The organism is Micromonospora sp. bgisy143 (assembly GCF_057708145.1).
Genome location: NZ_JBYIRN010000003.1, coordinates 1 through 57,671, shown reverse-complemented (window position 1 = coordinate 57,671; position 57,671 = coordinate 1). Strand labels below are relative to the sequence as shown.

49 protein-coding genes (1 of these 49 running past the window's edge) are annotated in these 57,671 nt (G+C 72.4%); 13 read left to right on the top strand and 36 right to left on the bottom strand.

The window, feature by feature from the left end; translation table 11 throughout:
- The 6 genes from AC3EN4_RS05960 to AC3EN4_RS05935 all read right to left on the bottom strand — a co-directional run.
- Positions 1–581, bottom strand: the start of a protein-coding gene (locus AC3EN4_RS05960) for a lanthionine synthetase C family protein (RefSeq protein WP_435204904.1). 583 nt of this gene lie to the left of the window's left edge; the window shows 581 of its 1,164 coding nt (coding positions 1–581); its start codon is at positions 579–581; its stop codon lies beyond the left edge, outside the window.
- A complete protein-coding gene (locus tag AC3EN4_RS05955; RefSeq protein WP_435204903.1) occupies positions 578–3,682 on the bottom strand; it encodes a lantibiotic dehydratase in 3,105 nt (1,034 codons plus the stop codon). Before AC3EN4_RS05955 ends, AC3EN4_RS05960 begins: the two co-directional genes overlap by 4 nt.
- Positions 3,683–3,913: 231 nt before the next feature.
- Positions 3,914–4,798 (bottom strand): carbohydrate ABC transporter permease, encoded by an 885-nt coding sequence (locus AC3EN4_RS05950; RefSeq protein WP_435204902.1) that lies wholly within the window; start codon positions 4,796–4,798, stop codon positions 3,914–3,916.
- A 1-nt stretch (position 4,799) separates the two neighbouring features.
- A complete protein-coding gene (locus AC3EN4_RS05945) occupies positions 4,800–5,915 on the bottom strand; it encodes a carbohydrate ABC transporter permease (protein ID WP_435204901.1) in 1,116 nt (371 codons plus the stop codon).
- Between the two features lie 70 nt (positions 5,916–5,985).
- Positions 5,986–7,233 carry a sugar ABC transporter substrate-binding protein gene (locus AC3EN4_RS05940; RefSeq protein WP_435204899.1) on the bottom strand — a complete coding sequence of 416 codons (1,248 nt, stop codon included), beginning with the start codon at positions 7,231–7,233 and terminating at the stop codon, positions 5,986–5,988.
- A 23-nt stretch (positions 7,234–7,256) separates the two neighbouring features.
- Positions 7,257–8,243: a LacI family DNA-binding transcriptional regulator gene (locus tag AC3EN4_RS05935; RefSeq protein ID WP_488179805.1), complete on the bottom strand. Its 987-nt coding sequence runs from the start codon at positions 8,241–8,243 to the stop codon at positions 7,257–7,259.
- 145 nt (positions 8,244–8,388) lie between these two features.
- Here AC3EN4_RS05935 and AC3EN4_RS05930 point away from each other — a divergent pair, with 145 nt between their 5' ends.
- Positions 8,389–10,500, top strand: a complete 2,112-nt coding sequence (locus AC3EN4_RS05930; protein ID WP_435204897.1) for an amylo-alpha-1,6-glucosidase — start codon at positions 8,389–8,391, stop codon at positions 10,498–10,500.
- A gap of 202 nt (positions 10,501–10,702) precedes the next feature.
- Here AC3EN4_RS05930 and dapB read toward each other — a convergent pair whose 3' ends face one another.
- From dapB to rimP, 16 genes are all read right to left on the bottom strand, one after another.
- Positions 10,703–11,455 carry a 4-hydroxy-tetrahydrodipicolinate reductase gene (gene dapB / locus AC3EN4_RS05925; protein WP_435204896.1) on the bottom strand — a complete coding sequence of 251 codons (753 nt, stop codon included), beginning with the start codon at positions 11,453–11,455 and terminating at the stop codon, positions 10,703–10,705.
- Positions 11,456–11,538: 83 nt separating this feature from the next.
- On the bottom strand, positions 11,539–12,936 hold the full coding sequence (locus tag AC3EN4_RS05920; protein WP_435204895.1) for a M16 family metallopeptidase: 1,398 nt from the start codon (positions 12,934–12,936) through the stop codon (positions 11,539–11,541).
- A gap of 47 nt (positions 12,937–12,983) precedes the next feature.
- Positions 12,984–15,371: a polyribonucleotide nucleotidyltransferase gene (locus AC3EN4_RS05915; RefSeq protein ID WP_422738849.1), complete on the bottom strand. Its 2,388-nt coding sequence runs from the start codon at positions 15,369–15,371 to the stop codon at positions 12,984–12,986.
- Between the two features lie 228 nt (positions 15,372–15,599).
- A complete protein-coding gene (rpsO, locus tag AC3EN4_RS05910; RefSeq protein ID WP_007456699.1) occupies positions 15,600–15,869 on the bottom strand; it encodes a 30S ribosomal protein S15 in 270 nt (89 codons plus the stop codon).
- A gap of 191 nt (positions 15,870–16,060) precedes the next feature.
- Positions 16,061–16,990, bottom strand: coding sequence for a bifunctional riboflavin kinase/FAD synthetase (locus tag AC3EN4_RS05905; RefSeq protein ID WP_422738847.1), 930 nt, complete (start codon positions 16,988–16,990; stop codon positions 16,061–16,063).
- 76 nt (positions 16,991–17,066) lie between these two features.
- Complete coding sequence (truB, locus tag AC3EN4_RS05900) at positions 17,067–17,951, bottom strand: tRNA pseudouridine(55) synthase TruB (RefSeq protein WP_435204894.1); 885 nt, start codon at positions 17,949–17,951, stop codon at positions 17,067–17,069.
- Positions 17,952–17,982: 31 nt separating this feature from the next.
- Complete coding sequence (locus tag AC3EN4_RS05895) at positions 17,983–19,305, bottom strand: MATE family efflux transporter (RefSeq protein ID WP_435204893.1); 1,323 nt, start codon at positions 19,303–19,305, stop codon at positions 17,983–17,985.
- Positions 19,306–19,843: 538 nt separating this feature from the next.
- A complete protein-coding gene (locus AC3EN4_RS05890) occupies positions 19,844–20,053 on the bottom strand; it encodes a DUF6186 family protein (protein WP_422740609.1) in 210 nt (69 codons plus the stop codon).
- Positions 20,053–20,460 carry a hypothetical protein gene (locus tag AC3EN4_RS05885; RefSeq protein ID WP_355051646.1) on the bottom strand — a complete coding sequence of 136 codons (408 nt, stop codon included), beginning with the start codon at positions 20,458–20,460 and terminating at the stop codon, positions 20,053–20,055. The genes AC3EN4_RS05890 and AC3EN4_RS05885 overlap by 1 nt, the downstream gene beginning before the upstream one ends.
- A gap of 113 nt (positions 20,461–20,573) precedes the next feature.
- Positions 20,574–21,632, bottom strand: coding sequence for a DHH family phosphoesterase (locus AC3EN4_RS05880; protein WP_435204892.1), 1,059 nt, complete (start codon positions 21,630–21,632; stop codon positions 20,574–20,576).
- A complete protein-coding gene (rbfA, locus tag AC3EN4_RS05875; RefSeq protein WP_435204891.1) occupies positions 21,629–22,120 on the bottom strand; it encodes a 30S ribosome-binding factor RbfA in 492 nt (163 codons plus the stop codon). Before rbfA ends, AC3EN4_RS05880 begins: the two co-directional genes overlap by 4 nt.
- Before the next feature lie 128 nt (positions 22,121–22,248).
- The gene (locus AC3EN4_RS05870; protein ID WP_039905658.1) at positions 22,249–22,545 is read right to left on the bottom strand and encodes a DUF503 domain-containing protein; all 297 of its coding nucleotides are present in this window, start codon (positions 22,543–22,545) and stop codon (positions 22,249–22,251) included.
- A 90-nt stretch (positions 22,546–22,635) separates the two neighbouring features.
- Positions 22,636–25,644 carry a translation initiation factor IF-2 gene (gene infB, locus AC3EN4_RS05865; RefSeq protein ID WP_435204890.1) on the bottom strand — a complete coding sequence of 1,003 codons (3,009 nt, stop codon included), beginning with the start codon at positions 25,642–25,644 and terminating at the stop codon, positions 22,636–22,638.
- Positions 25,645–25,737: 93 nt separating this feature from the next.
- Entirely contained in the window at positions 25,738–26,070 is a 333-nt protein-coding gene (locus tag AC3EN4_RS05860; protein ID WP_234584282.1) for a YlxR family protein, read from the bottom strand.
- A gap of 16 nt (positions 26,071–26,086) precedes the next feature.
- Positions 26,087–27,130 carry a transcription termination factor NusA gene (gene nusA, locus AC3EN4_RS05855; protein WP_435204889.1) on the bottom strand — a complete coding sequence of 348 codons (1,044 nt, stop codon included), beginning with the start codon at positions 27,128–27,130 and terminating at the stop codon, positions 26,087–26,089.
- Entirely contained in the window at positions 27,127–27,825 is a 699-nt protein-coding gene (gene rimP / locus AC3EN4_RS05850; RefSeq protein ID WP_435204888.1) for a ribosome maturation factor RimP, read from the bottom strand. The genes nusA and rimP overlap by 4 nt, the downstream gene beginning before the upstream one ends.
- A 153-nt stretch (positions 27,826–27,978) precedes the next feature.
- Here rimP and AC3EN4_RS05845 point away from each other — a divergent pair, with 153 nt between their 5' ends.
- From AC3EN4_RS05845 to AC3EN4_RS05815, 7 genes are all read left to right on the top strand, one after another.
- On the top strand, positions 27,979–28,506 hold the full coding sequence (locus AC3EN4_RS05845; RefSeq protein ID WP_435204887.1) for a hypothetical protein: 528 nt from the start codon (positions 27,979–27,981) through the stop codon (positions 28,504–28,506).
- Positions 28,503–28,940 carry a ferritin-like domain-containing protein gene (locus AC3EN4_RS05840; RefSeq protein WP_435204886.1) on the top strand — a complete coding sequence of 146 codons (438 nt, stop codon included), beginning with the start codon at positions 28,503–28,505 and terminating at the stop codon, positions 28,938–28,940. The genes AC3EN4_RS05845 and AC3EN4_RS05840 overlap by 4 nt, the downstream gene beginning before the upstream one ends.
- Positions 28,941–28,992: 52 nt before the next feature.
- A complete protein-coding gene (locus AC3EN4_RS05835) occupies positions 28,993–29,595 on the top strand; it encodes a PadR family transcriptional regulator (protein WP_435204885.1) in 603 nt (200 codons plus the stop codon).
- On the top strand, positions 29,592–30,326 hold the full coding sequence (locus tag AC3EN4_RS05830; RefSeq protein WP_435204884.1) for an ABC transporter ATP-binding protein: 735 nt from the start codon (positions 29,592–29,594) through the stop codon (positions 30,324–30,326). Before AC3EN4_RS05835 ends, AC3EN4_RS05830 begins: the two co-directional genes overlap by 4 nt.
- Positions 30,323–33,100 carry an FtsX-like permease family protein gene (locus tag AC3EN4_RS05825; protein WP_435204883.1) on the top strand — a complete coding sequence of 926 codons (2,778 nt, stop codon included), beginning with the start codon at positions 30,323–30,325 and terminating at the stop codon, positions 33,098–33,100. The genes AC3EN4_RS05830 and AC3EN4_RS05825 overlap by 4 nt, the downstream gene beginning before the upstream one ends.
- 73 nt (positions 33,101–33,173) lie before the next feature.
- Positions 33,174–33,674, top strand: coding sequence for a nitroreductase/quinone reductase family protein (locus AC3EN4_RS05820; RefSeq protein ID WP_435204881.1), 501 nt, complete (start codon positions 33,174–33,176; stop codon positions 33,672–33,674).
- Positions 33,675–33,710: 36 nt separating this feature from the next.
- A complete protein-coding gene (locus AC3EN4_RS05815) occupies positions 33,711–34,448 on the top strand; it encodes a nucleotidyltransferase domain-containing protein (protein WP_435204880.1) in 738 nt (245 codons plus the stop codon).
- 7 nt (positions 34,449–34,455) lie between these two features.
- Here the strand turns inward: AC3EN4_RS05815 and AC3EN4_RS05810 are convergent, their stop codons facing one another.
- Positions 34,456–35,169 carry a VIT1/CCC1 transporter family protein gene (locus AC3EN4_RS05810; RefSeq protein WP_435204879.1) on the bottom strand — a complete coding sequence of 238 codons (714 nt, stop codon included), beginning with the start codon at positions 35,167–35,169 and terminating at the stop codon, positions 34,456–34,458.
- A 58-nt stretch (positions 35,170–35,227) separates the two neighbouring features.
- The gene (map, locus tag AC3EN4_RS05805) at positions 35,228–36,085 is read right to left on the bottom strand and encodes a type I methionyl aminopeptidase (protein ID WP_422738830.1); all 858 of its coding nucleotides are present in this window, start codon (positions 36,083–36,085) and stop codon (positions 35,228–35,230) included.
- Between the two features lie 95 nt (positions 36,086–36,180).
- On the opposite strand from map, the gene AC3EN4_RS05800 reads away from it, so the two are divergent.
- The gene (locus tag AC3EN4_RS05800; RefSeq protein ID WP_435204878.1) at positions 36,181–36,495 is read left to right on the top strand and encodes an STAS domain-containing protein; all 315 of its coding nucleotides are present in this window, start codon (positions 36,181–36,183) and stop codon (positions 36,493–36,495) included.
- Between the two features lie 12 nt (positions 36,496–36,507).
- On the opposite strand, the gene AC3EN4_RS05795 is transcribed toward AC3EN4_RS05800, so the two are convergent.
- The 12 genes from AC3EN4_RS05795 to pcaF all read right to left on the bottom strand — a co-directional run bounded on the left by AC3EN4_RS05795 (position 36,508) and on the right by pcaF (position 53,262).
- Positions 36,508–40,167: a SpoIIE family protein phosphatase gene (locus tag AC3EN4_RS05795; RefSeq protein WP_435204877.1), complete on the bottom strand. Its 3,660-nt coding sequence runs from the start codon at positions 40,165–40,167 to the stop codon at positions 36,508–36,510.
- Between the two features lie 193 nt (positions 40,168–40,360).
- A complete protein-coding gene (locus AC3EN4_RS05790; protein WP_435204876.1) occupies positions 40,361–40,912 on the bottom strand; it encodes a pyridoxamine 5'-phosphate oxidase family protein in 552 nt (183 codons plus the stop codon).
- A 47-nt stretch (positions 40,913–40,959) separates the two neighbouring features.
- The gene (locus tag AC3EN4_RS05785; RefSeq protein ID WP_435204875.1) at positions 40,960–41,709 is read right to left on the bottom strand and encodes a gamma-glutamyl-gamma-aminobutyrate hydrolase family protein; all 750 of its coding nucleotides are present in this window, start codon (positions 41,707–41,709) and stop codon (positions 40,960–40,962) included.
- Positions 41,706–42,473: a 3-oxoacyl-ACP reductase gene (locus tag AC3EN4_RS05780; protein WP_422738825.1), complete on the bottom strand. Its 768-nt coding sequence runs from the start codon at positions 42,471–42,473 to the stop codon at positions 41,706–41,708. The genes AC3EN4_RS05785 and AC3EN4_RS05780 overlap by 4 nt, the downstream gene beginning before the upstream one ends.
- 5 nt (positions 42,474–42,478) lie before the next feature.
- Positions 42,479–43,834 carry an aldehyde dehydrogenase family protein gene (locus AC3EN4_RS05775; RefSeq protein WP_435204874.1) on the bottom strand — a complete coding sequence of 452 codons (1,356 nt, stop codon included), beginning with the start codon at positions 43,832–43,834 and terminating at the stop codon, positions 42,479–42,481.
- Positions 43,835–43,951: 117 nt separating this feature from the next.
- A complete protein-coding gene (locus AC3EN4_RS05770; RefSeq protein ID WP_435204873.1) occupies positions 43,952–45,316 on the bottom strand; it encodes a glutamine synthetase family protein in 1,365 nt (454 codons plus the stop codon).
- Between the two features lie 123 nt (positions 45,317–45,439).
- Positions 45,440–46,990 carry an amino acid permease gene (locus AC3EN4_RS05765; RefSeq protein WP_435204872.1) on the bottom strand — a complete coding sequence of 517 codons (1,551 nt, stop codon included), beginning with the start codon at positions 46,988–46,990 and terminating at the stop codon, positions 45,440–45,442.
- A gap of 335 nt (positions 46,991–47,325) precedes the next feature.
- Entirely contained in the window at positions 47,326–48,072 is a 747-nt protein-coding gene (locus tag AC3EN4_RS05760; protein WP_435204871.1) for an MBL fold metallo-hydrolase, read from the bottom strand.
- 265 nt (positions 48,073–48,337) lie between these two features.
- Positions 48,338–48,838 (bottom strand): DUF456 domain-containing protein, encoded by a 501-nt coding sequence (locus AC3EN4_RS05755; protein ID WP_435204870.1) that lies wholly within the window; start codon positions 48,836–48,838, stop codon positions 48,338–48,340.
- Between the two features lie 85 nt (positions 48,839–48,923).
- Positions 48,924–51,086 carry a putative bifunctional diguanylate cyclase/phosphodiesterase gene (locus tag AC3EN4_RS05750; RefSeq protein ID WP_435204869.1) on the bottom strand — a complete coding sequence of 721 codons (2,163 nt, stop codon included), beginning with the start codon at positions 51,084–51,086 and terminating at the stop codon, positions 48,924–48,926.
- Between the two features lie 4 nt (positions 51,087–51,090).
- Positions 51,091–51,903: an SAM-dependent methyltransferase gene (locus AC3EN4_RS05745; protein WP_435204868.1), complete on the bottom strand. Its 813-nt coding sequence runs from the start codon at positions 51,901–51,903 to the stop codon at positions 51,091–51,093.
- A 153-nt stretch (positions 51,904–52,056) separates the two neighbouring features.
- The gene (pcaF, locus tag AC3EN4_RS05740) at positions 52,057–53,262 is read right to left on the bottom strand and encodes a 3-oxoadipyl-CoA thiolase (RefSeq protein ID WP_435204867.1); all 1,206 of its coding nucleotides are present in this window, start codon (positions 53,260–53,262) and stop codon (positions 52,057–52,059) included.
- 107 nt (positions 53,263–53,369) lie between these two features.
- Here pcaF and AC3EN4_RS05735 point away from each other — a divergent pair, with 107 nt between their 5' ends.
- From AC3EN4_RS05735 to AC3EN4_RS05720, 4 genes are all read left to right on the top strand, one after another.
- Entirely contained in the window at positions 53,370–54,335 is a 966-nt protein-coding gene (locus tag AC3EN4_RS05735) for a glutathione S-transferase family protein (protein ID WP_435204866.1), read from the top strand.
- Positions 54,328–54,993, top strand: a complete 666-nt coding sequence (locus AC3EN4_RS05730; protein WP_435204865.1) for a DUF998 domain-containing protein — start codon at positions 54,328–54,330, stop codon at positions 54,991–54,993. The genes AC3EN4_RS05735 and AC3EN4_RS05730 overlap by 8 nt, the downstream gene beginning before the upstream one ends.
- A 198-nt stretch (positions 54,994–55,191) precedes the next feature.
- A complete protein-coding gene (locus AC3EN4_RS05725) occupies positions 55,192–56,487 on the top strand; it encodes a dicarboxylate/amino acid:cation symporter (RefSeq protein ID WP_435205269.1) in 1,296 nt (431 codons plus the stop codon).
- A gap of 66 nt (positions 56,488–56,553) precedes the next feature.
- Positions 56,554–57,621 carry an NADH:flavin oxidoreductase/NADH oxidase gene (locus AC3EN4_RS05720; RefSeq protein WP_435204864.1) on the top strand — a complete coding sequence of 356 codons (1,068 nt, stop codon included), beginning with the start codon at positions 56,554–56,556 and terminating at the stop codon, positions 57,619–57,621.
- Positions 57,622–57,671 lie beyond the last annotated feature (50 nt).

Sequence of the window (57,671 nt, the reverse complement as noted above, 5' to 3'; positions counted from 1 at the left end):
CCGTGGGCCATTCCGAGGTTGGCGTGGCCGCCAGGAGTAGGCAGCGTGGGGTCGGGGTCGTGGTCGACCCACCAGCCGGGCAGGTGCTGCTCGTCGGTGTGGGGTTCGGTGAGCCGCGTGATGTAGGTCAGCAGGTCGCTGAGTTCGTCGCTGTCGGGCAGGTCTCGGAGCAGGAGCGCGCCGAGCCCGGTGAGGCCGTAGAACAGGTCGTACTCGGCGAACGCGGCGGCCCGGCCGTGTCGCATGCGGATGTCCGCGTCGATGAGGCGTTCCCGGACAAGCCGCCGGACATGCAGGGTGAGGTATCGCCGGGCGGCGGCGTACCGCTCGTGGCCATCGGTAGCGGCGGCGTTGAGCGTGAACAGGATGGCGGGTGCGCCGTAGTACAGGCCCGCGTGACGTCCAGCATCGACGGAACTGCTCGTAGCCTGCCTGACGAGGCGGTGCGCCGTCGCCCAAGTCCCGGCCCCGTTAAGAGCCTGCTCGATCGCCAACAGGGCCGGCCCGACGCCACCGGTAGCAAGCGACTGCCCATCGGCTTCGTCCGCCGCGGCATTGAGCTGCCCGCTGGCGGCGGTCATCGGGTGCCTGCCGTCGTCAGGCAGCGCATCGCTGCGGCTCGCGCGGCGTGGTTGGTGGCGCGCTCGAAGTCGGGGTCCACGCCAACCGCGCGGACGTGGTGCTCATGCAAGAGAGTCCGCAGCACGGTGGTGGGGTCGCGCTGCGGCAGCAGGCACGCATGGTAGGCGGCCAGGGCGCGGTCGTGGGCCTGCCAGGCGGCGGCGGTGGTGTCCCCGCCGGGAAGGGCCCGTAGGCCGTGGTAGTCGCTGCTGGGGTCGGCTAGCCGGCGGGCCAGGTCGGTGATGGCGCGCTCGGCCGGTGCCGTGGCCTGCTGGAGGCAGGCCAACAGGTTGCGGTAGCCAGTGCATGGGTCGGGGGCGAAGGCGGCAGCGAGTCGTGCCATGGATGCTGCGGCAAGCGCCTGAGCGGGTATGCCGGCCTTCTCAGCGGTGCGGAGTTGCGCGATGGCGGCGGTGGTGTCGGCAGCGAAGACCTGCTCGGCGGCTTGCAGGGCGGGGCCGTGACCGTAGCGGGCGGGATGCTGGTGGTACGGGGCGAGGATGAGCTGGGCGGGCAGCGCGCGGGCGGCGAGGTCGGCGGCGAACTCGGCCAGGGCCGCGTACACGGCAGCGTGTACGGGGGGTTCGGCGAGTCGCAGGTACAGGGACAGGTGCTGGTCGGCTTCGACGCGGATGGTGTCGCGGTGTCGCCTGATCCACCAACGCTGGAGGCCGAGGCCGGCGAGCTGGTCAGCCAGTCGCGGTAAGTGGGTCATGAGGAGTTCATCGAATCGGGCCGGCGTGCCGATGAGCTGGGCGTGTAGGACGGCGGAGGTACCGGGCCGCAGCGTCTCACCTGGGGGTGCGGTGACGGGGAGGCGACGGATCGGCGGCGCGGTTGGCGTCATTGCGGTGAGGAATTCGACGCGTCGACCGTCGGTCCAACCGTGGCCCTCGACAGAGACATCTTCGCGGAGTTCGAGTCGTTCGGCGCCGCTCAGCCGGGCTCGTAAGAGGGCCCGGTCGAGCGGGTGGTCCAGGTTGAGAGGGAGCCGGAGCTCGCTGTGGCAGGCCACCACGCGAGCGGGGACGCGCCACCGCCGCCGCCACTCGGCCAGGGCCACATCCCACGGGTCCTCGGTGTCCCCTGCGTCCCCTGCCGTATGGGGCGGCAGATCGGGAGAGGTCAGTAGCCAGCGCGCCGGGGCGAGAATGATGCGACCGTGGCGGATGCGGGGGATGTAGGGCAGGTTGCGGGCGGTGGCGCCGTGATCGAACGGGCCGAAGGCGATGCTGCGGGCGTCGGCGACCTCGGCGAGGAACCTGGCTAGCGGTGGGCTCTGCACGATGGTGTCCAGGGCGTGCGGGATGTGCGGAACGATCCGCCGGCCGGTGGGCCGGTGGACGAGGTACATCTGTTCGCCGTCGGCCGTTACGGCTACCTCGTCCACGCCGATGTCCGGCCAGTCGGGCTGCTCGGACAGCGGGAGCACGAAGGGCAGGATGCGGCCGACGCGGGTGACGTTCTGGTTACGCGGCAGGCGGGGCGGGAACGACACCTGCACCGTTAACGCCTCGTCAGGTTCGGTGGTGAACGAGGCGGCGATCTGCTTTTGCTCTGATGGGTGGAGGAGGTAGGCGAATCTGCCGGCCATGCTCGACGGGGTGCGGGGGGCACCGGTGATCTGCACCGTGAACTCCCCTCGGTCAATGGCGTCGGCGGTGGCGGCGTGAACGGCGAAGGCGACCTCCACCCGGGACGGCGGGACGGCGGTGCGGTGATCGCCGACGGTGAGCGCCTTGACGTCAGCATCGGTGAGGTGGATCTCGTCGGCGCCGTCCAGGATCGCTCGCTGGATGAGGGCCTGCAGGTGCGTGTCACGTTCGGTGATGACCCGCCAGGCGGGACGGGCGCGGGGCGCGCCGAGGAACCCGGTCGGGTAGCCGAGGCCGGAGTCAGCAAGCAGTTCCCGGACGGGCACCAGTGCGCCGGGGCCGTAGCGGTCGCGGAAGCGGGCGTGGTAGTCCAGCCACGCCACCGTCCCGAATGGCTGCGTGCTCAAGCGCATCAGCACGTCCACGGCGCGCGCCGCCTCGTCCAGTACCGGCGGCGGGATACTGATCTGGGCATCAAGGAGCATGTCGACCGCGATTTGATGCTCTGCGTCGGGCGCCAGCACACTCATCGGCTCAACCACCTCAGCCCGGACGAGCATCGCCTTCGAGCCGTCTACCTGCACGTTGTGGCGCGTCAGCAGTTGGCGGATAGCGCGGAGCTGCTCGAAGCTGCTCGCCACTTCGGGCAGTTCGGCCGCACCCGCGCTGCTGAGGACGTCGATGACATGGGTGAGGCCATCCACGGCGGTCATCGGCGGGCGAAGGTTGGTGATGAGGAAGCCACCGTCGATCAGGCCGTGCAGCATCGCCTCGACGGTGGAGGCCGGCACCTGAGGCACCTCGTGCGCGACCCGTGCGAGGAGGTGATCGACACGAATCGGCCACGTCGCGAGCCGTAAAACCAGCCCTACGGCTGCCGTGTCTTTGGTGGATGTCTCCCGCAGCATTCCCGGCGTCCGCTCCCCCACCGGTGTCTGGGCCGCGACGATGACGCGGCCGTCACGCATGCCGGCGGCGCTGTCGGCCACGACGAGCAGCCGTCGCCGCAGAGCGTGATGCGCCTCCACGCGATCAGTGACCTGAGTGAGCCATTCGCCGTCTACGCGGGCTATCGCGCGATGCCGCTCTCCGAAGGTGGCGGCGGCCGGACCGACAGAAGCGGTCGTAATGCCGGCGAAGACCCCGAAGGGAGTGGTCCGCCGTTCCCACCGCAGCAGGTAGCCGCACGTCGCGAGGACGGCGCGGCGGACAGCGCCGGCCGTTACGTGTGTCGCGTCGTACGAGATGAGCTGATCGACCCGACGAGCCAGGTCCGCGCTCGCCAGTGAGATGGCGTCCCGGACTTCTGGTCGACCCCACTGGTTGGCCAGCCATGCGAGGCCAGCCTCGGCGCTGGCCGCGGGGCCTATCAGGTTCGCTCCGGGCTCGGGGGCGAGGTCGCCGGGGTCGGTGTTGGCTCGGACCAGCACCGGGCCGATCGGCTGAAAAGTGCGCTGGGGCGGCACTGACGCCTCCTGCCGCGGAGAAGGGGTAAGGGCCCGGGGGGGGGGGGGGGGGGGGGGGGGGGGGGGGGGGGAGGGGTTTTGGGGAGGGAGGGGGGGGGGGGGGGGGGGGGGAAGGGGGGGGGGGGTGGTAGATGGTGGGCGGCGGTGTGCGCCGAGGGGGGGGGAACAACAGAGAAGGCACACCCCCCGCCCCCCCCCCCCCCCCCCCCCCCCCCCCCCCCCCCGGCACGGTCAGCCCTTGTCCGAACCGTCGTTGGCGTCGCGGACGAAGTAGCGCTGGAACACCACGAAGATGATCGCCACCGGGATGGTGGCGAGCAGCGCCGCGCCCAGTTTCAGCGGGTACTGGGTGCCGCTGCCCAGTGAGCCGCTGACCAGGTCGGCGAGGCCGCGCGGCAGGGTGAACAGGTCCGGGTCCTGCACCGACACGAGGCTGTGCGGGAACTCGTTCCAGGAGCCCTGGAACGACAGGATGGTCAGGGTGATGAGCGCTGGCTTAGCCATCGGCAGCACCACCGACCAGAAGGTGCGGAAGATGCTCGCCCCGTCGATGCGGGCGGCCTCCTCGACACTCACCGGGATCGACTCGAAGAACTGCTTCATGATGAACACCCCGGCCGCGTCGGCCAGCAGCGGCACCACGAGGCCGGCGTAGCTGTTGTAGATGCCGAGCTGGTTGAGCACCAGGAACTTCGGGATCAGCAGGACCACCCCGGGGACCGCCATCACCGCGATGACGGCGGCGAACAGCCCGCCGCGCCCGGCGAACCGCAGCCGGGCCAGGGCGTACCCGGCGAGCGAGTCGAAGAACACCCGCCCGAGGGTGACCAGCACGGTCACCAGCAACGAGTTGCCCAGCCAGAGCGGAAAGTTGGTGCCCGCGAAGATCCAATCGAAGCCGGCCAGGGTGAGCGGGTCCGGGATCGGTGAGAGCGGGTTGGCCGCCGCGTCCGGCTCGGTCTTGAGCGAGTTGCCGATCTGGATGACGAACGGGTAGAGGAACACCAACCCGAAGAAGACCAGCGTCGCGTACCCCAGGAAGCGGGTGGCCAGGGTCCGGGCCCCGCGTTGGTCGCCGCGCGCGGGCCCGGCCGGGCGGTCGGTGAGCACGGCCATCTCAGGACCTCTCCGGTACGCGCCGACGCCGCCAGCCGCGGCGCGGCCGGTCGGTGTCCCGCTCGGCCAGCGCGCGGCGCTGGATCAGCGTGAGCACGATGATGATCAGGAACAGCACGAACGAGATCGCCGCGCCGGAGCCGTAGTCGAAGTCCCGGAAGGCGGTCCGGTACGACAGGTACGCCGGGGTGAGGGTGGTCTTGGCCGGGTCGCCCTGGCTCATCACGTACACCTGGTCGAAGACCTGCCAGGAGCCGATCAGGCCGAGGGTGAGCACCAGGAAGGTGGTCGGCCTGATCATCGGCAGCGTGACGTACCGGAAGCGCTGCCAGCGGGACGCGCCGTCCAGGGTGCTCGCCTCGTCGAGGGTCACCGGGACGTTCTGGAGCCCGGCCAGGAACATCAGCATGAACGTGCCGGAGGTCGTCCAGACGACCAGCGTGATGATCGAGGTCATCGCCACGCTGGGGCCGGCCAGCCAGTCCCACCAGGTCAACCCGAACGGACCGCCGTCGGTCAGCGCCGCCGGGGGCGTGTCGACGCCGACCGCGCCGAGGAGCAGGTGCAGGACGCCCCGGGAGTCGGCGAACCACTCCGGTCCGTCGATGCCGAGGAAGCCGAGCAGCGCGTTCACCGCACCGGAATTGGCGAACAGGAAGAGGAACACCACGCTGATCGCGACCGAGCTGGTGACCGAGGGGAAGTAGAAGGCGCTGCGGAAGAAGCTCTTGCCCTTGAGCATCCGGTTGTTGACGATCAGGGCCAGTCCCAGCGCGAGCACGGTCTGCGCCGGCACCACGATGACCACGTAGTAGATGTTGTTGCGGATGCTGGTCATGAAGTCGCGGCGGGCCAGCCCGTCCTCGGTGAACAGCTGGGTGTAGTTGTGCGCGCCGACGAACGGGACGTCGCCGGTGAACGGGCTGCCCTGGCCGTTCCAGTCGGTCAGGCTGACCCAGAGCGCCATCAGGATCGGCAGCAGCAGGAACAGTCCCAGGATGACGATCACCGGCGCGACGAACAGCCAGCCGGCGAGGTTCTCGTTGCCGCGAACGCCACCTCGGCGGGGTCTTCCCCCGGACCTGGTTGCCCGGGCGGTCAGTGTCTCGGTCGCCATCTCCCCTCCCTTCCTCTCTCGAACCGACGTGCGGCGGGGGCCCGCTGGTCCGCGGGCCCCCGCCGATCCGTCAGCTGCCGCCGAGCGCCGCCTTGGCGTTCTTGTCGAAGTTCTGCAGGATCGTCTTCGGGTCGCCGTTGGCCAGGCCCTGCAGACCGGTGTCGAGGTCCTTGAGGACGCTGTCCATCTTCGGCGCGTTCACCGGGCCCTGGGCGTACGCGGCGCCCTCGATGAAGACCTTGTCGGCCGGGGAGGCGGCCGTGTACTGGTCGCGCACCGACTGCCGGGACGGCATGACACCGACCGCCTTGGCGAACGTCAACTGCTGCTCACCGCTGGTCATCGCCTCGACGAACTTGATCGCCTGGTCCTTGTACCTGCTCTTCGCCGCGATGCCCCAGCACTGCGTGAAGGAGAGCGTGCCCTGACCCTTCGGGCCGGCCGGCAGCGCCACCACCTTGTACTTCACGTTCGGGAAGTCGTTCTGCATGGCGCCCTTGATCCAGTTGCCCTCGATCGTCATCACGGCCTTGCCCTTGCCGAACGCCTCGCCGGACCAGCCCGAGTCGAGCTGCTTCGGGTACTTGGCCAGGCCGGAGGTGAGCAGGGTCTTGACGTACTGAAGGGCGGCCAGGTTCTCCGGGGTGTCGGCGGTCGGCTGCTTGCCGTCCTTGCTCAGCAGCCAGCCACCGTTCTGCACCAGGAAGGCGCCGATCCGGTCCCGGGTGTCGCCGAGCGCCAGCGCGACCTGCCCCTTCGCCTTGATCTTCTGGGCGGTCGCGGTGAGCTGGTCCCAGGTGGTCGGCACGTCGGCGTCGGTCAGCCCGGCCTTGGCCCACAGGTCGGTGTTGATCTGCAGGGCCAGGGTGGAGAAGTCCTTGGGCGCGCAGTAGAGCTTGCCGTCGTACGTGAACGTGGTGCGCAGGCTCTCGTAGAAGTCGTCCTTGTCCGAGAGCTTGTCGCCGTACGGCTCCAGCGCGCCGACGCTCGCGTAGTCGGCGAAGCGGGCCGCGTCGACGTAGAAGACGTCCGGCGGGGTGCCACCGGCGAGGGCCTGGCCGAGCTGCTGGGTGAGGTCCTGCGCGGGGGTGACCGTCGCGGTGTTGCCGGAGCTGCTGGCCCACTTGGCGGCGGCGTCCTGGACGGCCTTGGTCTCGGCCTCGCCGGAGGAGCCGATGAGGATCTGCAGGCTGGCCGGGCCGCTGGACTGGGTGGCGTCGCCGGAGTCGTCGAAGCCGCTGCCGCAGGCCGCGGATCCGAACAGCGCGACGGCGGCGAGGCCGGCGACCGCTGCCCGGGTGAGGGTTCTGGGTGCCATGGTTTCTCCTGGTGGGGGGTGGGTTACGCGGTGTGCCGCAGGGCCAGCGAGGGCGCGAGCAGCACGGGGATGGGTGTCTGGTTGCCGTCGAGGACGCCGGTGAGCAGGTCCACGCAGCGGGCGGCGGCCTCGGCGAGGGGTTGGCTGACGCTGGACAGGCCGATGGCGGCGGCCACGGGCGTGTCGTCGAAGCCGAGCACCGACACCGGTGGGTCGAGGTCGCGGACGGCCTGTAGCGCGCCGAGCGCGAGCGAGTCGCTGGCGCAGACCACCGCGGTCGGCGGCTCGGCGGCGAGCAGATCGCGCATGAGGCGTTCGCCCTCGGCGACGCCGTCCTCGGTCTCCCGGTGCAGCCCCGCCGGGTCGACACCGGCCGCGCGCAGGGTGTCGTGCCAGCCGGCACGTCGGTCGTCGCCGACACCGGAGCCGGCCGGCCAGCCGATGAAGGCGATCCGCCGGTGCCCGGCGTCCAGCAGGTGCCGGGTGGCGGCGGCGGTGCCGGCCGCGCCGTCCACGTCGACCCAGGGGTGCGCGTCGAGCGCGTCCCACGGCCGACCGAACGTCACGAAGGGCACCTCGCGTTCGGCGAGCCAGGCGGTACGCGGGTCGCCGTACTTGGTGCCGACGAGCACGAACGCGTCCAGCTCGTACGTGCCGAGCAGGTCGTCGTAGGTGGCGATCTCCCGCTCGTCGTCAGTGGCGGTGTAGAGCAGCACCCGGTAGCCGGCGGCGTCGGCGGTCTCGGTGAGCCCGTGCAGGAAGCGGTCGAGCACCGAGCCGTTGATGCCGTCCCGGGTGGGTTCGATACGGGCGGCGATGAGTCGGGACCGGCCGGTGCGCATCTGCCGGGCGGCCTGGTTGGCCCGGTAGCCGAGCGCGTTGATCGCGTCCTCGACCCGCTGGCGGGTCTCCTGCCGCACGATGTGCGGGGCGTTGAGCACGTTGGAGACCGTCTGGCGGCTCACGCGGGCGTGCCGGGCCACCGTTGCGATGGTTACCTTTTCGGGCACTTAATCCCTCTCGCCGTCTTGAACGATCCAATTCGGATAGTGCAGGATTAGAACGTTCAAGTTTCTGGAATGTTTCGCACTTTGCACCGCCCGGGGCGCGTTGTCAAGACATCCGCCCCGCACCCCGATGATCTGGAGCCGCACCGTGACCGAACGCCAGCTGCAACCCCTTCTGCACGAGTTGGTGGGGGTGGTGCTCGCCCCGACCAGCGCGCTGGGGGACGCGACCGGGCAGATCCGCCCGACCGGCGTCCAGGGGGTCTTCCACGCCGACGCCCGGGTGCTCTCCCGTGCCGAGCTACGGGTGGACGACCGGGAGTTGGAGGGGCTGACCCACGGCCAGGACGGCCCGCACGGCGCCCGCTTCGTGGGGCTGGCCCGCTGGCTCGGCGACCCCACCCCCGACCCCACCGTCCGCGTCGAGCGTTCCCGCCGGGCCACCCACAACGGCCTCACCGAGGAGCTGCGGGTCGTCTCCACCGCCACGGTCCGCGTACGGGCCACGGTCACCGTCGACCTCGCCTGCGATCTGGCACCCATCGAAACCGTCAAGTCCGGCGGCGCTGCCGACGCGCTGGAGGCCAAGACCGGCCAGCCGGGCGTGCTCACCTGGGCCGCCGACGGAATCACCGTCACCGTCACCGTCACCGCCCCGGACGCCGACGTGCTCGCCACCGACGAGCGGGCCACCGTGCCCCGGCTGACCTGGCCGATCGACCTGCCCCCGGGCGGCGAGACGGTGCTGCGCTGGCAGCTGGCCGTCACGGACCCCCGCGCCGTGGTGGTCGGCCCGACCGGCGAGCCGGAGTGGGCCCGGCCGGCGGTGACCGCCGACGACCGACGGCTGGTCCGGCTCCTCGACCGCAGCCTGGACGACCTGCGCGGGCTCCGCCTGGCCGAGACCGGTGCGCCCGGGGACGTCTTCCTGGGCGCCGGCGTCCCCTGGTTCCTCACCCTGTTCGGTCGGGACAGCCTCTGGGCCGCCCGGATGATGCTGCCCCTCGGCACCGACCTGGCCGCCGGCACCCTGCGCGTCCTGGCCCGCCGCCAGGGCACCCGGCACGACCCCGCCACCGGCGAGGACCCCGGCAAGATCCTGCACGAGCTGCGCCGGCACGAGTTCGCGGTGCCCGGCAACGGCCTGCACCTCCCGCCGGCCTACTACGGCACCGTCGACGCCACCATGCTCTGGGTCAACCTCCTGCACGACGCGTGGCGCTGGGGCCTCGACGCCGAGCAGGTCGAGCCGTTGCTGCCGCACCTGGAGGCCGCGCTGCGCTGGCTCGGCGAGCACGCCGACCCGGACGGTGACGGCCTCGTCGAGTACGTCGACACCACCGGCCACGGCCTGTCCAACCAGGGCTGGAAGGACTCCGGCGACGCCGTACGCTTCCACGACGGCACCCTGGCCACCGCGCCGATCGTGCTGGCCGAGGTGCAGGCGTACGCGCACGAGGCGGCGGTGAACGGCGCCGCCCTGCTGGACGCCTTCGACCGCCCGGGCGCGGACCGGTGGCGCGAACACGCCGCCGCCCTGGCCCGCCGGTTCCGGGAGAGCTTCTGGGTCGACGGCCGGTACGGTCCGCAGCCCGCCCTGGCCCTCGACCGCGACAAGCGGCCCGTCGACTCGCTGACCAGCAACATCGGTCACCTGCTCGGCACCGGCCTGCTCGACGCCGACGAGGAGGCGCAGGTCGCCCGCCTGCTCAGCACGGACGCCATGGCCGGTGGCTTCGGGCTACGGACGATGTCCACCGACGACGCCGGTTTCAGCCCGCTGTCGTACCACTGCGGTTCGGTCTGGACCCACGACACCGCGATCGTGCTCGCCGGGCTGGCCCGCGCCGGGCACCGGACGGCGGCGCTCGGCCTGGCCGAGGGGCTGCTCTCGGCGGCCGAGGCGTTCGACTACCGGATGCCCGAGCTGTACGGCGGCGACGACCGGGCGCTGCTGGACCGCCCGGTGCCGTACCCGGCGGCCTGCCGTCCCCAGGCGTGGGCCGCGGCGGGAGCGGTCCTGCTGCTCCAGGCCGCGACGGGCCTCTACCCGGACGTGCCCGGCGGCACGGCCCGAATGACCCCGCTGGCCGGCCCCGAACTCGGCGCGGTGAGCGCCACCAACCTCCGGGTAGCCGACACCCCGGTGAGCGTCACGGTCGACCACACCGGAAAAACCGAGGTGACCGGCCTCCCCACCCCGCTGACCCCCACGATCCCCACCCAACGCACCCCAAAAACCCCAACCCCCTCCCGCTGACCCTCCCCCTGCCGGCCCGTCGATCATGGAGTAGTGGTGGGCGAAAGCTCCACAGCTCCATGATCGACGCCGGCGGAGACGCGAGGTCCGCGCAGTCCCCGCGATCTTGCAGTTTGTGTTGCCGAGATGGGCGGGATTGCCGTCTTTGTCGCGACAGAAACTGCAAGATCGCGAGGGCGGCGGGGCGGCGGGGGCGTCGGGCTCAGTCGAGGAGGGGGTCTAGGCCGATGGTCAGGCCGGGGCGGGTTCGTACCGCTCTTACGGCCAGCAGGACGCCGGGCATGAACGACACCCGGTCGTACGAGTCGTGCCGGATCGTCAACGTCTCGCCGGTGCCGCCGAACAGCACCTCCTGGTGGGCGACCAGCCCGGTGGCGCGTACGGCGTGCACCCGTACCCCGTCGATGTCGGCGCCGCGCGCGCCCGGCACCTCGTCCTTCGTCGCGTCCGGAACCGGGCCGAGGCCCGCCTCGGCGCGGGCCCGGGCGATCTGCCGGGCGGTGTGGGTGGCGGTGCCACTCGGGGCGTCCAACTTGCGCGGGTGGTGCTGCTCGATGATCTCGACCGACTCGAAGTGCCGGGCGGCCCGCGCGGCGAACTGCATCATCAGCACCGCGCCGATGCCGAAGTTCGGGGCGATGACCACGCCGACCTCGGGCCGGTCGGCCAGCCAGCCGCGTACCTGATCGAGCCGCTGCTCGGTGAAGCCGGTGGTGCCGACGACCGCGTGGATGCCCTGACCGATGGCCCACCGGAGGTTGTCCATGACCACGTCCGGCGTGGTGAAGTCGACGACCACCTGTGCGGCGGACGCGGTGTCGAGGCCGTCGCCCTGGTCGATCGCGGCGGCCAGTTCGAGATCGTCAGCGGAGTCGACGGCCTTGCAGACCTCGACACCCATCCGACCACGGGCACCGAACACGCCGACCCGGGTCTTCCCCTGCTCGTCAGTCACGGGGCACAACCTATCCCAATCGGGACGCGCCCCCGCCGCCGGATCCGGCCCGCTCCACCGGCCGGGACGGATTCCGACAGGTGTCAGCCGGAGAAGTCGCTCTCCCCGAACGGGCCGACGACGGCCAGCGACATCGGGCGGCTCAGCAGCTCCGCGGCGAGGACGTTGACATCCTCGACGGTGACCCCGTCGACCCGGCGGAGCAGCTCGTCCACCGGCATCAGGTCGCCGTAGAGCAGCTCCCCCTTGGCCAGTCGACTCATCCGCGAGCCGGTGTCCTCAAGGCCCAGCACGAACGAACCCTTGCTCATGCCCTTGCCCCGGGCGACCTCGGCCTCGGTCAACCCGTCGGCGGCCACCCGGGCCAGCTCGGCGCGGGTTAACGCCAGCACCTCGTCCACCTTGCCCGGCGCGCAGCCGGCGTAGACGGCGAACAGGCCGCTGTCGGCGTACTGGCTGGCGTAGGAGTAGACCGAGTACGCGAGGCCGCGCTGCTCCCGGATCTCCTGGAAGAGCCGGCTGGACATGCCGCCGCCGAGCACGTTGTTGAGCACCCCGAGGGCGAAGCGCCGGTCGTCGGTGCGGTCGATGCCGGGGCAGCCGAGGATGACGTGCGCCTGCTCGGTCTCCTTCGGCTCGACCAGGGTGGTGGCCGGCTTGGTGCGTACCGCCGGGGTGGCCGCGCGGTGCGTGGCCGGCGCGGCCGGGTCGCTGTCCAGCGGCGTGCCGCGCACGGCCTGGCGGACCAGCTTGACCACGGCGGCGTGGTCGAGGTTGCCGGCGGCGGCGATGACGATCTGCGGGGCGGTGTAGCGGTTCCGGTAGAAGCTCTGGATCTGCCGGCGGGTCATCGGCGTGACGGTCTCCTCGGTACCGGAGATCAGCCGACCCAGCGGGTGGTCGCCGTAGACGGCCCGGGCGAAGAGGTCGTGCACCTCGTCACCGGGCTCGTCGTCGTGCATGGCGATCTCCTCCAGGATCACGCCCCGTTCGGTCTCCACGTCGGCCGGCTCGATCAGGGAGTCGGCGACGAGGTCGCACATCACGTCGATCGCCAGCGGCAGGTCCTCGTCCAGCACGCGGGCGTAGTAGCAGGTGTATTCCTTCGTGGTGAAGGCGTTCGTCTCACCACCGACCGCCTCGATCTGCGAGGAGATCTCCAGCGCGGTCCGCTTGTGGGTGCCCTTGAAGAGCAGGTGCTCCAAGAAGTGCGCGGCACCGGCCTGCGGACGGGTCTCGTCCCGCGAGCCCACCGCCACCCAGATGCCGAAGGAGACGCTGCGCATCGTCGGGATCGCCTCGGTCAGCACGCGCAGGCCGCTGGGCAGCACCGTACGTCGTATCGTGCCGCCCAGCGGGTCGTCGCTGAGCGTCCGGGTGACCGCCCGGGCGGTACCGCCGGAGCGGCCCGCCGCGGTGTCCCGAGACGGTGCCACCCCCCGTCGATCCGGTGGAAACGGCGCACTGAAGGCCCGACTCACGTGTTGCTCCCGGTTCGACGAGGGGTGGGTGTTGCAGGTGCTGCTGGTCAGCTGTGCCGGGTACGGCGACGCGGACGCTCGCCGCCCTCGCCACCACCCTCGCCGCCGCCCTCGCCACGGTCACCGCGCTCCGGGCCACGCCCGCCACGGTCACCGCCACGCTCGCGGTCACCGCGGTCCCGCGGACCCCGGTCGCCCCGGTCCCGGCCGGACGGACGGTCGCCACCGGCGGCCTCACCGGCGGCCGGCGCCTCGGCGCCCTCCGGACGGACCTTGTCCAGGTAGATCTTGCCGCGGGCGTCGATGTCCGCGATCTCGACCTCGACCCGGTCGCCGACGTTGAGGAAGTCCTCGACACGCTCGACGCGCTTGCCGTCGCCCACCTTGGAGATGTGCAGCAGGCCGTCGCGGCCCGGCAGCAGCGAGATGAACGCGCCGAACGCGGCGGTCTTGACCACCGTGCCGAGGAACCGCTCGCCCTGCTTCGGCAGCGTCGGGTTGGCGATCCCGTTGATCCGGTCGACGGCCGCCTGGGCCGCCGGGCCGTTGGTCGCGCCGACGTAGATCGTGCCGTCGTCCTCGATGGAGATCTCGGCGCCGGTCTCGTCCTGGATCGCGTTGATGGTCTGACCCTTCGGGCCGATCACCATGCCGATCTTGTCCACCGGGATCTTGACGGTGGTGACCCGCGGCGCGTAGTCGGACATCTCGGCGGGCGACTCGATGGCCGCCTTCATCACGCCGAGGATGACCTGCCGGGCCTCGTTGGCCTGCTGCAACGCGGCGGCCAGCACGTCCGACGGGATGCCGTTGAGCTTCGTGTCGAGCTGGAGCGCGGTCACGAACTCCGGCGTGCCGGCGACCTTGAAGTCCATGTCGCCGAACGCGTCCTCGGCACCGAGGATGTCGGTCAGCGTCACGTACTCGGTCTTGCCGTCGACCTCGTCGGAGATGAGGCCCATGGCGATGCCGGCGACCGGCGCCTTCAGCGGCACACCGGCCGAGAGCAGGCCCAGCGTCGAGGCGCAGACCGAACCCATCGAGGTGGAGCCGTTGGAGCCGAGCGCCTCGGAGACCTGCCGGATGGCGTACGGGAACTCCTCGCGCGACGGCAGCACCGGGATCAGCGCCCGCTCGGCGAGCGCGCCGTGGCCGATCTCGCGCCGCTTCGGCGAACCGACCCGGCCGGTCTCACCGGTCGAGTACGGCGGGAAGTTGTAGTTGTGCATGTAGCGCTTGCGGTTCTCCGGGGAGAGCGTGTCCACCATCTGCTCCATGCGGAGCATGTTCAGCGTGGTGACGCCCAGGATCTGGGTCTCACCGCGCTCGAACAGCGCCGAACCGTGCACCCGGGGCAACACGCCGACCTCGGCGGTCAGCGGCCGGATGTCGCGCGGGCCACGGCCGTCGATGCGGACCTGCTCACGCAGCACGCGGCTGCGCACCTCGGACTTGGTGAGCGACCGGAAGGCGGCGGACAGCTCCTTCTCGCGGCCCTCGAAGCGGGCGCCCAGCTCCTCGGCGACCCGCGCCTTGACCCGGTCCAGGGCCTCCTCGCGGTCGGCCTTGCCGGCGATGGTGAGCGCCTCGGCGACCTCGCCACGGGCCAGGTCGGACACGGCGTCGAACACGTCGTCCTGGTAGTCCAGGAAGACCGGGAACTCGGCGACCGGCTTGGCGGCGACCTCGGCCAGCTCGGCCTGCGCCCGGCACAGCTCGCGGATGGCCGGCTTGGCGGCCTCCAGGCCGCTCGCCACGACCTCCTCGGTCGGCGCGACGGCGCCGCCCGCGATCAGGGTCACGGCGTTCGGGGTGGCCTCGGCCTCGACCATCATGATCGCGACCTCGCCGTCGGCGAGGGTACGGCCGGCCACGACCATGTCGAAGGTGGCGCGGGCCAGCTCCTCCAGGGTCGGGAAGGCGACCCACTGGCCGTCGATGTGCGCGACGCGGGTCGCGCCGATCGGGCCGGAGAACGGCAGGCCGGAGAGCTTGGTCGACATCGAGGCGGCGTTGATCGCCACGACGTCGTACGGGTGCGCCGGGTCGAGCGCGAGGACGGTCTCGACGACCTGGACCTCGTTGCGCAGGCCCTTGACGAACGACGGGCGCAGCGGCCGGTCGATCAGGCGGCAGGTGAGGATGGCGTCCTCGCTGGGCCGGCCCTCACGGCGGAAGAACGAGCCGGGGATGCGACCCGCGGCGTACATCCGCTCCTCGACGTCGACGGTCAGCGGGAAGAAGTCGAACTGCTCCTTCGGCTGCTTGCCGGCGGTGGTGGCGGAGAGGACGACCGTCTCGCCCAGCTGGGCGATGACGGAACCGGCGGCCTGGCGGGCCAGCCGGCCGGTGGAGAAAGTGATCTCGCGGGTGCCGAAGGACCCGTTGTCGATCACAGCGGTGCGGGATTCGGTGCCGAGTTTGGTCTCGGTCATGTGCTGTCGTGCTCCTTCGCGTCGTGGGCCCGCGACGTCGGGGAGCTGCTCAGCCGGCCGGTCTTCGATCGAAGCGCCCGGGTGGCCGGCGTGCTGCCGGGTTCCCGGGGGCCACTACCGGAGACCGGTACGCTGACCGGCTCCCTCTCGGGTTGGTCGCGCGGCCCGTGTTTCTTTCAGGTGGGACGCGGTACGGGGGAGCGACCGAACGGCCACTCCCCCGTCACGTCACCGGCGCAGACCGAGCCGCTCGATGAGCGTCCGGTAGCGGGCAATGTCCTTCTTCTGGACGTAGTTGAGCAGCCGACGGCGACGGCCGACCAGCAGCAGCAGCCCACGGCGGCTGTGGTGGTCGTGCTTGTGCACCTTCAGGTGCTCGGTCAGCTCGGCGATCCGCTTGGTGAGGACCGCGACCTGCACCTCCGGCGAACCGGTGTCGCCCTCGGCGGTCGCGTACTCCGCGCGGATGCTGGCCTTGGCTTCCTGGTCGAGCGCCATGTTCTCCCTGTTTCAGTGGGTTGATCAAGTGGGTGTCCGTCGTCCCGATCGGGACCGGAACGGACCGGTTCCTCGCACCCGCGGCGTCGAGCAGGCACGCGAGGCCCCACGCCGGTCACCCGACGTTCCCGCAAGACTACCAGCACCCACCGGTAACACCCGGCCAAGGGCCCGCGCGGCCCGGTGAATGATCAGCTCAGCGCGCGCCGGGTGCGCTCCACGTCCTCTTCGATCTGGGCGATCAGCGGCTCGATCGAGTCGTACCGGACCTGCCCGCGCAGGTGCGTCACGAAGTCCAGGGCCAGCCGCTCGCCGTAGAGATCACCGGAGAAGTCCAGCGCGTACGCCTCGACCCGCCGCTCCCGGCCGGAGAAGGTGGGATTGGTGCCGACCGAGACCGCGGCCATCAGCGGCTCGGGCTGGCCCCGGCGGATCATCCGGGCCGCGTACACGCCGTCGGCGGGTACCGCCGCGTACCGGTGGCAGAGCAGGTTCGCGGTGGGGAAGCCGAGCACCCGGCCGCGCTGGTCACCACGGACCACCACACCCTCCACCCGGTGCGCGCGACCCAGCGCTGCCGCCGCGGTGCCCACGTCGCCCGCGTCGACGCAGGAGCGGATGTACGTGGAGGAGAAGACCGTGCCGTCCGCGGCGATCAGCGGGCTGCCCTCCACCCCGAAGCCGAAGGTCTGACCCAGCCGCTCCAGCAGCGCCACGTCGCCGGCGGCGCGGTGCCCGAAGCGGAAGTTGTCGCCGACCACCACCAGCGACGCGTGCAGGTGCTCGACCAGGATGTCGTGCGCGAACTGCTCGGGTGGCAGCCGGGAGAACTCGGGGGTGAACGGCACCACGCAGAGCACGTCCACGCCGAGGGCCTCGATCAACTCGGCCTTGCGGCCCGGCTCGGTGAGGATCGCGGGGTGTGAGCCGGGGCGCACCACCTCGGCCGGGTGCGGGTCGAACGTGACCACCACCGACTGCACGCCCAACTCCCGGGCGCGGGCCACGGCGTGCCCGATGGTCGCCTGGTGCCCCTTGTGCACGCCGTCGAAGACGCCGATGGTGACGACCGAGCGCCCCCATCCGCCGGGCGCCGCGTCGTACCCCCGCCACCGCTGCATGCCAAACCTCCCCTGCTGTCCCGCCGTCGGCGGGTCGACTGCGCCGGCCGGGTGCCGGCGGACCTGCGTCCCGCCGTCAGGCCGGGGCGAGCACGATCTCCGCGCGGGCCCGGCCGTCCCGCTCGCTGACGATAGCGATCAGCCCCCCGGTGGGGCCGAAGACGGCGTACGGCCCGGCGATGCCGGCCGGGTCCAGCGACCCGCCGTGGCCGAGCACCTTCGCCTCGTCGGGGGTCGCGTTTCGGCGGGGGAAGAACCGATCGGCCGCCGTGTCCAGTGGCAGGTTCACCACCTCCGGGGCGCGCTCCTCGAGCTGGTCGAGGGTGGCCGCCTCGGCGAGGGCGAAGCCACCCACCGCGGTTCGGCGCAGCGCGGTGAGGTGCCCACCGACGCGTAGGGCCAGGCCGGCGTCCCGCGCGATGGCCCGGATGTACGTGCCCGAGGAGCAGGTCACGTCGATGTCCACGTCCACCACGTCCGGCTCGTCCCGGCGGATGGCCAGCACCTCCAGCCGGGAGATGGTGACCCGGCGCGCGGGCAGGTCGACGCTCTCGCCGTCGCGTACCCGCTTGTACGCCCGCTGCCCGTCGATCTTGATGGCGCTGACCGCGCTCGGCACCTGGTCGACCTCGCCGGTCAGCGCGGTCAGCGCGGCGCGGACCGCCTCGTCGCTGACGTCACCGGCCGGAGTGGTGGCGATGACGTCGCCCTCGGCGTCGTCGGTGACGGTGGCCTGACCGAGCCGGATGGTGCCGGTGTAGCTCTTGCCCGCGCCGATCACGTAGGTCAGCAGCCGGGTGGCCCGGCCGACGCCGATCACCAGCACGCCGGTGGCCATCGGGTCGAGGGTGCCGCCGTGCCCGACGCGGCGGGTCTTCGCCAGCCGGCGGATCCGCGCCACCACGTCGTGCGACGTCATGCCGCCGGGCTTGTCGACCACGATCAGACCATCGGTGCTCACGTCGCCCAAGCCTGCCAGACGCGGGCACCGGTCAGCGGACGGCCCCGACCACCGCCCAGCCGCCGGAGCGCATCCGCAGCAGCAGGCCGACCAGTCGGATCACCACGAGCAGGGTCAGGCCCGCCCAGATGCCACCGAGTCCCAGGTTGAGCGCGTACGCCGACCAGATGGCCGGCAGGAAGCCGCCGAGCGCCGCCACGATGGTGAGGTTGCGCAGGTAACGGACGTCACCGGCGCCGATCAACACGCCGTCGAGGGCGAACACCACACCGGCCAGGGGCAGCATGGCGACGAACCATGGCCAGGCGATCGCGGCCTGCTCACGGACCTGCCCGTCGGAGCTGAACCAGGACGGTACGACGCCCGCGCCGGCGGCGATGACCAGGGCGAAGGCGACGCCGCAGAGGCCGCCGAGCAGCCCGATCCGGCGGGCCAGCGCCCGGGCGCCCGCCGCGTCGCCGGCCCCGAGGGCCGCGCCGACCAGGGACTGCGCGGCGATGGCGAGGGCGTCGAGCACCAGCGCCGTGAAGAACCACAGTTGCAGGGCGATCTGGTGGGCGCCGACGGCGGCGGCGCCGAACCGGGCGGCGACCGCCGTCGCGGAGAGGAAGCTGGCCTGGAACGCCAGGCCCCGGATCAACAGGTCCCGGCTGAGCACCAGCTGGTCGCGGATCAGGCGCGGCCGGGGCCGCAGCGACACCCGCTCGGCGACCAGGGCCCCGGCGAAGAGCACGCCGGAGAGGGTCTGCGCGACCGCGTTGGCGACCGCCGAGCCGGTCAGGCCCAGGCCGACGGGATAGACCAGCAGCGGGCAGAGCAGCGCGGAGACCAGGTTGGGGCCGAGCACGAAGTACAGCGGACGGCGGGTGTCCTGCACGCCGCGCAGCCAGCCGTTGCCGGCCGCGGCGAGCAGCAGGCCGGGAGCGCCGAGCGCCGCGACGCGCAGCCACGAAGCGGCGGCGTCGGCCACGTCGCCGCCAGTTCCGGCGAGGGTACGCGCCAACGCGCCCCCGCCGATCTGCATGCCGATCGCGACCAGCAGTCCGACGCCGAGCGCCAGCCACGACGAGTGCACTCCCTCGGCCACCGCCGCCGCCCGGTCGCCGGCGCCGAAGCGACGGGCCGAGCGCCCCGTGGTGCCGTACGCGACGACCGTCCCGAGCCAGGCGGTGAGCGTCATCACCGTGCCGCCGACGGCGAGCGCGGCGAGGGGCACCCGACCGAGGTGCCCGACCACTGCCGTGTCGACGAGCACGTAGAGCGGCTCGGCGGCGAGCACCACGAGCGCCGGCAGGGCGAGGCCGGCGATCCGGCGTGGGGAGGCGGATCGGTCGACGGTGGCGGTCTGGCTCATCGCCGCCGATCGTGACACGAGCGCGGTAAGGATCGCAAGCGCGCCAGAGGCTTACCGCTCGCGCCGAACCAGCATCGGCGCCCCACCTCGTCGATCTTGCACTTTGTGCTGGCGAAATGCGGCTTTGGGCCGGGCTTGTCGCCGCAGCAAGTGCAAGATCGGCAGAACGGGTGGAGGGGTTACTGGCGGGTGTCCATCGACGTCTGCAGCGCGCGGCGGGCCTGCTCGCGGGCGTCGTCGGTGGTCTCGGGCTTGGGCTTGTTCGCCATGGTGGCGCTCCTTCCAGGGTGCGAGCCACCGGCGCGCGGCGGCCCTCACGGGCGGTCGTGCTGCGCCCCCCACGGCGGTCCGGGGTTACCGGAGCAGCCGACTGGGCAGCGAGAGCCCGGGTCGATCCGACCCTGGAGGGAGGCAGCGCGAGGTGTGGCACCGCCACCCACGACCTGCACCACAACCCGGTGCCGGCCGCTTCCCAAGTTATCGTTCAGGTCCATATGCTGCCCACGGTTCCCGCCATTTGGACAGCCGGCAACCCGCTTCAGCGGGCCAGAAAGTGCCACCCCAGCCACCACCAGAAGCCGAACAGACCGATCCTGCCCACCGGCACCGACCCCACCTCGTAGCGCATCACGTACGCGCACATGTCGCTCATCGTGGGGATCCGGGAGCCCTCCCGGCGGGCCAGCACCTCGATGCCGGCGAAGAGGACGAGCGCGGTCACGAAGCCGCCGATCGCGAGCGCACGCATCATCGCCGCACCAGCCCCCAGAACGCGGCCAACCAGGCGAACCACGCCACCGATCGGGTCAAATGATCTTCCAGCAGGGGGTCGGCGAGCCGGGAGAAGGTGGGAAAGTCGTCGCCCACCGCGAGCACGAAGGTCGCGCCCTCGAAGACACCGAAGATCACCACCGGCAGCGCCCACCAGGCCGCCCCCGCGCCCAGCCGGGGCGGTGCCGGACGTCGGGGCACCCGGTTGCTCAGACCGAGCCAGATCAACACCCCGCCGGTGCCGAGCGTGTAGAGATTCGCCTCGGTGGAGAACGACGCGAACCGGCCCCCGACAAGGGACAGGCAGAGCAGGACCGGAACGGAGACGGCGGGCCGGTCCCAGGCTCGGGGGGCCTCCACGGTGAGGTCGTGCGGCTGCTCCATCCCGCAATTCTTCCCGGTCTCACGCAGCGCGGGAAGGCCAACACTCCCCGGAGCTGACCCTGAACTTGCCGCCCCGACCACCCACGCCGGTGCGGCGGACGGGCCGCGACAGGTCAGCCGACGGCAGGAATCAGCGCCCCGGCCAGCTCGCCGCGGATCGCCTCGACCACCTGCTCGACACTGCCCCGCCCGGTGAACCCGGCCGCGAACGTGTGGCCACCCCCGCCCAGCGCGACCGCCACCCGGCTGACGTTCACCGCGCCCTTGCTCCGCATCGACACGGCCCACTCGGCGGGCGCGGTCTGCTTCAACACGCAGCTCACGTCCGCCTCGGCGGTGCACCGCACCGAGTCGATGAGCGCCTCCAGCACGTACGGCCGCTGGTCGTGGCGGGCCAGGTCGTCGAGGGTCGCGAAGGTCCACACCAGCCCTCGACCGTCGGCGGCGGCCGGCTCCAGCCGGGCCCGGCCGAGCACCTCTCCGAAGAGTCGGACCGCGCCGAAGGGTCGGGTGTCGAAGACGCGCCGGGAGATGTCACCGGGCGAGATGCCGGTGGCCAGCAGCCGGGCGGCCAACTGGTGTACGGCCGGGGTGGTCGCCTCGAAGCGGAACGAGCCGGTGTCCGTGGTGAGGGCCACGTACAGGCACTCGGCGATGGCCCGGTCCACCGTCACGCCCAGCCGGGTCAACAGCCGATCGGCGACCACCGACGTGGCGGCGGCCCCCGGGTCGACCAGGTTGACCTTGCCGAAGCCCGGGTTCGAGGCGTGGTGGTCGAGCACCAGCGCGGCGCCGGCCGTCGACAACCGGTCCGCCAGCTCGCCGAGCCGCGACTCGCTGGCCGCGTCGAAGCAGATCACCAGGTCCGGCGCCGGGTCGGCGTCGCTCGCCGGGACCAGAAGCTCCATCCCGGGCAGGCCCCGGAACGGCTCGGGCACCTCCGGTGGCCCGGGAAAGGTCGCCTGCAACCGGTGTACGCCGAGCTGGCGCAGGCCCAGACCGAAGCCGAGCATGCTGCCCAGCGCGTCACCGTCCGGGTTGACGTGGCAGATCAGCAACACCCGGCCGGTCGACGGGAGGGCACGGATCAGCCCCTCGGCCGCCGCCCAGTCCGCCTCGGACGGGCCGACGTCGACCGTCGCGGCGAGTTGGGCACCGGCGGCGCCCGTCACCGCGCCGCCCCACCCCGGGGGTTCTCCGTGACGTCGGCGTCCTCGGTGTCGTCGTCGGCCTCGTCGGCCTCCTCGTCGACCCGGTACGGCTGCGCGTCGCCCGCGTACTCGGCCCGGGCGGCGAGCCGCTGCACCTCCGCGTCGGCGTTGCGGGCGGCGGCGAGCAGGTCGTCGATGTGCTTGACCTGGTCCTGCACGTCGTCCAGCACGAACGTCAGCGTCGGCGAGTGCCGCAGCCCGAGCGCCTTACCGACCGTGCTGCGCAGCAGCCCCTTGGCGCTCTCCAGAGCCGCCGCGGTGTCCGCCTGGGCCACCGCGTCACCCAGCACCGTGTAGAAGACCGTCGCGTCGCGCAGGTCAGCGGTGATCCGCGCGTCGGTGATGGTGATCATGCCCAGGCGCGGGTCCTTGATCTGGCTCCGCACCACCGAAGCAACCAGCTCACGCACTCGTTCCGCGTGCCGGCGTACCTTGGCCGGATCAGACATCTCGCCACCTCCACGGCGTCCCGCTCCCGGCCGGCCCGGCGGGCCCGGAGGCCGCCGGCCGACCGGCCAACATCTCGAACACTACCTTCGCGGCGGCGCCGGTCGCCGGGCACCGCCGGCCCCGTGGGTCAGTCGTCGTCCACGCCGTACAACCGGCGTCGCACCGACAGCAGTTCGACCTCGGGACGGGCGGCCACCAGGTGCTCACAGGAGTCGAGCACCTCGCGGACATGCGCCGCCTCGGCGGCGACCACGGCCACCGCTATCTCCGCCCGACCGTGCAGGTCGAGCGCACCCACCTCGGCGGCCGAAACCTCGAAACGGCGCAGCGCCGCCACGATCGGCCGTACATATGATCTCTTGGCTTTGAGCGACCGGGAGTCACCCGGCAGCAGCAGGTCGAAGACCGCGGTTCCGGTAAACATCGACCCGGACGATACCGCCAACCGACCCCGCATGATCAAGGGGTTTACGCCGGCCGGCGTAAACCCCTTGATCAGCGTGTCACTGCCGGATCAGGCGCGAACCTTCTCCCGCATCTCGAAGGTCTCGATGACGTCGCCGACCTGGACGTTGTTGTAACCACCCAGGGTCAGACCACACTCGAAGCCCTCGCGGACCTCGGTGGCGTCGTCCTTGAACCGCTTGAGCGAGGTGATCGTGAGATTGTCCGCCACGACCGTCCCGTCCCGAAGCAGCCGAGCCTTCGCGTTGCGTCGGATGATGCCCGACCGGACGATGCAACCGGAGATGTTGCCGATCTTGGACGAGCGGAACACGTCGCGGATCTCCGCGGTGCCCAGCTCGGCCTCCTCGTACTCCGGCTTGAGCAGGCCCTTGAGCGCTGCCTCGATCTCCTCGATGGCCTGGTAGATGACGGTGTAGTACCGGATCTCCACGCCCTCGCGGTCGGCCATCTCGCGGACCTTGTTCGAGGCCCGCACGTTGAAGCCGATGATCGTGACCGGCTCGGACGACGCGCTCGCGAGCATGACGTTGCTCTCGGTGATCGCGCCGACGCCCCGGTCGAGGACCTTGAGCTGGACCTCCTCGGGAATGTCGAGGTTGAACAGCGCGTCCTCCAGGGCCTCCACCGAACCGGAGACATCGCCCTTGAGGATGAGGTTGAGCGACGTCTTCTCGCCCTCCTTGAGCTGCTCCATGAGCGTCTCGAGGGTGGCCCGACCACGGGAGTTGGCGAATGCCGCCGCCCGCCGCCGTGCCTGGCGCTGCTCGGCGATCTGCCGCACCGTGCGGTCGTCCGCCGCGGCGAGGAACGTGTCACCCGCGCCGGGCGGCGCGGTCAGACCCAGGACCATGACCGGACGCGCGGGCCCGGCCTCGGAGACCTGGTTGCCGTTCTCGTCGAGCATGGCCCGGACCCGGCCGTGGGCCCCACCGGCGACGATCGAGTCGCCCGCCCGCAGGGTGCCCTTCTGCACCAGCACCGTGGCCACCGCACCGCGACCCTTGTCCAGGTGCGCCTCGATGGCCACACCCTGCGCCGGCCCGTCGATCGGAGCGGTCAGCTCCAGCGACGCGTCGGCGGTGAGCAGGACGGCCTCGAGCAGTTCCTCGATACCGATGCCCGGCTTCGCGGCCACGTTGACGAACATGGTGTCGCCGCCGTACTCCTCGGCGACCAGGCCGTACTCGGTCAGCTGCTGGCGGACCTTGTCCGGGTTGGCCTCCGGCTTGTCGACCTTGTTGACCGCGACCACGATCGGCACGTCGGCCGCCTTGGCGTGGTTCAACGCCTCGATGGTCTGCGGCATGACGCCGTCGTCGGCCGCGACCACGAGGATCACGATGTCCGTCACCTGGGCACCACGGGCACGCATGGCGGTGAACGCCTCGTGACCCGGGGTGTCGATGAAGGTGACCGCGCGGTCCTCGCCCTCGTGCGGGACGTGCACCTGGTACGCGCCGATGTGCTGGGTGATGCCACCCGCCTCACCGGCCACCACGTTCGCCTTACGGATGGCGTCGAGCAGCTTGGTCTTACCGTGGTCGACGTGACCCATGACGGTCACCACCGGCGCACGGCTGACCAGGCGCTCCTCGGCCACCTCGGCGTCGAGGTCGATGTTGAACTGCGCGAGCAGCTCGCGGTCCTCGTCCTCCGGGCTGACGATCTGCACCTCGAAGCCGAGGTGCTCACCCAGCAGCTGCAGGGTGTCGTCGGAGCAGGACTGGGTCGCGGTGACCATCTCGCCCAGGTTGAACATCTCCTGGACCAGCGAACCCGGGTTGGCGTTGATCTTGTCGGCGAAGTCCGACAGCGAGGCGCCACGGGAGAGCCGGACGACCTGACCCTGACCCCGGGGCGCACCCGAGCTCATGGTCGGAGCCGACAGGTTGTCGAACTCCTGTCTGCGCTGCTTCTTGGACTTGCGGCCACGCGTCGGCCGACCACCCGGACGCCCGAAGGCACCCGCGGCGCCGCCGCCACGACCACGACCGCCCGCACCCGGACGACCGCCGCCGCCGGCCGGACCACCCGGACGGAAACCGCCACCGGGAGCACCGCCACCGCCGCCGGGACCGCCACGGTAGCCACCGCCACCACCGGCACCGCCGCCGCCACCGGGGCCGCCGCGGTAACCGCCGCCGCCACCACCGGGACCGCCACGGAAGCCACCGCCACCGCCACCGGGACGACCCGCGCCGCCACCGGGGCGACCCGCGCCACCGGGGCCGGGACGACCGGCGGCCGGACGCTGACTCGGCATGGACGCCGGGCTCGGCCGCGGCGGCATGGAGTTCGGGCTCGGCCGCGGCGGCATGCCCGCCGGGCTGTTCGGCCGGGGGCCACCCGCGCCGGCGGCCGGGGGCCGCTGCTGCTGCTGACCGCCCTGGATACCGAACGGGTTGTTGCCGGCGCCGCGCGCCGGCGGGCGACCGCCCGGCCGGGCACCCGGACCCGGGGTCGGCGCGCTCGGTCGAGCGGCCGGCGAACCGGGACGGGGCGGCATCGCCGCGGGACCCGGCCGAGGACCGGGCCGGTTGCCGTCGGCCGGGGGCTCCCGGCGGACGGGGTTCTCCCGCTGCTGCTGGCGGGCGGCCTGCGCGGCCTTGACCGCGGCCTCCTGCTCAGCCTTCAGCGCGGCGGCACGCGCCTCCGCGGCCGCCACCTCGATGTCGTGCGCACTCGCCGGCTTGGCGACCGGGGCCGCCGACTGCGGCGCACCGGGCACCGGACCCTTGGGCTTCGGACCGGGCACCGGCGCGGCCGGCCGCCGAGGCGGCATCGGCTTGGCCGAGACCCGGGGCGCGCCCGGGGTCGGGGACGGCGTCGGGGTCGGCGTCGAAGCCGGCGTCGGCGCGGGCGCCGACGGGGCGGCCGGCGCCGGAGCACCGGCGGACGCGACGAATGCGTTCCTCAGCCGTCGGGCGACGGGCGCCTCGACCGTGCTGGACGCGGACTTGACGAACTCGCCCATCTCCTTGAGCTTGGCGAGAACGGTCTTACTCTCGACCCCGAGCTCTTTTGCAAGCTCGTGTACGCGGGCCTTGCCTGCCACTGCACTCCTCACTCCGAGGTCGTGCGGGCAGCACCCGCAGCGACCTCACTCGTGCACTTGAAGCCTGGTCATTTCAGGGACTTCATCGTGTGCTCATGTCGGTCGTCCTACCCTGCTAGCGACCCTCGCCCGGTCGGGCTGACCGGACGTAGTGGTTGGCGCATCGACGTGCTCTGCCAGCACACCGTGGTCGAGGACCTCGGTGATGCGCAGCGCTCGCCCGAAGGCGCGGCGCCGCACCGCCAGCGCGAAGCAGGCCGGATCCGGGTGCATGTTCGCTCCCCGACCCGGCAGCCTGCGGCGCGGATCAGGCCGGAGGCTGTGACCAGCCTCGTCCCCAATCGCGACGACCCGCAGCAATTCGCTGGCCGGCGCACGTTTCCGGCAGCCCACACAGGTGCGCTCCGGCTGCGCGCGTCGTACCACTGGAAGAAGTCTACCCCTAGCTGCCCGAGATCGCGCCGCCCGGCTCCGGCACGTAATCCGCTGCCCCCCGCGCCGCCGGGGCGGTCTGCTCCGCGTCGGACCGGATGTCGATCCGCCAACCGGTCAACCGGGCGGCAAGGCGGGCATTCTGCCCCTCGCGGCCGATGGCGAGCGAGAGCTGGAAATCGGGGACGGTCACCCGGGCGGCCCGACCGGCCAGGTCCACCACCTCGACCCGCAGCGCCTTGGCCGGCGACAACGCGTTCCCGACGAAGGTGGCCGGGTCGTCCGACCAGTCGATGATGTCGATCTTCTCGCCGTGCAGCTCGCTCATCACCGCCCGCACCCGCTGACCCATCGGGCCGATGCAGGCGCCCTTGGCGTTCACGCCCGGGGTGGTGGAGCGGACGGCGATCTTCGTACGGTGACCTGCCTCACGGGCGATCGCGCCGATCTCGACGGTGCCGTCGGCGATCTCCGGCACCTCCAGCGCGAACAGCTTCTTGACCAGCCCCGGGTGCGAGCGGGACAGGGTGATCTGCGGCCCGCGCATGCCCTTGGCCACGTGCACCACCACGCACCGGATGCGCTCGCCGTGCGCGTACCGCTCGCCGGGCACCTGCTCGGACTGCGGCAGGACACCCTCGAGCTTGCCCAGGTCGACGCTGACGATGCCCTTCTCGATACGCGTCTCGTGCGCCTGCACCACACCGGTGATCAGGTCACCCTCGCGGCCCACGTACTCGCCGAAGTGCACCTCGTCGGTGGCCTCCCGCAGGCGCTGCAGGATCACCTGCTTGGCGGTCATGGCGGCGATCCGGCCGAAGTCGTGCGGGGTGTCGTCCCACTCCCGCACCAGCGAGCCGTCGGCGTCCATCTCCTGCGCGTACACCAGGGCCGCGCCGGACTTGCGGTCGATCTCCACCCGGGCGTGCGGCTCGGCGCCGTCGGTGTGCCGGTAGGCGGTCAGCAACGCGGTCTCGATCGCCGCGAGGATCGTGTCGAACGGGATCTCCCGCTCGCGCTCGAGTGCGCGCAGCGCCGCGAGGTCGATGTTCACCTCTCCTCGTCCTCCACATCATCATCGTCGTCGATGTCGTCTGCATCGTCGTACTCGTCGGTCTCGTCCGCGTCGTCGAACTCGTCCGGCTCGCCCAGCTCGGCGAGGCGGGTGAACTCGACCTGCACCCGGCCCGGGCCCAGCTGGGCGTACGCCCACTGCGCCGGGCCGCCGTCGGTCTCCAGCCGGACACCCTCGTCGTCGGCCCCGAGCACCCGGCCGGTCACCTGGCGGTCCCCGGCGGGCTGCTCGCCGCGCTGACCGGGCAGCGCCGCGGCGCCCCGGACGGTGACCTTGACCAGTCGGCCCACGTTGCGTCGCCAGTGCCGGGGCAGGGTGAGCGGCCGGTCCACACCGGGCGAGCTGACCTCGAGCTGGTACTCCCCGGCGACGATGTCGCCGTCGGCCTCCTCGGCCGCGTCGAGCGCCTTCGAAACCGCCCGGGAGACGTCCGCGACGGCGTCCAGGTCGATCCCGCCGTCCGCGTCCACGATCACCCGCACCACGTGCCGGCGGCCGGCCCGGGAGACCGACAGGTCCTCCAGGTCGTACCCCACGCCGTTGACCACCGGCTCGATCACGGTCCGCAACCGGGTACGCCGGGCCGCGAGATCACCGCCGCCGCGCGGACCGCGGGGGCCCGCGCCGTCGCGGGGTCGACCCGTCGACCTGGTGGCACGGCCACGCTGCGTCATGTACGCACCTTTCCCTGGTCGATGAGGGACGTCGTCCCGCCATGCCGGCACGCCACCGGAGCGGACGCGCCGGTGGCTGCGCAGAGCGTAACGCGACTGCCGGGCGGTGGACCGGGCGGCGCACCGACGCCGGTGACCCCCGGACGCGCCCCGATGGTGTTGACTTGCCCGGTGGGGATCGGCAGAACGACTCAGCGCGACCAGGTATTCGGACATTCTCGGCGAAAGCTCCTGCGGGCCGGAGCCCTCCTAGCGCTCGGCGGCGCGACGACGCCGCTGACCGGCTGTGATCTTTTCGACCGTGACGACGAGCCGGCGCCCCCGCCGGACCCGCTGCGGTCGATGGTGGACGAGTCACTGAGCCTCGCCGCGGCGTACCGGGCCAGCGCCACCGCCCACCCGGACCTGGCCGAGCGGCTCAACCCCATCGCCGAGACGCACACCGCGCACGCCACCGAACTCGCCCGGGTCGTCGGCATCACCCTGCCGTCCGCGCCGGCCGTCGATCCGAGCGCCACCGCCGCCGCCGAGCCGGCGGGCGCGCTCGCCGCCCTACGCGCACGGGAGAAGGCCGCCCAGCAGTCCGCCACCGCCGCGTGCGCCGCCGCGCCCGCCGCCCGGGCCGCGCTGCTCGGATCGATCGCCGCGGCGCGGGCCACCCACCAGGAGGCACTGAAGTGAAGCAGCCCACCGCCGAGGAGGCCCTCGCCGCCGCGCTCACCGCCGAGTACGCGGCCATCTACGCGTACGGGCGGATCGGCGTCCGGCTCACCGGCGCGGCCCGCGATGCCGCCCACCAGGCGGAGGCCGCGCACCGACGCCGACGCGACACGGTGGTGGTGCAGTTGAGCACTCAAGGGGGCACCGTGCCGGCGGGCCTGGCCGGTTACGCGCTGCCGTTCCCGGTCACCAACCGGGCGAGCGCCCTGCGGCTGGCCATCGAGGTGGAGGAGCGCACCGCGGCGCACTGGCGGGCCGCGCTGGCGTCCACCACCGGCACCGACCGGGACCAGGCGCTGGCCGCTCTGGTCGAGTACGCCGTACGGGCCACCCGGTGGCGCAAGGTCGCCGGGGTAACCCCACCGACTGTCGCATTTCCCGGCCGCCCGACCTGAACCGATCCGCCCCGGTTGCGGAGCCCATACCAGGTATGCATACTCCGTTGCCATGTCCATCCGTCACGGGCTGCTCGCCCTCCTCGAACGCGGCCAGATGTACGGCTACCAGCTGCGCGCCGCATTCGAGGAGTCGACCGGCTCGACCTGGCCGCTGAACATCGGGCAGGTCTACACCACGCTGGCCCGGCTGGAACGGGACGGTCTGGTGCGCCCGCTGCCGGAGAGCGAGGCCGGGCAGCGCCCGTACGAGATCACCGACGCCGGCCGGGCGGACCTCGCGCTCTGGTTCGCCACCCCGATCAGCCGTACCGACCGGCCCCGCGACGAGCTGGCGATCAAGCTGGCCCTGGCGCTCACCACCCCCGGGGTGGACGTCCGCTCGGTGGTGCAGGCCCAGCGCAGCGCGACGATGCGCGCCCTGCAGGAGTTGACCCGGTTGAAGTACGGCAGCGACCGACCGGAGGACCTGCCGTGGCGGCTGGTCCTGGACTCGATGGTGTTCCAGGCCGAGGCCGAGGTGCGCTGGCTGGACCACTGCGAGAGCAGCCTGGTCCGGCACCAGCCCGGCGGTCCGCCGCCACAGCCGCCCCGGCCGACCGCCGGTGAGGTGTCCGACGCGGCCCGGTGGGCCGACCAGGAGGCGCGACGGTGAGCGACTCGGACGACGCGGTGCTCGAGCTACGCGCCGTCCATCGCACCCACGGGACCGGCGCGGCGGCGGTGCACGCGCTGCGCGGGGTCAGCCTGGTCGTCCGGCCGGGCGAGTTGGTCGCCGTGATGGGTCCGTCCGGTTCCGGGAAGTCGACGCTGCTGGCCCTCGCCGGCGGGCTCGACCGGCCGACCCGGGGCGACGTCCGGGTCCAGGGGCAGCCGCTCGGCGCGTTGGACCGCCGTGGGCTGGCGCAGCTGCGCCGACGCCGCATCGGCTACATCTTCCAGCACCTCAACCTGCTGGGCAGCCTGAGCGCGCTGGAGAACGTGGCGCTCCCGCTGGAACTCGACGGCGTCGGCGGTCGACGGGCCCGGGCGGCTGCTCTGGCGGCGCTGACCGAGGTGGGCCTGCCGGCGCTGGGTGATCGTTTCCCCGACCAACTCTCCGGTGGCCAGCAGCAGCGGGTGGCCATCGCCCGTGCGTTGGTCGGCGAGCGACGGCTGGTGCTCGCCGACGAACCCACCGGGGCGCTCGACTCGCAGACCGGCGAGGCGGTGCTGCACCTGTTGCGCCGCCGGGTCGACGCGGGCGCCGCCGGCATCCTGGTCACCCACGAGGCGCGGCATGCCGGCTGGGCCGACCGGGTCGTGTTCCTGCGCGACGGCGTGCTTGTCGACACGACCGCGCCGCTGGGCAGCGTCGAGCAACTGCTCTCCGGCAGCGACCGTTGACGCTGCGTCGGTCGCCGAAGACGCCCGGACGGGTCGACGTCGAAGCCCGGACACCGCCCGCCGCCGTCCACCGGCGACGGTTCGCCGAGCTGACCGGCTCGTGGCGGGCGGCGCTGCGGATCGCCCGCCGGGAGTCACGGCGGGCGCGGCGACGTACCGCCCTGGTGCTCGCGATGATCGCCCTTCCGGTGCTGGTGCTGGCCTTCCTGGCGGTGAGCTACGACATGGCCGAGCTGACGCCGCAGGAACAACTCGACCGTCGGCTCGGCGTCGCCGACGCGGAGCTGCGATGGTTCGCGGACACCCCGGTCGTCCAGGACGACTGGGGGGACAGCTGGTACCCCCGTGACGAGGGCCAGTCGGCGGGCGGGCGTCCGGCCACCACCGACGAGGTGGTGGCGCTGCTGGGCCCCGGCAGCCGGGCCACCGAGGTACGGCTCGACACCCCGGTGACGGTGCGCGGCCCGCACGGTGACGAGACCCTGCAGGGGCGGGTCCTCGACCTCACCGATCCGCTGGCCCGTGGTCTGGTGCGGTTCCGCTCCGGCCGGGCGCCGCGGCAGCCCGGGGAGGTGGCGATCAGCCCGACCGCGCTCCGCCGCCTCGACCTACGGCTGGGTGAGGCGGTGCCCACCGCCGACGGGACCCGGACGTACACGGTCGTCGGTGTGGTCGAGTTCCCCGACGACCTCGGCCCGGTGGTGGCGCTGCACCCGGCGGCGGTCGGCCGGGCCGACCCGCAGCCGGACAGCCGGTGGCTGGTCGACGTGCCCGGCGGCGTCGACGCGGCCATGGTCGCCCGGCTCAACGACCACGGCGTGGTGGTCACACGTCGGCACCTGCCGGCCGCGGCGCTGTCGCCCCGGAGCTTCATCGGCTCCGTCCGCCCCGCCGATCCCACCGAGCTGAGCACCGGGGTGCTGATCGCCGGGCTGGGGTTGCTGGAGGTGGTGCTGCTGGTCGGGCCGGCGTTCGCGGTGGGGGTACGCCGTCGACGCCGGGACCTGGCGCTGGTCGCGGTGGCCGGCGGGGATGCGGCCCACCTGCGTCGGGTGGTGCTCGCCGACGGGGTCGTGCTCGGTGTGTTGGGCGCGGCGGCCGGCCTGCTGCTCGGTGTCGGGGCGGCGTTCGCCGGCCGTCCCGTCATGGAGCAGTACGTGTTCGGCGCCCGCTTCGGCGGGTACCGCTGCTGGCCGCTGGCCCTGGTCGTGCTCGGCGGGGTGGCGGTGCTGGCCGGGGTGCTGGCCGCGCTGGCGCCGGCCTGGACGGCGGCCCGGCAGGACGTCATGGCCGGGCTCGCCGGTCGACGGACCCCGCCGCCGCCCCGGGTCCGCGCCCTCAGCATCGGGTTGGCGCTGGTCATCGGCGGGGCGGCGCTCGCGGCGTTCGGGGCCACCCGGACGTCGCCGACGGTGATCCTGGCCGGCCTGATCCTCGGTGAGCTGGGCCTGGTCTGTTGCACGCCCACCCTGATCGGCGCGCTCGCCCGACTGGGCCGGGTGCTGCCGCTGGCACCCCGGATCGCGTTGCGCGACGCCAGCCGGAACCGGGCCGCCGCGACGCCGGCCATCTGCGCCGTGATGGCGGCGGTGGCCAGCAGCGTCGCGCTCGGCGGGTACCTGGCCAGTGACGCCGTCCGCGACGCCCGGTCCTACCAGCCGAGCCTGCCCACCGGTCATGTCCAGGTCTTCCAGGACGACCGGGAGCACCGACCAGCGCCGACGTTGGCCCAGGTCAGCGACGCCGCACGGGCGCAGTTGGGTGCCGACGCCGTCGCCCTGGTGCAGATCGCGGCGTGCCCGTCGAGCGACTATTGCTCGGTGGTACCCGAACCCCTGCCGGACCGCGTGTGCCCCTTCCTGCCCGGGGACGACCTGTCGGCGGCGCAGCGTCGGCAGGCGCTGGCCGACCCTCGTTGCCGCGAGCGCCCCACGGAGTACTTCGGCAGCTACGTGCAGACCCTTGTGGACGACGGCAGCGCGCTGCCGATCCTCACCGGCGCCGATCCGGCGACGACCGCCGCCGCCACCGCCGTGCTGCGCGCCGGGGGCGTGGTGGTCACCGATCCGCGCTACCTGCACGACGGCCTGGTGACCGTACAGGTGGACGAGTATCGCGTCGGGCAGGACGAGCCGCGGACCACCCGACGCGACCTGCCCGGGTACGCGCTGGCGTCGGCGATCGGCCAGCCTCGTCTCCTGCTGTCCGCGACGGCGGCCCGACAGCTCGCCCTGACTCCGGTGCCGACCGGGTGGGTGATCGACACGGCGGCGCCACCCAGCCACCGCCGTCTGGACCGGTTCACCGCCGACCTGCGGCCCTTCGGAGGTTTCTCGTTGCAGGTGGAACAGGGCTCCGCCCCCCGCGACGACTCGCCGCTGCTGCTGCTCCTCGCCGCGGCGGCCGGAGTGATCACGGTGGGCGCGGCCGGGATCGCCACGGCGCTCGCCGCCGCCGAGGGCCGCGCCGAACTGTCCACGCTCGCGGCGGTCGGTGCGGCCCCCGCCGTACGCCGGCTGCTGGCGATCTGTCAGGCCGGGGTGATCGCGGGTCTCGGTTCGGTGCTCGGCATCGTGGCCGGTCTCGGCACCGCGGCGCTCGTGCTGTTCTCGGCCAACCGGGAGTACGCCACGGCCTGGCCGGCGCGCGAGCCGTATCCGTACCTGGTGCCGTGGCCGGCGCTGGGCGTCCTCGTGCTGGTGCCGGTGGTGGCGATGCTCGGCGCGGGTCTGTTCACCCGGGCCCGGCTGCCGATCGAACGTCGCCTGGACTGAGGTCGCCACCGCGCGCCCGAAACGGACCGTCCGGGGGTGCCGCCGGGGCGGGACGACCGGCAGACTGATCGGCGTGTCAGCGCTCGCCACCCTCACCCGTCGACTCGGCCACCACCGCTGGTTCGGCGCCGCCGCCCGCCTGCTGGTACCCGCCGACCGGATCGTCGGCCGGCTCACCCGGGGACGGGTGGTCGCGCTCGGTCTGCTGCCGTCCCTGGTGATCACCACGACCGGCCGCCGGTCCGGCAAACCGCGCAGCAACCCGCTGCTCTACGTGCCGGACGGCGACGCGTACGTGGTGATCGGATCCAACTGGGGGCAGACCCACCAGCCCGGTTGGGCGATGAACCTGCTCGCCGACCCGGCCGCCGAGGTGGACGTGAAGGGTCGCCGGCTTCCGGTGCGCGCCGACCCGGCGTCCGGGGCCGAGCGGGAGCGCCTGTGGGACCTGCTCGTCGCCCAGTGGCCGGCGTACCGCACCTACGTGGAGCGGGCCGGCGGCCGCGAGATCCGCATCTTCCGGCTGGTACCGACCGGGCGCGGCGGGCCGGCCGGTCGACCGTCGGCTGGCTAGGCTGACGCCAGTCGCCAAAGGGGAGGTTTGTGACCCGTGAGCGCCAGCGGCGAGCGGTCCGGTCTCGATCTCGGCGGTGGCGACCGGCGGTGGTCGGTGGCGGAACGGGTCGCCGAGGCGATCCAGCGGCGGTTCCCGGCCGAGGTGCTGGCGATCGCCGTACACGGTCCCCTGGCGCACGGCGACGACGACGGTGGCGGGGACGGCGAGGTGGGGATGCTGGTGGTCACCTACCGGCCGGGGAGCGGGCCGCCGCCGGCGACCCGGCGGGTGGACGGGGTGCTGGTCGACCTGACCGTGGCCGGCGCCGACGACTATCTCGGGCAGGCCCGGTTGCTCTCCCCGTTGTGGCCGTTGACGGCCGACCGGTACGTCACCACCCGGTCGTTGTTCGACCCGACGGGCTGGCTGCGGACGTTACGGGACGAGCACCTCGGTCGACTCGCCCGGGCTCGGCCGGCGGAGTTCAGCACGGCGGCGCGGCAGGCCTGGTACCGGGGCAGCGCCGCGCACGCGCGGGCGGCCCGGCTGGCCGAGTGGTACGAGACCGACCAGGCTCTGCTGATGCTCGGTGAGGCGCGGTTGGCCGCGGCGACGGTGACCGGCCTGCTGGGCCGCACCTACTTCCGCGATCCGGGTGACGCGGTGCGGCGTACGGGTCTGGCCGGGGCGGACATGACCGAGGTCGGCGCGGTGCTGACCCGACAGGCCGAGGAGTTGGCGGCGCGGGGCCGCCCGGTCGACGGCACGATCGACGATCTGCTCGGCGGTTGACCGGGCGTCACAGCCCGCCCTGCACCCCGATCAGCGAGCCGATCAGGTAGGTGGCCCCGGCCGCCGCGGCGCCCAGCACGAGTTGACGCAGACCGCTGGTCCACCAGGGTCGGTTGGTGAACCGGGCCACCACCGCGCCGGCGACGAACAGTCCGAGCCCGCCGACAGCGAGCGCCAGCCAGAGCGCGGTGGCCCCCAGCAGGTACGGCAGCAGGGGGATCAGCGCCCCCAGCGAGAAGAAGACGAACGAGGAGATCGCCGCCGCCCACGGGCTCGGCTGGTCGTCGGGGTCGACGCCCAACTCCTCGCGGACGTGCACCCGCAGCGCCTCCTCCGGATTGCGCCGCACCGCCTCGGCGACCTGCATGGCGAGGTCACGGGGCAGGCCCCGGGCCACCCAGGCGTCGGCCAGTTCGCGGGCCTCCGCCTCGGGGTGCCGTTCCAGCTCGCGCCGCTCCTTGGCGACCTCGGCGGCGACCTGCTCGTTGGCCGAGCGCACGCTGGTGTACTCGCCCAGGCCCATCGAGATCGCGCCGGCCACCAGGCCGGCGGTGCCGGTCAGCACGATGTTGTGCGGCGACACGCCACCGCCGCCGACACCGGCGATGAGGGCGATGTTGGTGACCAGGCCGTCCATCGCGCCGAAGACGGCCGGACGCAGCCAACCGCCGGAGACGTCCGCGTGGTGCGCCTCGCGCAGCGCGGCGGGGGTGTCGGTCACGGCAGCGCCTGCCCTTCGTTCGCGACTGCGGGACTCCGCTTCGCTGCGTTCCTCGCGCTCACGGCAGGGTCAGGATCTCGTGGCCGTCGTCGGTGACGACGATGGTGTGCTCGAACTGGGCGGTCCACCTGCGGTCCTTGGTGACCACGGTCCACCCGTCGTCCCACATGTCGTACTGGTAGGTGCCGAGGGTGATCATCGGCTCGATGGTGAAGGTCATCCCCGGCTCCATGACGTCCGTCGGCCGAGGGCTGTCGTAGTGCGGCACGTAGAGACCGCTGTGGAAGGTCTCGCCGATCCCGTGGCCGGTGAAGTCGCGGACCACGCCGTAGCCGAACCGCTTGGCGTACGACTCGATGACCCGCCCCACCACGTTGATCTGGCGACCGGGGGCGACCGCGCGGATGCCGCGCATCATCGCCTCGTGGGTGCGCTCGACGAGGAGCCGGACCTCCTCGCTGACCTCGCCGACGCAGAAGGTGGCATCCGTGTCCCCGTGCACACCGCCGATGTACGCGGTCACGTCGACGTTGATGATGTCGCCGTCGGTCAGCACCGTGGAGTCCGGGATGCCGTGGCAGATGACCTCGTTGAGGCTGGTGCAGCAGGACTTGGGGTAGCCCCGGTAGCCGAGCGTGGACGGGTACGCGTCGTGGTCGCAGAGGAACTCGTGCACCACCCGGTCGATCTCGTCGGTGGTGACGCCGGGCTTGCAGTGCTCTCCGGCGAGCTGCGTCGCCTGGGCGGCCAGCCGGCTGGCGATCCGCATCTTCTCGATGGTCTCCGGCGTCTGCACGTGCGAGCCGCGCCACGGCTGCGGGGCCTTCTTACCCACGTACTCCGGGCGGGGAATGTGAGCGGGCACCGGTCGCATCGGGGAGAGCGTGCCTGGGGTCAGCGGCGCACGGACGGTCATGCGCCAAGCCTATCGCCGCCGGAGCCGGTGACCTGTGCCACGGCCGGTCGGGTCCGGTTGTTGCCCTGCCAGGTCCGCTGTGCCATCGTGTCTGCGTGGATCAAGGGGGCACGTCACCCGTCTTCTCCGCCCGCGCGGAGATCGACGGAGAGCACCTCCACGTGGTGGTGAATGGCGAGGTCGACATGGCCACGGCCGACACGATGGTGCAGACCGCACTGCGTGAGCCCGCCAGCCGGCTCACCCTCGACCTGCGGTCGGTGACCTTCTTCGACTCGGCGGCCATCCACGCGGTGGTCCGGCTCGCCCAACAGTTCCCCGGCACGCTGACCGTGCTGCCGTCCCGGCAGGTACGCCGGGTGCTGGAGATCTCCGGCCTGGGCGACCAGGACTGGCTCGACCCGGTCTGAGGCCCCCCGCCGTCAGCTCTGCAACCGCCGGCGCAGCGTCACCTCGGTGCCCTCGTCGGTACGCCGCACCATCAGGTCACCCAGCGCCTTGATCAGCGACAGTCCGCGCCCCCGGAAGCCGGAGTCGGTGGACTCCCGCCACTGCCCGGTGTCCCGCACGGTGGCGATCACGGTCCGGTCCTCGATGGCCACCTCCACGCTGATCACCGCCTCGGCGGGATGGACGGGGTGCTCGATGGCGTTCGCGGCGGCCTCCGAGACCGCCACGGTCAGGTCGAACAGGTCCGTCTCGCCCACGTTGTGCGCGACGAGGAAGTCCTCCAGGCGCTTGCGGAGCACGCTCAGCCGGGTCGGGTCGGCCGGCAGCCGCAGCGCGAACCGGTTCAGCTCCGCCGCCTCCACGGCGAGCACCGCCACGTCGTCGCGGCGCGGTCGCCCGGTGACCCGCTCGACCACCGCATCGACGAGATCCGCCACGTGCTCGCCCGGGGCGGCGGCGTCGACCCGCAGCTGGGCCAGCGCGGCGTCGATGCCGAGGTGACGGTCCTCGATCAGCCCGTCGGTGTAGAGCAGCAGTCGACTGCCCGCGGGCAGCTCACCCTCGACGGTCCGGTAGGTGGCGCCCGGGATGGCACCGACCGGCGGACCGAGCGCACGGTCGTGCAGGAACGCCACGTCGTCTCCTCGGATCAGCAGGGGGGACGGGTGGCCGGCGCTGGCATAGCGCAGGCGACCGGAACGAGGGTTGAACAGCAGGCAGACCACCGTCGCGAAGGACGACTCCGCGGTGGACCCGACCAGGCGGTTGAGCCGGGTCAGCGACTCGCCCGGGTCGAAGCCCTCCAGCAGGTACGCCCGCAGCGCGTTGCGGAGCTGACCCATCGCCGCGGCGGCCTGGACGCCCTTGCCGACCACGTCGCCGATGACCAGCACCAGGTTGTCGCCGTCCAGCGCGAGCGCGTCGTACCAGTCCCCACCGACCTCGACGTCAGCGCTGCCCGGCAGGTAGCGGCTCGCGACGACCGCGCCGGGCAGTTGGGGCAGCGACCTCGGCAGCAGACTGTGCTGCAACGTGGTGGCGATGTGGTGTTCGGCCTCGTAGAGCTGGGCGTTCTCCAGTCGGACGCCGACCAACCGGGCCAGCTGGGTGAGCGCGGCCTCGTCGGCCTGCGGGTCGTCGTCGGCGGCCCGCCAGACCCGCAGCTCACCGAGCTGTTGAGGGCTGGTCCCGGTCAGTGGGGCCACGAAGCTCGGATCGGCGGCGGTGTCGCCGCCGCCGTCGGCCTCGAACCGGGTGCCGGCAGCGCTGACCACGACCCGGGCCGCCTCGGCGAGGCTGAGCGCGTGCCGGGCGGCGACCTGGAGCACGTCGCCGGTGGACCGGGCGGTGTTGACCGCCACCGCCGCGTCGGCCAGCGCCCGCAGCCGCCGGATGATCTGGCCGCGGAGCTGGCCCAGCTCGACGTTGGCCCGGACCCGGGCGATCAGCTCCTGCCCGGAGAACGGCTTGGTCAGGTAGTCGTCGGCGCCGACGCTGAGGCCGGCGACCTCCTCCGCGGCGCCGGCGCGGGCGGAGAGCAGCACGATCGGCACATCACGGGTACGGGGGTCCGCGCGCAACGCGCTGACCAGGCCGAACCCGTCCAACCGGGGCATCATCACGTCACTGAGCACCAGGTCGAACCCGCCCTCACGGGCCAGGGTCAGGGCCGCCAGACCGTCGGTGGCGGTGACCACCTCCCAGGTGGGCGACAGCAACCGGGTGAGGTGCTCACGCAGGTCGGCGTTGTCGTCGACGACCAGGATCCGACCGCTCGGGGAGGGTCTGGTCAACTGCTGGTCGGCCGGTCCGGTGGCGTCCTCGACGGCCCAGAGGGCGGTCTCGGCCACGAAGAGCCGGGCCTGCTCGGGCTCGCCCGTCGGCAGCGGCGCGAAGGCGGCCACCCGGTCGGCGGGCAGGTGTTCCGACCCGAACGGGACGGTCACCGTGAAGGTGCTGCCCTCGTCGACCCGGCTGGTCAGCCCGACCGTACCGCCGTGCATCTCCACCAGCTCGCGGACCAGCGCCAGCCCGATACCGGTGCCCTCGTGGGTACGGGCGCGCGCCCCGGGCACCCGGTGGAACCGCTCGAAGACGTGCGGCAGCTCGTCCGGGACGATCCCGACGCCGGTGTCGACGATCTCCAGCCGGGCCATGCCCCCGTCGGCGCGGACCCGTACCCGGATCTCGCCGTCGAAGGTGAACTTCACGGCGTTCGACACCAGGTTGAGGACGATCTTCTCCCACATGTCCCGGTCGACGAAGACCGGCGCGGGCAGCGGCGGGCAGTCCACGACCAGTCGCAGGCCGGCGCGCTCGGTGGCCGAGCGGAAGGTGCTGGCCAACCGGGCGGTGTAGTCGGCCAGGTCGGTGGGCTGGTAGCGGGCCGACAGCCGGCCGGATTCCAGCCGGGAGAAGTCGAGCACGGTGTTGACCAGCTTGAGCAGCCGCAGCGCGTTGCGGTGCATCACGACGAGTCGGTCGGTGTAGGCGGCGGGCAGCTCCGGATCGGCCAGCATGTCCTCCAGCGGGCCGAGCACCAGCGTCAACGGGGTCCGGAACTCGTGGCTGACGTTGGCGAAGAAGTTCGTCTTCGCCCGGTCCAGCGCGGCCAGTTCGGCGGCCCGGGCGCGCTCCTGCTCGTACGCCCGCTGGGTGCCGACCGCCCGGGAGATCTGCGCGGCCACCAGATCGAGGAAGTCCCGGTACTCGTCACCGAGCGGCAGCCGGCGGGCCACGCCGACGACCAGCGCGCCGACCGTCTCGTTGGTCGCCTGCACGGGCAGTACCAGCGCCATGTCGGCGGCGTCGGCCGGACGCTGCGTGACGAGGTCGCGCACCTGCACGGTCGCGGAGGCGCCCTCGGCGACCAACTCGGCGAACGACGCAGGCGTGACCCCGACCGACGCCGGGTCGACGCCGCTGGTCCCGGTGAGCCGGAACTCACCGGTGTCGTCGGCCAGGTAGACCAGCGCGAACGGCACATCGGCGGAGTGTCGGCCGAGCACGTCGGCGGCGGTCCGGCCCAGCTCGGTGGCGCTGTTCACGTCGGCCAGCTCGGCGCCCAGCTCGGACAACGCCCGCAGTCGGCGTTCACCGACCACCCGGCCGGTGGTCTCGTTGACGATGCAGTAGACGCCGCTGACCGAACCGTCGACGTCCCGGATGGGGTCGTACGAGACGTCGAAGTAGGTCTGCTCGACGAAACCGGAACGGTCCAGCAGGAACGGGTGGTCGGCGCCACGGTAGGAGAGCCCGGTCCGGCGGACGCCGTCGAGCAGCGGTCCGAGGACGTCCCACGTCTCGGCCCAGTGGTGTCGGGCCGGTTGGCCGAGCACGTGCGGGTGCTTGCTACCGATGGTCGGCCGGTACGCGTCGTTGTAGAAGGCGAGCTGGTCGTCGCCCCAGAACATGACGATCTGCGCGCTGGACGAGAGCATCATGCTGACGGCGCTGGCCAGCGCGGCAGGCCAGCTCGACGGCCCGCCCAGGGGGGCGGTGGACCAGTCGAAGGCGTGGAGGCGTTCGCCCAGCTCACCGCCGTTCGCGAAGGCGGCGGCCAACAGTGGAGGGATCGCCTGGCCGTCCGCGAACGGACGCCCCGCGTCCGCGCCCCCCTGGGCCGAGCTCATGCAGCCTCCCCGCCTCGGCCGTACCCCGCAGCCGTTGATCTTCAAGCGCCGTGCTCCGACTTGTACCCCGGCGGACCAGCAACGTAACGCATGACGTCCCGTGGACGCTGGTTACCGGCGCTCCGGTCGTCGGCGACCCGACAGCGCGGGACGGACGCGGCCCGGCGACGACGGCTGGGAGGTCGCTGAGCACTCAGAAGACGGGCAGGCCGTCGATGCTCGCGGCGTTCTTGGTGGCGCGATAGGTCACGAGATCGTCGGTCGTACGACGGGAGTGTGAGGTGAGTAACAGGTCGCGTTCCGCGCGGAAGTCCATCAGGGGCACCGCGTAGCCGCAGGAGTCGCTGACCCGCTGCACGTCGACGGTGATGACGGCCCGGACGGCGTGCACGTCGGGCGGCGCGGGAAACTCGGCGAGCCGGTCGGCGAAAGTCTCCTCGGTCACCGCCACACTGCGGCCCGTGCCGTGCAGGCGCACGATCTTCGGCGGCCCGTCGAAGGCGCAGAACATCAGCGTGATGCGGCCGTTGTCCCGGAGGTGGGCGATGGTCTCCGCACCGCTGCCGTGGTAGTCGAGGTAGGCCACCCGGTGCGGGCCGAGCACCACGAAGGTGCCCGCCATGCCCTTCGGTGAGACATTGACATGCCCCTCGGGACCGGACGGCGCGGTGGCCACGAAGAAGACCGGCTGGGCCGCGATGAACTCCCGCAGACGACCGTCGATCTCCGGATAGACCTTGCCCATACGCTGATCCTCCCACCGCCCGACCGGCGCGACGGGGGCGACCTGCGTCACAGCACCGGTGCCCCCTCGACGGGTACCCCCTCGTCGTGCTCACCCACCGGCGGCCCGGACCGCCGGGCGGCCCGGACCAGCGCGGTGATCGGGCGCGGGTCCGGCTCGTTCTCCGGATGCCACTGCACGCCGAGCACGAACGCGCGGTCCGGATCCTCCACCGCCTCGATCACGCCGTCGGCCGCCCAGCCGGTCACCGTGAGCCGGCCCGGCGTGGCGACCGCCTGATGGTGGTACGAGTTGACCTGCTGGACACCGGCCAGGGTCCGTGCCGCGAGGCTGCCCGGCGCGAACCGCACCGGATGGGTGCCGTAGACGCCCGGCGCCGGCCGGTGCGCCTCGGAGCCGAGCACGTCCGGCAGGTGCTGGTGCAGGGTGCCGCCGTAGGCGACGGCGAGCAGCTGCATCCCCCGGCAGACGCCCAGCACGGGCAGGTCGGCGGCGAGGGCCGCCGCCAGCAGGGTCAGCTCACCGGCGTCCCGGTCCGGCCGGTCCTCGGTCCGCGGGTGCGGCTGCTGGCCGTACCGCCCCGGACCCACATCGGCGCCGCCGGCCAGCAGCAGCCCGTCGAGGACCGCCAGCACGTCGGCGTCGACGTCGTCCGGGGGCAGCACCACCGCCCTGCCACCTGCGGCGGTCACCGCCCGCACGTACGCCTCGGGCACCAGGACCGCCCGCACCCCTCGCCAGACGGCCCAGTCGGCGGGCTCGACGTACGCGCTGATCCCGATCAGGGGCCTTCTCATAGGGGCGTCACGTACGCGCCGGTGATACCGCCGTCGACCACGAACTGCGCGGCGGTCATGAACGAGGCGTCGTCGCTGGCCAGGAAGGCCACCGCGGCGGCGATCTCCTCCGGCTGCCCGAACCGGCCCATCGGCACGTGCACCAGCCGGCGGGCGGCCCGCTCCGGATCGGCGGCGAACAGTTCCAGCAGCAGCGGGGTGGCCACCGGACCGGGGCAGAGCGCGTTGACCCGGATGCCCTCGCGGGCGAACTGCACGCCCAACTCCCGGGTCATCGCCAACACCCCACCCTTGCTCGCGGTGTACGCGATCTGCGACGTCGCCGCCCCCATCAACGCCACGAAGGAGGCCGTGTTGATGATCGACCCCTTGCCCTGCCGCCGCATGTGTGGAATCGCGTACTTGCAGCACAGGTAGACGCTCGTGGTGTTGACCCGCAGCACCCGCTCCCAGGCGTCCAGGCCGGTGTCCAGGATGGAGTCGTCGTCCGGCGGGGAGATGCCGGCGTTGTTGAACGCGATGTCCACCCGGCCGTGCCGCTCGGCCACCCCGTCGAACAGGTCACGCACGGCCGACTCGTCGGCCACGTCGGTGGCCACGAACTCGCCGCCGCACTCCTGCGCGGCCCGGGTGCCGGCCTCCGCGTCGATGTCCACGCAGACCACCCGGGCACCCTCGGCGGCGAACCGCCGGACGGTGGCCAACCCGATGCCGCTGCCCGCTCCGGTGACCACGGCCACCCGGTCCTGCAACCGACCCTGCACTGGCCTCACTCCTTCGTCGCGATGAACACGTTCTTGACGTCGGTGAAGGAGTGCAGCGCGTCCGGGCCCAGCTCACGGCCGAGCCCCGAGCGCTTCATCCCGCCGAACGGGGTCCAGTACCGCACCGAGGAGTGCGAGTTGACACTGAGGTTGCCGGAGTCGACGGCGCGCGCCATCCGCAGCGCGCGCCCGACGTCCCGCGTCCAGATCGAGCCGGAGAGGCCGTACTCGGTGTCGTTGGCGAGCCGGACCGCGTCGGCCTCGTCGTCGAACGGCAGCACCGACACCACCGGCCCGAAGATCTCCTCCCGCCAGTGTCGGTCGGCCGGCGAGTCGGCCAGCAGCACGGTGGGCGCGTGCCAGAAGCCGGGACCGTCCGGGCACGAGCCGGTGAAGGCGACCTTTGCGCCGGTCACGTACCCGGCGACGCGGTCCCGTTGGGCGGCGGAGATCAACGGGCCCATCTCGGCGGTGTCCCGGGACGGGTCCTCGACCCGTACGGCGCGTACCGCTGGTTCGAGCAGTTCCAGGAACCTGTCGTACACCGGTCGTTGGACCAGGATCCGCGACCGTGCGCAGCAGTCCTGGCCGGCGTTGTCGAAGACCGCGCCCGGCGCGGTCGCGGCGGCGGTCTCCAGGTCGGCGTCGGCGAACACGATGTTGGCGCTCTTGCCGCCCAGCTCCAGGGTGAGCCGCTTCACCTGGGCGGCGCAGCCGGCCATGATGCGGGTGCCGACCTCGGTGGAGCCGGTGAAGCAGATCTTGCGGACGGCCGGGTGGCTGACGAACCGCTCCCCCACCACCGCGCCCTCGCCCGGCAGCACGGTGAACACGTCCTCGGGCAGGCCGGCCTCGCGGGCCAGCTCGGCCAGGCGCAGCGCGGTGAGCGGGGTCAGCTCGGCGGGTTTGAGCACCACCGTGTTGCCGGCGGCGAGGGCCGGGGCGAATCCCCAGGCGGCGATCGGCATCGGGAAGTTCCAGGGCACGATCACGCCGACCACGCCGAGCGGTTCGTGGAAGGTGACGTCCAACCCGCCGGGTACGGGGATCTGTCGACCGGTCAGCCGCTCCGGCGCACCGGCGTAGTAGTCCAGCACGTCCCGGACGTTGCCGGCCTCCCAGCGGGCGTTGCCGACGGTGTGCCCGGAGTTGCGGACCTCCAACCGGGCCAGCTCGTCCAGGTGCGCGTCGACGAGCGCGGCGAACCGCCGCAACAACCGCCCCCGATCCCCCGGCGTAACCTCCCGCCACGCCAGGAAAGCCTTGGCAGCCCGGTCGATGGCATCATCCGTCTCCGCCACCGAGGCCCCGACAACCTCCCGAAACCCCACCCCGGAAGCCGGATCAACAAGAACCGTCACGCCCCACCGCCCCTCGCCCAATCCCCGCGATCTTGCAGTTTCTGTGCCGACATAAGCCGTGATCTATCCCAAACCAATGACAGAAAGTGCAAGATCGCGGCGGAGGGTGGCGCGGGGTCAGAGGCGTTCGAAGCCACGGGTCAGCTCCCAGTCCGTTACCGCGGCGTCGAACGCCTTCAGCTCGACCCTCGCCTGGTTGGCGTAGTGGGCCACCACCTCGTCGCCGAAGGCGCTCCGGGCCACCTCGGACCTCTCCCACAGCTCCAAGGCGTCGCGCAGGGTGCTGGGGACGCGCTCGGCCTCCGGGTCGTCGTACGCGTTGCCGGTGCACTCCGCGCCCAACTCGAGCCCCTGTTCGATGCCGTGCAGCGCGCCCGCGACGAGCCCGGCGATCGCCAGGTACGGGTTGACGTCCGCCCCGGGCACCCGGTTCTCCACCCGCATGCCCTGCCCGTGCCCGACCACCCGCAGTGCGCAGGTGCGGTTGTCGACACCCCAGCGCAGCGCGGTGGGGGCGAACGAGCCCGGTTGGTAGCGCTTGTAGGAGTTGATGTTCGGGGCGAAGAGCAGGCTGAACTCCCGCATGGTGGCGAGCAGTCCGGCGAGCACCCGCTGCCCGGTCTCCGACAGGTGCGCCGGCCCGTCCCCCAGCATGGCCGACGAGCCGGACGCGTCGCGCAGGGAGAAGTGGATGTGGCAGGAGTTGCCCTCCCGCTCGTTCGGCTTGGCCATGAAGGTGATCGACATGCCCTCCTGGGCGGCGATCTCCTTCGCACCGTTCTTGTAGATGACGTGGTGGTCGGCGCAGGCCACCGCCTCGTCGTACCGGAAGGCGATCTCGTGCTGGCCGAGGTTGCACTCGCCCTTGGCGCTCTCCGGGGTGAGCCCGGCGCCGGCCATCTCGGTGCGGATGCGGCGCAGCAGCGGCTCCACCCGGGCGGTGCCGAGTAGCGAGTAGTCCACGTTGTACTGGTTCGCCGGGGTGAGGTCGCGGTAGCCGCGCCGCCAGGCGTCCTCGTACGAGTCGCGGAACAGCACGAACTCCAACTCGGTGCCGGCGTACGCGGTCAGCCCGTGCTCGGCCAGTCGGTCCAGTTGCCGGCGCAGGATCTGCCGGGGCGAGGCGACCACGTCACCCGAGCCGTCCAGCCAGGCGAGGTCGGCCAGCAGCAGCGCCGAGCCGGGCTGCCAGGGCACCCGGCGCAGGGTGGCGAAGTCCGGCACCATGGCGAAGTCGCCGTAGCCGCGCTCCCAGCTCGACATCGCGTACCCGTCGACGGTGTTCATGTCGACGTCCACCGCCAGCAGGTAGTTGCAGCCCTCACTGCCGCCCTCGACGACCTGGTCGAGGAAGAAGGGCGCGTGGAACCGCTTGCCCTGCAACCGGCCCTGCATGTCGACCAGGGCCAGCACCACGGTGTCGATCTCGCCCTCGTCGACGGCGACCCGCAGTTGTTCCAGCGTGAGCGGCGCATTCCTCATGAGCGGGCCTCCATCACCAAGGTCTACTGGCAAACCGGATCACCGTCAATGCCCTCGGCGATGCGGGCCGCAAACCCGGCAGCGCGGCGGGACGGTCGCGCGGACCGTCCCGCCGGGCGCGGGTCAGGCCGGGCCGTCGGCGGGTGCCGGCTCGGTCGCCGGCGCACGCTCCTCGACGGTACGGACCGGGCCGGTGAACCACTTGCGGGCCGAGGCGTACCACCAGACGGCCACCACCAGCAGCACCCCACCGACGGCGAGCGGCGCGTAGTTCACCGCCGACCAGGTGAACTCGTCGTCGCCGGGCACCCCGGCGGGCACGATCGGCAGCACGAAGTACACGGCGATGACCGCGATCTCGATGACCGCGATCCAGCCGAGCAGCTTGTACCTGCGTCCCAGCGTCCACGGCCCGGGCACGAACCGGTTGCCCATCCGCAGCCGCAGCGCGATCGGGATGAGGAAGGACAGGTAGAGGCCGAGCACCGCCACCGAGACCACCGCGTAGAAGGCGACCGGGATGCCCGCCGAGCTCTCGTAGAGCGCCGGCAGGGTGAGCACCAGGCCGGCGATCGTGGCGCCGATGATCGCGTTGACCGGGGTGCCGTTGCGGTCGACCTTGGACCAGAGCCGCCAGCCCGGCACCGCGCGGTCGCGGCTGAAGGCGTACGCCATCCGGCTCATCGACGTCACGCAGCTCATCCCGCAGAAGAACTGTCCGATAGTGGAGATGATGATGACGATCTTGAAGAAGACCGGGGTCAGCGCGGACTCGAAGATGGCACCGGAGAAGCCGCCGGCCGCGTTGACCGCCTCGACGTCGGTGGCCGCGAAGAGGAACGCCAGCAGCAGGATCCAGCCGCCGACCGCGGAATAGAAGATCGACTGCCAGAGCCCCTTCGCGGCGGCCTGCGACGCGCCCCGGGTCTCCTCGGAGACGTGCGCGCAGGCGTCGAAGCCGGTGATCGTGTACTGGGTGAGCAGGAAGCCCAGCGGCAGCACGTAGAACCAGAACGTCAGGCCGCCGGTGTCACCGTCACCGAAGCCCGAGTTGTTGAACCGCTCGGTGAACACGAACTGGAAGCTCTGGTGGTTGTCCGGGACGAACACCAGGATGGCCACCACGACGGCCGCGCCGGCCACGTGCCACCAGACCGAGACGTTCTGGAGTACGTCGATGATCCGGTGCCCGTAGATGTTGATGAGGCCGTGCAACGCCAGGATGATCACGAACAGGACGAACGCCTGCCGCAGCGTCCCGGCCCAGCCGTCGAAGAGCGCCGACAGGGTGAGGTTGAGGAAGGTCGCGCAGCCGTAGTCGACCGACGCGGTCACCGCGACCAGGCCGATCAGGTTCAACCAACCGGTGAACCAGCCGTGCGCCGGACGGCCCATGGTCGCCGCCCACCAGTAGATGCCGCCGGCCGTCGGGTACGCCGACACCAGCTCGGCCATGCAGAAGCCGATGATCAGGATGAACAGTGAGATCAGCGGCCAGCCCCAGGAGATGGCGACCGGCCCGCCGTTGTTCCACGCCTGGCCGAACGTGGTGAAGCAGCCGGCCAGGATCGAGATGATGGAGAACGAGATGGCGAAGTTGGAGAAGCCGCTCCACTTGCGGCGGAGTTCCTGCTTGTAGCCGAGTTCGGCGAGACGCCGGGCGTCGTCGTCCATCGGTTGCTCTGCGGTCGGAACGGGCGTCGTGGCCACTGCGCACCTCCCTGAGGTGGTTCCGTCAACGAGTGCGCAAAGTGTCGTCCCGATGATCAGGGGCGGTCAATACGTCGCGGGTGCCGTCCGCTAATCCCGTTGCCGCCGCAGCCTGGACAACCGCATGCTGTAACCCGTGACCAGGCCCGATCGCGACGGGCTCCGTCGGACGCTCGGCAACGTCCGGCACCCGGTGGTGCGGGGCGCCGCCTCTCTCTCGCGTACGGCCTCCCGCCGTATCCGACCAGGCGCTCCGCGCTGCCGCGCCCGGCCGGGCCGGTCACGACGAACCCCTGACGTCAACCGGGCAGATCGACCACCACGCCCGGTCGGGCCACGCTGACCGGTCCCGCGTACGCCTGCCGCGTCGCGGCGATCGCCGCCTCCGGGTCTGTGCCGGGCCACAGGTGGGTCAACAGGACCGCTCCGACGCGTGCCGTACCGGCGTAACGGCCCACCTCGGCGGCGCTCGACAGGAATCCGACATGCTCGTCCGGAATCTCGTCGACGTACGTCGCGTCGGCGATCAGCAGGTCGGCGTCGCGGGCCAACTCGACCAGCATCGGGCTCGGGCCGGTGTCGCCGGTGTACGCCAATGTGGTCCCGGCCACCGAGAATCGGGCACCGGCGTTCGGCACCCAGTGCGGCAGCGACCACGTCCGCACGGCGAACGGACCGATGTCGAAGGCGTCGCCGGGGTTGAAGCCGTGCAGGTGGTACGCCGCGTCGAGAAGGCCGGGCTCGTCGATCGCGAGCAGCGGGCCGAGGCTGCCGGTTGGCGCGTACACCGGCAGGGCCGGCACGGACCGGTCACGCAACACCCTGGCCCGCAGCAACGGCTGCAGGTCCGCGCAGTGGTCGGGATGGTCGTGGCTGACGTACACCGCGTCGACCGCCGAGGCGGGCAGCCGGGCCAGCAACGGTTGCAGGGTCGCGTAGCCGGGATCAATCAACAACCGGAAACCCCGGTACTCGACCAAAAGCCCCGCACACCCCTGGCCGGCCGATGGCCAGGCACCACGACCGCCGAGCACCACGACGTGCATGGGCCGACCCTAGCCGCAGTCGGTGACACCGCACCGGCCCAACGGCCCAACGAGTCTGATGCCTGTGCGTCATCTTGATGACTCATGGGCATCACGCTTCTCACGGCGGGTCCGCCCCGACGCCGCCGACGACGTCCCGCTAAATCCCGTTGCCGCCACAGCAGAACGACCGCATGCCGTAACCCATGGCCAGGCCCGATCGCGACGGGCTCCGCCGGGCGCTCGGCAACGCCCGGCACACCGTTGTCCAACGTACGGCTGCGGATCAGGTCAGCAGGAGACCGCCGACCCAGAGCGCGCCGATGGTCAGCCCGGCCAGGAACTCCACCAGCATGGACAGGCCGACCGCCTTGAGGGCCTGCACGGTGGACGGCCAGGCGAGTCGGTTGCTGCCCAGCCGCAACCGCTCCGCCGCCCAGATCCCCACGACGAAGCCCAGCAGCAGGCCGACCACGGGGATCACGAAGAACCCCACCAGCCCGAGCGCTCCCCCGGCCAGCAGGGACGACGTCGGCACGCCGGTGCGCTTGAGATTCCGGCCCGGCCACAGGTACTTCACGATCATGCCGCCGACCGCGACGAGCGTGGCGGCGGCGAACACCGCCCAGCCACCGGGGCCGGCGCCGCCGAAGATCGCCCAGACCAGTACCCCGCCCCAGCACAGGGGTAGCGCGGGCAGGCCGGGCACGACCACACCGGCCAGTCCGGCCAGGATGGCCAGTGCGGCGACCACGGTCACCACGGTCTGCGAGTCGTTCACACTCACGCCGTCGCCTCTCGTCGGCACCACCCGGACCGGACCGGTCCGTCGCTCACGCCGTAGCCGTCCATCGCCGGCCGGTCCGCGCGCCTCACGCCGCGGCCTGCCGCAGTCGGGCGGTGATCGCCTCGGCCGGGGCCGGTGCGCCGAAGTACCGTCCCTGCCCGGTGTCGCAACGCAGGGCCCGCAGCCGCTCGGCCTGCACCCCGGTCTCCACCGCCTCGGCCGTGACCCACAGCTCCAACGCGTGCGCCAACCTGACCAACGCGTCGACGATCCGCTCGTCGCGGTGGTCCGCCACCTCGTCCGTACCGTCGGCGCGGATGCCCTCGACGAACGGGCCGGCCAGCTTCAGGCAGTGGATCGGCAACCGCCGCAGGTACGCGAGGTTGGAGTAGCCGGTGCCGAAGTCGTCGACCGCCAGCCGCACGCCCAGCGCCGCGAGCCGGTGCAGGCTGCGCAACGGCTCGCCCGCGCTGCCCATGACGGCGCTCTCGGTCAACTCCAGTTGCAGCAGCTCCGCCGGCAGACCGCTGGTGGCGAGCGCGTCGGCCACCGTCCCGACGATCGCCGGGTCGTCGGCCTGCCGGGCGGCGAGGTTGACGCTCACCACGACCCGCGCCTCGGGGAACTCCCGCCACCAGCGTTCGGCGTCGTGGCAGGCCCGCCGCAGCACCCACTCGCCGAGCCGGACGATCAGGCCGGTCTCCTCGGCGAGGCCGATGAAGCGGTCCGGACCGATCAGGCCCAGCTCCGGGTGCTCCCAGCGGACCAGCGCCTCCACGGCGAGCATCGTGCCTTCCAGCAACGACACGATCGGCTGGTAGTGCAGCACGAACTCACCCCGGTCGAGCGCCGCCGGCAGACCGGCGACCAGCGCCGACCGGGCCAGGTCACGGGCGCTGCGCTCCGGGTCGTACACCGCCCACCGGCCCCGCCCGGCCGCCTTGGCCCAGTAGAGCGTGGTGTCGGCGGCCTTCATCAGCTCCGAGGCGGTGGTCTCCGCGGCCGGGCAGTCCACGATCCCGACGCTGGCGGAGACCGCCAACTGCTTGTCGCCGACGTGTACCGGTGCGGCGACGGCGGCCAGCGCGGCCTCCGCCACGGCCACCGCGTCCTCGACGTCACCACCGCCGTCGACCAGGATGACGAACTCGTCGCCGCCCATCCGGGCGACCAGGTGACCCCGGTCGGCCACGCACTCGGCGAGCCGCCGGGCGATCGTCACCAACAGCCGGTCGCCGAGGTCGTGGCCGAGGCTGTCGTTGATGGTCTTGAAGCCGTCCAGGTCGAGGAAGCACACCCCGACCCGTTGACCGGGAGCGGCGGTGTCGAAGACCCGGCCCAGCGTCTCGAAGAACAGGGTCCGGTTGGGCAGCCCGGTGAGCGGATCGTGCAGCGCCTGGAAGCGCAGCCGCTGCTGGAGCTCGTACCGCTCGGTGATGTCCTCGATCATGGCGACCGTGAACCGTGGCCGGCCGTCGTCGTACCGGATCAGCGACACGGCCAGATCCGTCCAGACGACGCTGCCGTCCTTGCGGTGGTAACGCTTCTCCACCCGGGCCGAGTCCTGCTTGCCCTCGATCAGCTCCTGGTACAGCTCCCACATGCCGGCGGCGTCGTCGGCGTGGAACAGCGCCGCCACGTTCATCCGGCACAGCTCCTCGATCGAGTAGCCGAGCATCTCGGCGAACGCCGTGTTGACGTCGATGATCTGGCCGTCCACCCCGGCGATGCCGATACCGATCGCGGCGCCCGTGAAGACCGCCCGGAACCGCGCCTCGCTGTCGCGCAGCGCCTGCTCTACCTCGTCCCGCGCCTGCCAGGCCGAACGGGCGATGCGCTCCTGCTGGGCGAAGGTGCGGTCACGCAGCGCACGGGCGAACCCGGCCGCCAGCGCGCCCTGCGCCGCCGCGATCCGGTCCGCCAGGTCGGCCGGCCGGCCGTCGGCCGCCAGCACCCGGGCGGGGAAGTCGTCGCCCAGCGCGCGCAGCGACCACTCCAACGCCCGGGGCTCGGTCAGGTGCGCCTCCACCAGGGCCCGCCCGACCTCCTCGGCGGGGCGGGCGCTGAACGGCTCCGCGCGGACGACCTCCGCCAGCCGGATGGTGTGCAGCAGCAACAGCCGCTCGGTCTCGGCCGCGCTGAGCGGCACGAAGCCGGTGCGGCGTACGGCACGGGCCCAGTCAGCGGCGTACGCCTCGACACCGGTCCGGCCGACGTCGACCCCGGTGGGGTCCGGGACGGCGGCCACCGGGTCAGCCGGCGGGCTGGTCGTACCGGGCGACGCCGCCGAAGGCGCCGAACCGCTCGGGGTGCTCGTCGACATCCTCCGGCGAGTCGGGCCGCCACAGTGGCATGTGCACGACGCCCGGTTCGAGGACCGTCCAGTCGCCGAAGAAGCCGGTCACCTGGGCGCGGGACCGCAGGGTGATCTCGGTGTCGGTGCGGGAGGAGAGGCGCTGGGCGTCCAGCATCTCCTGCGGCTGGTCCTCGAAGGTGGAGTGCGAGACGACCAGGAAGCTGCCCGGCGCGGCGGCGGCCCGCAGCGTCGCCAGGATCTCCTCGGGGCGGTCGGCGTCCGGGATGAAGTGCACCACCCCGGCCAGCAGGATGCCCATCGGACGCGCGAAGTCGATCAGCCCGAGCCGCCGGGTCTCGGTGAGGATGCGCTCCGGCTCGCGCAGGTCGGCGTGGATCACCCCGGTCAGGTCGTTGCCCGCGAGCAGTTCGCGGCTGTGCGCGACCGCCACCGGGTCGATGTCGACGTAGACCACCCGCGCCTTCGGGTTCGCCGCCTGGGCCACCTCGTGCACGTTGCCGACGGTCGGGATGCCGGAACCGATGTCGAGGAACTGGTCGATGCCGGCGTCGAGCAGCACCCGGACGGCCCGACGCAGGAACTCGCGGCCGGAGCGCATGGTGGCGGCGAGGTTCGGCGTCATGCTGGCGATCTGCTCGGCCAACTGTCGGTCGATCTCGAAGTTGTGTGCCCCGCCCAGGAAGTAGTCGTACACCCGGGCCGCGCTCGGCCTGGTCAGATCAATCTCGGTCGGCAGTGCGTCCGGCATCGGTGTGCCCCCAGTTCGTCGCCGCAACGCGAGGCGGCACCGGCGTCGACGGGCGTACGCGGCCGCCGGCCGACCCCGCGGGTCGTGTGGTGTGGACCACTCTAGGCCGCCGGTCGCCGCGTACGGGAGATCCCCTCACGTAACTTTCCGCACTCAGGCGGCGGACTCCAGCAGCAGCGAGATGCCCTGCCCGACACCGATGCACATGGTGGCGAGAGCCCGGCGTCCGCCGCGGCGGCGCAGTTCCAGGGCGGCGGTCAGCGCCAGCCGCGCGCCGCTCGCGCCCAGCGGGTGTCCGAGCGCGATCGCGCCCCCGTTGGGGTTGACGTGCTCGGCGTCGACGGGCAGTCCCAGTTCGCGCAGTACCGCCACGGACTGCGCGGCGAACGCCTCGTTCAGTTCGACGACGTCCACGGTCGCCAGGTCGACGCCGGTCCGGTCGAGCAGCTTGCGGGTGGCCGGCACCGGACCGATCCCCATGATCCGGGGCGGTACGCCGGCCGTCGCCGCGCCACCGACGCGGGCCAGCGGGGTGAGCCCGTACCGCCGCACCGCGGCCTCGCCGGCCACCAGCAGCGCGACCGCGCCGTCGTTGACGCCCGACGAGTTACCGGCGGTCACCGTGCCGCCGTCGCGGAACGGGGTGGGCAGCGCGGCCAGCTTCTCCAGCGACGTCTCGCGGGGGTGCTCGTCGACCTCGACCAGCCGGGTCTCCCGGCGGCCGGCGGGCACGGACACCGGCACGATCTCCTCGGCGAACCGGCCGTCGGCCTGCGCCTTGGCGGCGCGCTGCTGTGAGCGGTACGCGAAGGCGTCCTGGTCGGCCCGGCTCACGCCGTACTCGGCGGCCACGTTCTCCGCCGTCTCGGGCATCGAGTCGATCCCCCAGCCGTCGCGCATCAGCGGGTTGACCAGCCGCCAGCCCAGGGTGGTGTCGTGCATCTCGGCCGAGCGGGAGTACGCCGAGGTCGCCTTCGGCACGACGAAGGGCGCCCGGCTCATGCTCTCCACCCCACCGGCGATCACCAAATCGGCGTCCCCGGCGACGATGGACCGGGCGGCGGTGGCGAGGGCGTCCAGGCCGGAGCCGCAGAGCCGGTTGACCGTGCTGCCCGGCACCTCCTCCGGCAGCCCGCCGAGCAGCGCCGCCATCCGGGCCACGTTGCGGTTGTCCTCGCCGGCCTGGTTGGCGCAGCCGAGCACCACGTCGTCCACGCGGCCCCAGTCCACCGACGGGTGCCGGGCGACCAGCTCGCGGATGACGTGCGCGGCCAGGTCGTCGGGACGGACGCCGGCCAGCGCGCCCGCGTACCGGCCGATCGGGGTACGGACACCGGCCACCAGGTATGCCACGGTCATCGCGAGTCCTTCAGGGGTGCAGACGGCGGGGGTGGGGCACGCCCACCGGATCGCGAAGGGCTGCCGGCCGCCAGGATATCCACGCCGGCAGCGGATAGGTTGACGGCATGGCCCGGGCCCAGTTCAGCGCAGAGACCAGCCGCGACGGCGCGTTCGTCCGCCAGCCCAACCGGTTCACCGGTCGGGTCACCGCCGACTCGACCTCGCCCCCGGGTGGCGGTCCGGACGACCAGGGCCGCTGGCCGTTGGAGGCCGGCCGGTACCGGCTGATCTGGTGCCGCGCGTGCCCGTGGGCGCACCGGGCGAGGATCGTGCGGGGCCTGCTCGGGCTGGACGACGCGATCTCGCTCGGCACCGTCGACCCGATCCGGGACGAGCGGGGCTGGGCGTTCGCGCTCGACCCGGACGGCTTCGACCCGGTCCTCGGCGTCCGTTTTCTCTCCGAGGCGTACCTGGCCACCGACGAGGACTACACCGGTCGGGTGACCGTGCCGGCGCTCGTCGACACGGTGACCGGCCGCGTGGTCACCAACGACTACCCGCAGCTCACCCTGGACTTCTCCACCGAGTGGCGGCAGCTGCACGCCCCCGACGCTCCGGACCTGTACCCGGTCGCGCTGCGTCCCGAGATGGACGCGCTGATGGCCGAGATCCACACCGACGTCAACAACGGCGTCTACCGGTGCGGCTTCGCGACCTCGCAGGAGGCGTACGACGAGGCGTTCCGGGCGCTCTTCGCCCGGCTGGACGCGCTCTCCGAGCGGCTGGCCGACCAGCGTTACCTGATGGGGGACGCGATCACCGAGGCCGACGTACGGCTGTTCACCACTCTGGTCCGCTTCGACGCGGCCTACCACGGGCACTTCAAGTGCAACCAGAACAAGCTGACCGAGCTGCCGGTGCTCTGGGCGTACGCCCGGGACCTGTTCCAGACGCCGGGTTTCGGCGAGACGGTGGACTTCGACCACATCAAGCGGCACTACTACGGCACCCACCGGGAGATCAACCCGACCGGCATTGTGCCGTTGGGGCCCGACGAGTCCGGCTGGACGACGCCGCACGGACGTGGCTGAGCCGGGTCGGGCCGGCGCGACCGGGGTCGTCGCCCGCGGGGACGTCGCCCGCCGGGTCGCCGCGTCCGCCGCCGCCGGCTGCGCGGTGGCCGGGGCGGTCGCGGTTACGGTCGCCGTGGTCGCCGGTCCCGGTCCGGGCCTCACCGGGTACGTGAGCGAGGCCGGTATCGCCGGCAGCGCGCACGCCGTGACGTACCGGATCGGGGTTCTCGCCCTGGCCGCCGCGTTGCTGCTGATCGCCGCTGCGCTGCCGACCGGGGTGCGGGTCGCGCCGGCGCTGCTCGCCACCGGCGCCGTGCTCACGACGGTGTCCGGGGCCGTGACCTGCTCCGCCGGCTGTCCGCTGCCGCCGTTCGAGGCGACCACGGTGGCGGACCTGGTGCACGGTGGCGCGAGCATCGCGGCGACGGCGGCGGTGGTCCTCGCCATGGTCGCGTTGGCCGTGTCCGGGCCGGCCGGACCGGTGGTACGTCGCCTGGCGGCGGGAACGGCGGCGCTCGCCCTGCCGCTGTGCGCCACCATCGGCCTGGCGATGCTCGTGGTCGGCCGGGGTTCGCTGGTCGGCGTGGCGGAACGGCTGGTGCTCGGGCTGGCGGTGCTGTGGGGCGTGGCCACCGGTACGGCGCTGGCCCTGACTTACCGCGAGCGAAGCCTGTAAGGAGCATCACGAGCATCACACCTTGCAGATCGAACTTATCGGCGTATCGTCAACCAACGATGACCAATGTCTGGGGCCTCACCGTCCGCCTGTACGTCGATCTCCGACTGCAGGCCAGCGGCGTCTGTCCGGCGTAGCCGACCTTCACCCGCCTACCCCGACCAGACCACCTCGCTTGGACATCTCATGCCCTTCGGCCTGCGCAAAATCCCCTTCTCCGTACAGATCCTGCTCGGCCTCGTGCTCGGCGTGGCGCTCGGCTTCCTGGCCCGCACCAACGACCTGAGCTGGCTGACCAGCACCCTGCACACCGTCGGCTCCCTCTTCGTCCAGCTCCTCAAGCTGGCCGTACCGCCGCTGGTCTTCACCGCCATCGTGGTCAGCGTGGTCAGCCTGCGCGGCGTGGCGAACGCCGCCCGGCTCGCCCTCAAGACCCTGATGTGGTTCGGCATCACCGCGCTGATCTCGGTGAGCATCGGCATCGGCCTCGGTCTGCTCGTTGACCCCGGCCGCGGGGTGACCCTCGACCTCGGTGGCGCGACCGCCCCGAAGAAGACCGGCTCGTGGACGGACTTCCTCACCGGCATCGTGCCCACCAACCCGGTCGGCGCGTTCGTGGAGGGCAACGTCCTGCAGATCGTCTTCCTCGCCGTCGTCATCGGCGCGGCGGCCCTGCTGGTCGGCGACGCCGCCGAGCCGTTCGTGGCGCTGAACCGCTCCCTGTTGGAGATCGTGCAGAAGGCCCTCTGGTGGGTCATCCGGCTCGCCCCGATCGGCACGCTCGGCCTGATCGGCAACGCCGTCGCCTCGTACGGCTGGGACCTGCTGGCCCCGCTCGCGAAGTTCACCACCGCCGTCTACGTCGGCTGCGCCATCGTGCTGTTCGTGGTCTACCCGCTGGTGCTGGTCCTCGCCGGCCGGCTCAACCCGCTGCGCTTCTTCGCCGGGGCCTGGCCCGCGATCGAGCTGGCCTTCGTGTCCCGCTCCTCGGTGGGCACCATGCCGGTGACCCAGCGGTCCGTCGAGCGCCTCGGCGTCCCCCGCGAGTACGCCTCCTTCGCGGTGCCGTTCGGCGCCACCACGAAGATGGACGGCTGCGCCGCGATCTACCCGGCACTCGCCGCGATCTTCGTGGCCCAGGTGTTCGGCGTGCAGCTCGGCCTCACCGACTACCTGCTCATCGCCTTCGTCTCGGTGGTCGGCTCGGCGGCCACCGCCGGCCTGACCGGCGCGATCGTGATGCTCACCCTCACCCTGAGCACGCTGGGCCTGCCGCTGGCCGGCGCCGGCCTGCTGCTCGCCATCGACCCGATCCTGGACATGATGCGCACCGCCACCAACGTGGCCGGGCAGGCACTGGTGCCGACCGTCGTCGCCGCCCGGGAGGGCACCCTCGACCGGGCCGCGTACGACTCGGCCGGCCGACGCGGGCTGGCCGAGCCGGAGCAGGTGGCCGCCGACACCCGGCCGGAGCTGAACCCCGTACCCGCCTGACACGTTTTCCCACGACGACGGACCCCTCGACAGCGGGGTCCGTCGTCGTACCGAGAGGATGAGCCCATGAGTACCCTGTTCACGCCGCTGGCCCTGCGCGGAGTCACCCTGCCCAACCGGATCGCCATGGCACCGATGTGCCAGTACTCCGCAGGCCCGGACGGGCTGCCCACCGACTGGCACCTGGTCCACCTCGGCACCCGCGCGATCGGCGGGGCCGGACTGGTGCTCACCGAGGCGACCGCCGTACTCCCCGAGGGTCGGATCTCCCCGCAGGACACCGGGCTCTGGTCCGACGCGCACGTGGACGCCTGGCGGCCGGTGACCGCGTTCGTCGCCGCGCACGGCGCGGTGCCGGCCGTCCAGCTCGCGCACGCCGGGTTCAAGGCCTCCACCTACCGGCCGTGGGACGCGGGCAACGGCGGGGTGCCGGACGCCGAGGGCGGTTGGACGCCGGTCGCCCCGAGCGCCGAGCCGTTCAGCCCCACCTACCGGACGCCGACCGTGCTCGACGCGGCGGGCATCGCGGGCGTGATCGAGGCGTTCGCCGTTGCCGCCGAGCGGGCCCTCGCCGCCGGCTTCGCCGCCGTGGAGGTGCACGCCGCGCACGGTTACCTGCTCAACGAGTTCCTGTCGCCGCTGACCAACCACCGCACCGACGGGTACGGCGGTGACCGGGCCGGCCGGATGCGGCTCACCCTGGAGGTCGCCCGCGCGGTACGCGCCGCGGTCGGCGAGAGCGTGCCGGTGCTCACCCGGATCTCCGCCACCGACTGGGTCGAGGGCGGCTGGACCGTCGAGGACAGCGTGGTGCTCGCCGGTGAGCTGGCCGCCGTGGGCGTCGACCTGGTCGACGCCTCCTCCGGTGGCGTCAGCACCGAGCAGCGCATCCCGCTGCTCGGCCCCGGCTACCAGGTGCCGCTGGCCGCCCAGATCCGCCGCGAGGCCGGCGTGCCCACCGGCGCGGTCGGCCTGATCGTCGAGCCCGAGCACGCCGAGCAGATCGTCGCCGGCGGTGAGGCCGACCTGGTGCTGCTCGGCCGGGAACTGCTGCGCGACCCCTACTGGCCGCGCCGCGCCGCCGCGAAGCTCGGCGTCGCGTACAGCGGTCCCGCCCAGTACGCCCGCGCCTGATCCGAACCGGCCCGGGGGGGGGGGGGGGTTCCACAGGCGCCCCCCGCCAG

Excerpts from the sequence above, each read along its gene's own strand:
- rimP (WP_435204888.1), bottom strand. The coding sequence starts at position 27,825 with ATGACGCAGCGTGGCCGTGCCACCAGGTCGACGGGTCGACCCCGCGAC.
- AC3EN4_RS05760 (WP_435204871.1), bottom strand. The coding sequence starts at position 48,072 with ATGCACGTCGTGGTGCTCGGCGGTCGTGGTGCCTGGCCATCGGCCGGC.
- AC3EN4_RS05770 (WP_435204873.1), bottom strand. The coding sequence starts at position 45,316 with ATGAGGAATGCGCCGCTCACGCTGGAACAACTGCGGGTCGCCGTCGAC.
- AC3EN4_RS05795 (WP_435204877.1), bottom strand. The coding sequence starts at position 40,167 with ATGAGCTCGGCCCAGGGGGGCGCGGACGCGGGGCGTCCGTTCGCGGAC.
- AC3EN4_RS05745 (WP_435204868.1), bottom strand. The coding sequence starts at position 51,903 with ATGCCGGACGCACTGCCGACCGAGATTGATCTGACCAGGCCGAGCGCG.
- rbfA (WP_435204891.1), bottom strand. The coding sequence starts at position 22,120 with ATGTCTGATCCGGCCAAGGTACGCCGGCACGCGGAACGAGTGCGTGAG.
- AC3EN4_RS05950 (WP_435204902.1), bottom strand. The coding sequence starts at position 4,798 with ATGGCCGTGCTCACCGACCGCCCGGCCGGGCCCGCGCGCGGCGACCAA.
- rpsO (WP_007456699.1), bottom strand. The coding sequence starts at position 15,869 with ATGGCGCTCGACCAGGAAGCCAAGGCCAGCATCCGCGCGGAGTACGCG.
- AC3EN4_RS05845 (WP_435204887.1), top strand. The coding sequence starts at position 27,979 with ATGGTGTTGACTTGCCCGGTGGGGATCGGCAGAACGACTCAGCGCGAC.
- AC3EN4_RS05885 (WP_355051646.1), bottom strand. The coding sequence starts at position 20,460 with ATGGAGCAGCCGCACGACCTCACCGTGGAGGCCCCCCGAGCCTGGGAC.
- AC3EN4_RS05720 (WP_435204864.1), top strand. The coding sequence starts at position 56,554 with ATGAGTACCCTGTTCACGCCGCTGGCCCTGCGCGGAGTCACCCTGCCC.
- AC3EN4_RS05790 (WP_435204876.1), bottom strand. The coding sequence starts at position 40,912 with ATGGGCAAGGTCTATCCGGAGATCGACGGTCGTCTGCGGGAGTTCATC.
- AC3EN4_RS05765 (WP_435204872.1), bottom strand. The coding sequence starts at position 46,990 with ATGGACGACGACGCCCGGCGTCTCGCCGAACTCGGCTACAAGCAGGAA.
- AC3EN4_RS05785 (WP_435204875.1), bottom strand. The coding sequence starts at position 41,709 with ATGAGAAGGCCCCTGATCGGGATCAGCGCGTACGTCGAGCCCGCCGAC.
- AC3EN4_RS05905 (WP_422738847.1), bottom strand. The coding sequence starts at position 16,990 with ATGCAGCGGTGGCGGGGGTACGACGCGGCGCCCGGCGGATGGGGGCGC.
- AC3EN4_RS05945 (WP_435204901.1), bottom strand. The coding sequence starts at position 5,915 with ATGGCGACCGAGACACTGACCGCCCGGGCAACCAGGTCCGGGGGAAGA.
- AC3EN4_RS05835 (WP_435204885.1), top strand. The coding sequence starts at position 28,993 with ATGTCCATCCGTCACGGGCTGCTCGCCCTCCTCGAACGCGGCCAGATG.
- AC3EN4_RS05735 (WP_435204866.1), top strand. The coding sequence starts at position 53,370 with ATGGCCCGGGCCCAGTTCAGCGCAGAGACCAGCCGCGACGGCGCGTTC.
- AC3EN4_RS05940 (WP_435204899.1), bottom strand. The coding sequence starts at position 7,233 with ATGGCACCCAGAACCCTCACCCGGGCAGCGGTCGCCGGCCTCGCCGCC.
- AC3EN4_RS05895 (WP_435204893.1), bottom strand. The coding sequence starts at position 19,305 with ATGAGCCAGACCGCCACCGTCGACCGATCCGCCTCCCCACGCCGGATC.
- map (WP_422738830.1), bottom strand. The coding sequence starts at position 36,085 with ATGACCGTCCGTGCGCCGCTGACCCCAGGCACGCTCTCCCCGATGCGA.
- AC3EN4_RS05890 (WP_422740609.1), bottom strand. The coding sequence starts at position 20,053 with ATGCGTGCGCTCGCGATCGGCGGCTTCGTGACCGCGCTCGTCCTCTTC.
- AC3EN4_RS05870 (WP_039905658.1), bottom strand. The coding sequence starts at position 22,545 with ATGTTTACCGGAACCGCGGTCTTCGACCTGCTGCTGCCGGGTGACTCC.
- pcaF (WP_435204867.1), bottom strand. The coding sequence starts at position 53,262 with ATGACCGTGGCATACCTGGTGGCCGGTGTCCGTACCCCGATCGGCCGG.
- AC3EN4_RS05915 (WP_422738849.1), bottom strand. The coding sequence starts at position 15,371 with ATGACCGAGACCAAACTCGGCACCGAATCCCGCACCGCTGTGATCGAC.